General features: G+C 65.1%; 43 protein-coding genes and 1 pseudogene. 25 read left to right on the forward strand and 19 right to left on the reverse strand.

Translation table 11 applies throughout. The annotated features are described in order from the left end of the window. Nucleotides 1–147: 147 nt before the first annotated feature. From cydC to F793_RS0112635, 3 genes are all read right to left on the reverse strand, one after another. On the reverse strand, nt 148–1,821 hold the full coding sequence (gene cydC, locus F793_RS0112625) for a thiol reductant ABC exporter subunit CydC (protein ID WP_018882800.1): 1,674 nt from the start codon (nt 1,819–1,821) through the stop codon (nt 148–150). Continuing rightward, entirely contained in the window at nt 1,814–3,433 is a 1,620-nt protein-coding gene (gene cydD / locus F793_RS0112630; RefSeq protein WP_018882801.1) for a thiol reductant ABC exporter subunit CydD, read from the reverse strand. Before cydD ends, cydC begins: the two co-directional genes overlap by 8 nt. 102 nt (nt 3,434–3,535) lie before the next feature. Further along, nucleotides 3,536–4,921, reverse strand: a complete 1,386-nt coding sequence (locus F793_RS0112635) for an NAD(P)/FAD-dependent oxidoreductase (protein WP_018882802.1) — start codon at nt 4,919–4,921, stop codon at nt 3,536–3,538. Between the two features lie 368 nt (nt 4,922–5,289). Here F793_RS0112635 and F793_RS0112640 point away from each other — a divergent pair, with 368 nt between their 5' ends. The 5 genes from F793_RS0112640 to F793_RS0112660 all read left to right on the forward strand — a co-directional run bounded on the left by F793_RS0112640 (nt 5,290) and on the right by F793_RS0112660 (nt 10,962). Beyond that, nucleotides 5,290–6,696, forward strand: a complete 1,407-nt coding sequence (locus F793_RS0112640; RefSeq protein WP_018882803.1) for a cytochrome ubiquinol oxidase subunit I — start codon at nt 5,290–5,292, stop codon at nt 6,694–6,696. A 3-nt stretch (nt 6,697–6,699) separates the two neighbouring features. Further along, entirely contained in the window at nt 6,700–7,704 is a 1,005-nt protein-coding gene (cydB, locus tag F793_RS0112645) for a cytochrome d ubiquinol oxidase subunit II (protein WP_018866039.1), read from the forward strand. Between the two features lie 145 nt (nt 7,705–7,849). Then, nucleotides 7,850–9,331, forward strand: a complete 1,482-nt coding sequence (locus tag F793_RS0112650; protein WP_018882804.1) for a sigma-54-dependent Fis family transcriptional regulator — start codon at nt 7,850–7,852, stop codon at nt 9,329–9,331. 169 nt (nt 9,332–9,500) lie between these two features. Further along, nucleotides 9,501–10,157 (forward strand): hypothetical protein, encoded by a 657-nt coding sequence (locus F793_RS0112655; protein ID WP_018876315.1) that lies wholly within the window; start codon nt 9,501–9,503, stop codon nt 10,155–10,157. 178 nt (nt 10,158–10,335) lie between these two features. Further along, nucleotides 10,336–10,962 (forward strand): peroxiredoxin, encoded by a 627-nt coding sequence (locus F793_RS0112660; RefSeq protein WP_018866042.1) that lies wholly within the window; start codon nt 10,336–10,338, stop codon nt 10,960–10,962. A gap of 237 nt (nt 10,963–11,199) precedes the next feature. On the opposite strand, the gene gloA is transcribed toward F793_RS0112660, so the two are convergent. The 5 genes from gloA to trxB all read right to left on the reverse strand — a co-directional run bounded on the left by gloA (nt 11,200) and on the right by trxB (nt 16,663). After that, nucleotides 11,200–11,700, reverse strand: a complete 501-nt coding sequence (gloA, locus tag F793_RS0112665) for a lactoylglutathione lyase (protein WP_018881085.1) — start codon at nt 11,698–11,700, stop codon at nt 11,200–11,202. Between the two features lie 403 nt (nt 11,701–12,103). Continuing rightward, on the reverse strand, nt 12,104–12,778 hold the full coding sequence (locus tag F793_RS0112670) for a hypothetical protein (RefSeq protein ID WP_026280763.1): 675 nt from the start codon (nt 12,776–12,778) through the stop codon (nt 12,104–12,106). A gap of 422 nt (nt 12,779–13,200) precedes the next feature. Next, on the reverse strand, nt 13,201–13,956 hold the full coding sequence (gene aat, locus F793_RS0112675) for a leucyl/phenylalanyl-tRNA--protein transferase (protein ID WP_018882805.1): 756 nt from the start codon (nt 13,954–13,956) through the stop codon (nt 13,201–13,203). 348 nt (nt 13,957–14,304) lie between these two features. Further along, nucleotides 14,305–15,543, reverse strand: a complete 1,239-nt coding sequence (locus F793_RS0112680; protein ID WP_018882806.1) for a GNAT family N-acetyltransferase — start codon at nt 15,541–15,543, stop codon at nt 14,305–14,307. Nucleotides 15,544–15,547: 4 nt separating this feature from the next. After that, a complete protein-coding gene (trxB, locus tag F793_RS0112685) occupies nt 15,548–16,663 on the reverse strand; it encodes a thioredoxin-disulfide reductase (RefSeq protein ID WP_026280914.1) in 1,116 nt (371 codons plus the stop codon). A 528-nt stretch (nt 16,664–17,191) separates the two neighbouring features. Here trxB and F793_RS0112690 point away from each other — a divergent pair. The 8 genes from F793_RS0112690 (at nt 17,192) to F793_RS0112725 (ending at nt 26,277) form a co-directional block, all read left to right on the forward strand. Continuing rightward, a complete protein-coding gene (locus F793_RS0112690; RefSeq protein WP_018882808.1) occupies nt 17,192–20,086 on the forward strand; it encodes a ribonucleoside-diphosphate reductase subunit alpha in 2,895 nt (964 codons plus the stop codon). Between the two features lie 109 nt (nt 20,087–20,195). After that, nucleotides 20,196–21,434 (forward strand): ribonucleotide-diphosphate reductase subunit beta, encoded by a 1,239-nt coding sequence (locus F793_RS0112695; RefSeq protein WP_018882809.1) that lies wholly within the window; start codon nt 20,196–20,198, stop codon nt 21,432–21,434. Nucleotides 21,435–21,597: 163 nt separating this feature from the next. Then, on the forward strand, nt 21,598–22,152 hold the full coding sequence (locus F793_RS13915) for a non-canonical purine NTP pyrophosphatase (protein ID WP_081618708.1): 555 nt from the start codon (nt 21,598–21,600) through the stop codon (nt 22,150–22,152). Beyond that, the gene (locus tag F793_RS14200; RefSeq protein WP_231366541.1) at nt 22,149–22,949 is read left to right on the forward strand and encodes an SIR2 family protein; all 801 of its coding nucleotides are present in this window, start codon (nt 22,149–22,151) and stop codon (nt 22,947–22,949) included. Before F793_RS13915 ends, F793_RS14200 begins: the two co-directional genes overlap by 4 nt. Nucleotides 22,950–23,225: 276 nt before the next feature. Further along, nucleotides 23,226–24,158: a 5'-nucleotidase gene (locus F793_RS13920; protein ID WP_081618709.1), complete on the forward strand. Its 933-nt coding sequence runs from the start codon at nt 23,226–23,228 to the stop codon at nt 24,156–24,158. Nucleotides 24,159–24,574: 416 nt separating this feature from the next. Then, nucleotides 24,575–25,609 carry a transposase gene (locus F793_RS0112715; protein ID WP_018882813.1) on the forward strand — a complete coding sequence of 345 codons (1,035 nt, stop codon included), beginning with the start codon at nt 24,575–24,577 and terminating at the stop codon, nt 25,607–25,609. A gap of 106 nt (nt 25,610–25,715) precedes the next feature. After that, a complete protein-coding gene (locus tag F793_RS0112720; protein WP_018877647.1) occupies nt 25,716–26,027 on the forward strand; it encodes a BrnT family toxin in 312 nt (103 codons plus the stop codon). After that, complete coding sequence (locus F793_RS0112725) at nt 26,002–26,277, forward strand: BrnA antitoxin family protein (protein ID WP_018877646.1); 276 nt, start codon at nt 26,002–26,004, stop codon at nt 26,275–26,277. Before F793_RS0112720 ends, F793_RS0112725 begins: the two co-directional genes overlap by 26 nt. A gap of 262 nt (nt 26,278–26,539) precedes the next feature. Here F793_RS0112725 and F793_RS0112730 read toward each other — a convergent pair whose 3' ends face one another. Together F793_RS0112730 and F793_RS0112735 are read right to left on the reverse strand one after the other, a co-directional pair. Next, nucleotides 26,540–28,153 (reverse strand): hypothetical protein, encoded by a 1,614-nt coding sequence (locus F793_RS0112730; protein WP_231366542.1) that lies wholly within the window; start codon nt 28,151–28,153, stop codon nt 26,540–26,542. Nucleotides 28,154–28,467: 314 nt separating this feature from the next. Further along, on the reverse strand, nt 28,468–29,124 hold the full coding sequence (locus F793_RS0112735) for a TetR/AcrR family transcriptional regulator (RefSeq protein WP_018877644.1): 657 nt from the start codon (nt 29,122–29,124) through the stop codon (nt 28,468–28,470). Nucleotides 29,125–29,236: 112 nt separating this feature from the next. Between F793_RS0112735 and F793_RS0112740 the strand changes: the two genes are divergently transcribed. Together F793_RS0112740 and F793_RS0112745 are read left to right on the forward strand one after the other, a co-directional pair. After that, the gene (locus F793_RS0112740; RefSeq protein WP_018877643.1) at nt 29,237–29,659 is read left to right on the forward strand and encodes an MAPEG family protein; all 423 of its coding nucleotides are present in this window, start codon (nt 29,237–29,239) and stop codon (nt 29,657–29,659) included. 178 nt (nt 29,660–29,837) lie between these two features. After that, nucleotides 29,838–30,173, forward strand: coding sequence for a sulfurtransferase TusA family protein (locus F793_RS0112745; RefSeq protein ID WP_018877642.1), 336 nt, complete (start codon nt 29,838–29,840; stop codon nt 30,171–30,173). A gap of 44 nt (nt 30,174–30,217) precedes the next feature. Here the strand turns inward: F793_RS0112745 and F793_RS14100 are convergent, their stop codons facing one another. Further along, entirely contained in the window at nt 30,218–30,376 is a 159-nt protein-coding gene (locus F793_RS14100) for a hypothetical protein (RefSeq protein WP_018877641.1), read from the reverse strand. A gap of 88 nt (nt 30,377–30,464) precedes the next feature. Here F793_RS14100 and F793_RS0112755 point away from each other — a divergent pair, with 88 nt between their 5' ends. The 3 genes from F793_RS0112755 to F793_RS13925 all read left to right on the forward strand — a co-directional run bounded on the left by F793_RS0112755 (nt 30,465) and on the right by F793_RS13925 (nt 32,664). Continuing rightward, entirely contained in the window at nt 30,465–31,304 is an 840-nt protein-coding gene (locus tag F793_RS0112755; protein WP_018882815.1) for an alpha/beta fold hydrolase, read from the forward strand. A gap of 147 nt (nt 31,305–31,451) precedes the next feature. Continuing rightward, nucleotides 31,452–32,102: a hypothetical protein gene (locus tag F793_RS0112760; protein WP_018882816.1), complete on the forward strand. Its 651-nt coding sequence runs from the start codon at nt 31,452–31,454 to the stop codon at nt 32,100–32,102. A 43-nt stretch (nt 32,103–32,145) separates the two neighbouring features. Further along, on the forward strand, nt 32,146–32,664 hold the full coding sequence (locus F793_RS13925) for a hypothetical protein (protein WP_081618710.1): 519 nt from the start codon (nt 32,146–32,148) through the stop codon (nt 32,662–32,664). 60 nt (nt 32,665–32,724) lie between these two features. On the opposite strand, the gene F793_RS0112765 is transcribed toward F793_RS13925, so the two are convergent. Beyond that, entirely contained in the window at nt 32,725–34,002 is a 1,278-nt protein-coding gene (locus F793_RS0112765; RefSeq protein WP_026280916.1) for a hypothetical protein, read from the reverse strand. Between the two features lie 350 nt (nt 34,003–34,352). Between F793_RS0112765 and F793_RS0112770 the strand changes: the two genes are divergently transcribed. Then, complete coding sequence (locus F793_RS0112770) at nt 34,353–35,078, forward strand: DUF3012 domain-containing protein (protein WP_018882818.1); 726 nt, start codon at nt 34,353–34,355, stop codon at nt 35,076–35,078. A 144-nt stretch (nt 35,079–35,222) separates the two neighbouring features. Here the strand turns inward: F793_RS0112770 and F793_RS0112775 are convergent, their stop codons facing one another. Continuing rightward, the gene (locus F793_RS0112775; RefSeq protein WP_018882819.1) at nt 35,223–36,689 is read right to left on the reverse strand and encodes an amidohydrolase family protein; all 1,467 of its coding nucleotides are present in this window, start codon (nt 36,687–36,689) and stop codon (nt 35,223–35,225) included. A 330-nt stretch (nt 36,690–37,019) separates the two neighbouring features. On the opposite strand from F793_RS0112775, the pseudogene F793_RS13930 reads away from it, so the two are divergent. Further along, nucleotides 37,020–37,139, forward strand: a pseudogene (locus F793_RS13930) (topoisomerase DNA-binding C4 zinc finger domain-containing protein); the annotation flags it as partial. Nucleotides 37,140–37,174: 35 nt separating this feature from the next. On the opposite strand, the gene F793_RS0112785 reads toward F793_RS13930, so the two are convergent. Both F793_RS0112785 and F793_RS0112790 read right to left on the reverse strand, forming a co-directional pair. Next, complete coding sequence (locus F793_RS0112785) at nt 37,175–38,293, reverse strand: alpha/beta hydrolase (protein WP_018882821.1); 1,119 nt, start codon at nt 38,291–38,293, stop codon at nt 37,175–37,177. Then, nucleotides 38,293–39,972 carry a diguanylate cyclase gene (locus F793_RS0112790; protein WP_018882822.1) on the reverse strand — a complete coding sequence of 560 codons (1,680 nt, stop codon included), beginning with the start codon at nt 39,970–39,972 and terminating at the stop codon, nt 38,293–38,295. Before F793_RS0112790 ends, F793_RS0112785 begins: the two co-directional genes overlap by 1 nt. A gap of 372 nt (nt 39,973–40,344) precedes the next feature. Between F793_RS0112790 and F793_RS0112795 the strand changes: the two genes are divergently transcribed. After that, on the forward strand, nt 40,345–41,088 hold the full coding sequence (locus F793_RS0112795) for a hypothetical protein (RefSeq protein ID WP_026280917.1): 744 nt from the start codon (nt 40,345–40,347) through the stop codon (nt 41,086–41,088). A 37-nt stretch (nt 41,089–41,125) separates the two neighbouring features. Here F793_RS0112795 and F793_RS0112800 read toward each other — a convergent pair whose 3' ends face one another. Together F793_RS0112800 and F793_RS0112805 are read right to left on the reverse strand one after the other, a co-directional pair. Beyond that, nucleotides 41,126–41,800, reverse strand: a complete 675-nt coding sequence (locus F793_RS0112800; RefSeq protein ID WP_018882824.1) for a c-type cytochrome — start codon at nt 41,798–41,800, stop codon at nt 41,126–41,128. Nucleotides 41,801–41,814: 14 nt separating this feature from the next. Continuing rightward, nucleotides 41,815–42,354 carry an HIT family protein gene (locus tag F793_RS0112805; RefSeq protein WP_018866069.1) on the reverse strand — a complete coding sequence of 180 codons (540 nt, stop codon included), beginning with the start codon at nt 42,352–42,354 and terminating at the stop codon, nt 41,815–41,817. Nucleotides 42,355–42,863: 509 nt separating this feature from the next. Between F793_RS0112805 and F793_RS0112810 the strand changes: the two genes are divergently transcribed. Together F793_RS0112810 and F793_RS0112815 are read left to right on the forward strand one after the other, a co-directional pair. Then, entirely contained in the window at nt 42,864–44,921 is a 2,058-nt protein-coding gene (locus tag F793_RS0112810) for a sodium-translocating pyrophosphatase (RefSeq protein ID WP_018882825.1), read from the forward strand. A gap of 47 nt (nt 44,922–44,968) precedes the next feature. After that, nucleotides 44,969–45,160, forward strand: coding sequence for a hypothetical protein (locus F793_RS0112815; protein WP_018882826.1), 192 nt, complete (start codon nt 44,969–44,971; stop codon nt 45,158–45,160). 228 nt (nt 45,161–45,388) lie between these two features. Here F793_RS0112815 and F793_RS0112820 read toward each other — a convergent pair whose 3' ends face one another. Together F793_RS0112820 and F793_RS0112825 are read right to left on the reverse strand one after the other, a co-directional pair. Continuing rightward, nucleotides 45,389–45,775: a hypothetical protein gene (locus tag F793_RS0112820; RefSeq protein ID WP_018882827.1), complete on the reverse strand. Its 387-nt coding sequence runs from the start codon at nt 45,773–45,775 to the stop codon at nt 45,389–45,391. 291 nt (nt 45,776–46,066) lie between these two features. Next, nucleotides 46,067–47,599 (reverse strand): L-lactate permease, encoded by a 1,533-nt coding sequence (locus F793_RS0112825; RefSeq protein WP_026280918.1) that lies wholly within the window; start codon nt 47,597–47,599, stop codon nt 46,067–46,069. Between the two features lie 235 nt (nt 47,600–47,834). On the opposite strand from F793_RS0112825, the gene F793_RS0112830 reads away from it, so the two are divergent. Beyond that, entirely contained in the window at nt 47,835–50,219 is a 2,385-nt protein-coding gene (locus tag F793_RS0112830; protein ID WP_026280919.1) for an EAL domain-containing protein, read from the forward strand. 448 nt (nt 50,220–50,667) lie between these two features. Beyond that, on the forward strand, nt 50,668–50,849 hold a 182-nt coding region (locus F793_RS14050), incomplete at its 3' end, for a transposase (protein WP_196799900.1).

The raw sequence follows: 50,849 nt of genomic DNA on the forward strand, positions 1-50,849 counted from the left end.
CTCTTGTGAGTGGTCATGGTCTCGCCCTCCTTGAGGGGTTCCGGTGGTCGCTAACCAACCCGAATACCATGGCCGCTCACCTCCTGCCAGCTTCTGCACATAACTCAGCACACTACTCGACTGCGGGGGTATCCCTTCGGTCCGGGTTCAGGAGGGGGCGGGGCGGCCGAGATCGAGGCGGGGCCAGTCGCGCGGCAGGGATTCCGGGGCGTGGGTCACGAGCAGGCACTGGCGCTGGTTCAGCCACGGGCCGATGCGGGGCAGCACGCGCTCGAGAGTCCTCGGGTCGAGGCCGGCGAAGGGTTCATCGAGCAGGACGACGGGACGGTCCTGAAGGAGGATCGCCGCCAGGGCGAGCCGGCGCCGCTGGCCGCCGGAGAGGTACGAGCCAGCTTCGCCGATGCGGTAGTCCAGACCTTCTTCCGTGCCACGCACGGCATCCGCCAGATCCACCTGCTCCAGAGCCTCCCACAGGGCCGCATCGCTGAGAGGCGTGTGACGCGGCTCCAGGATGTCGCGGAGGGAGGTGTCCGGCAGTTGCAGCCCCTGAGGCAGGTAGCTGAGATGGCGGTACCGGGTGTCGGCCGAGATTCGATCGAGATCGTCGCCGCCAAGCGCGATGCGCCCGGTCAGGGGCGGCAGTTCGCCGGCGAGGGTGTCCAGCAGCGTGCTCTTGCCGCGCCCGCTGGCCCCGCTGATCACCAGCGGACGGCCGCGCGCGGGGGCGAGGTCCAGGGGGCCGAGCAGCGGGCGTTCGCGGTGAAAGCCGATGGTCAGGCCGTGGGCCTGCAGCACGGGGGCGTGGTCGGCAGGGGCCGGGCGTGCGGCTCCTGCCGGGGCCTGCCCGGCTGCTTCGAGATGCTGCACGCGCCCGGCGGCCTTCACGCTCTCGCCGGCACGCCACCACGCCCCGGGCAGGCTGCCGAGGACCTCGCCCAATCCCAGGGTCATCAGCGGCAGCAGTAACGCCACAGGCGCGCTCAGGGTCCCGTCGCGGTACCAGCCCAGGGCGAGGACCAGCATCAGCAGCGCGGATGCGCCGACCACGGCCTGCACGGCCTGTTCGGACCCGACGCCAAATGTCTCCTGGGCGCGTTGCTGGCGCGCGTAGGTCGCGTTCTCGCGGCGCAGCGAGGCCTCGTGTTCGCGGGCCCGGTTGTAGGCCAGAAGCTCGGCCAGGCCGCCGATGTAGTCGAACAGCCCGATGCGTTCGCGTGCCCGGGCCTGCACCAGCGCGTGGCTGCGGCGCTGCCCGACCAGGGCGAGCAGCGCGGAGACGGCAAGCGTTGCAAGACCGGAGACGGCGAGCACGGCCGCGGCGGGCCAGGGCGCCAGCCAGATGGCGATGACCAGCGTGACCACGAGGGTGATGGCCGCGGCGACCATCGGTCCGACCACCCGCAGGGGCATCCCATCGAGGGTGTCGATGTCGCTGGTCAGGCGGGTCTGCAGGTCGCCACTGCGGTAGGCGCGAACGCGTGCCATGGGCAGTGCGGCGAGCCCGCGGAAGCTGTGGCCGCGCAGATCGGCCAGGCTGCGCAGCACCGCCTCGTGACAGACCAGACGCTCGAAATAGCGTGCCAGGGTGCGGCTGATCGCGGCGGTACGGATGCCACCGGACGGTACGTAGAGGTCCAGGGTGGCCAGAAGTCCGGCGCCGGCCAGCGCGGTCGCGGTGATAAACCAGCCGGACAGCGCCAGCAGGGCGATCCCGGCGATCCAGGTCAATGCCAGCAGGCCCCAGGCGCCCCAGTACCAGACGCGGCGCCGGCGGAAGACGCGGTGCAGAAAGGCGAGGTTGGCGCGGGTTTCGTCACGCATGGGGTGTCTCCGGCGTGACCGGCGCCAGCTCCAGCTGTTGCGGGCAGCGCCGGTGGATGGCGGCATGATGGCTCGCGATCACCAGCGTCAGGCCACGGGTGTCGGCCAGCCGGAACAGCGTGTCCAGGAGTGCCTCTTCGGTCTCCACGTCGAGCGCGCTGGTGGGTTCGTCGAGCAGCCAGAGGCGGTGCCCGGAGAGCAGTGCGCGCGCGACGGCGACCCGCTGGGCCTGGCCGCCGGAGAGGCCGTGCCGGGCCTCGCCGATGGCGGTGTCCAGGCCGTCGGGGAGCTCGGGCGCGTCGAGGGGTAACCCGGCCTGTTCCAGTGCCGTGGCCATCTCTGCATCGGGGATCATTGCGTGGCGGGCCAGCTGCAGGTTTTCGCGCAGGCTACCGTGGAACAGATGGGCATCCTGGTCGATCCAGGCGAAATGGCGGGCCCGGGCATGGCGTTGAATGCGGCCCTCGGTGGGGGGCAGAAAGCCGACACATACCGCCAGAAGGGTGGATTTTCCGCTGCCACTGGGGCCGGTCAGTGCGAGATGCGCCCCCGCTTGAATCTCGAGGTCGAGATGCTGCAGGACCGGTGTGCGCTGACCCGGGTAGTGCACCATCACATCCTCGAGTTTCAGCAAGGGGTCGGTCTCGTCCCCGCCGGTGACCTCGGTGACCGCGGCTGAAGCCTCGGCCCCGTTGGGCGAAGCAAGCGCGGGAGCGAGGCTCTCGGCGGCGGCCAGCGCACCGGCGCGGTCATGGTAGCTCTGGGCGAACTGGCGCAGGGGCAGGAAATACTCCGGCGCCAGCAGCAGGATGAACAACCCGGTGAACAGGGTGATGTCCCCGGCCGGGCCATAGTCGATGGCGCCGAACAGGGCGAAGCCGATGTAGATCGCGACCATGCCGATCGCGACCGCGCTGAAGAACTCCATGATCGCCGAGGACAGGAATGCGACCCGGAGGGTGCGCATGGTCAGGCGGCGTTGCTGGTGGCTGCGCTCGACGACCTCGATCTCGGTGGCCGTGATGGCGCGGGCCCGGCGCAGCCAGTCCAGGCTGCGGATGCGGTCGAGGAAGTGCCCCGCCAGACGGTTGGCCTCCTCTTGCTGACGCCGGTGGATCTGTTCCGCACCCATGCCGACGATCGCCATGAAGGCCGGGATCAGCGGGGCGGCGAGCAGCAACAGCAGGGCGGCGAGCCAGTCCAGCCAGAAGGCCGCGGCCAGGATGGCCAGTGGCGTCAGGATGACCGCCTGGCGGGCCGGCAGGTAACGCGCATAGTAGCCGGTCAGGTCATCCACCCGCGTCTGGAACTGCTCCGCCCAGGCGCCCGCGGTCGTCTGTCCGGCCAGGCGCGCGGGCCCGGCATGCCGGACCTGTTGCAGGAGATCGGTGCGCAGCTGCTGCTTGACCGCAAAGGCGAGGCGGTGTCCCGCCAGGTCGCGCAGGGCCTGGGCGGAATAGCGCAGACCGAGCAAGGCGAGGCCGCCCAGCAGGATGCCCGGCAGGTACGGGGGGGCGGCGGCGAACAGCGTGCCGTGCACCGCCCAGGCCACGAGCCCCGCCAGCGCAATGGTCGCCAGCGTGGCCACCAGCGTGCTGGCGGCACTGAGCACCAGCCAGTGGCGGTGTGGCCGTTGCCGTGCGCGCAGCCATGGCCCCGGCGCGGCACGGTGGTCCGGCGGCGGGGCGCCTGTTTCGCCCGGTTGCGGCATCGACTAGCGCAGGTAGCGCCCGCGCAGCATGTTGAAGTACAGCGGCTTGATCATATGCACCTTCAGGCGCCACCACATCCAGCTGGGTTCCCCCTGGTCGAGGAAGCTGAAGGTCGGCACCTCCTGCAGGGTGTAATCGAATTCCACCAGTGCGGCCTTGCCCACTTCGGTGATCAGCGGGCAGGAGGTGTAGCCGTCGAACTGCCGCGACGGTTCGCGATCCTGGATCACGTCCACCAGGTTGTCCGGCATCACCGCGCCATGCGAGCGCACGGTGGAGGCGGTCTTGCCGATCGCGGTCGCGACGACGTCGCCGGCGCCGAAGATGTTCGGGTAATCCGTATGCTGCAGCGTGCGGTCATCCACCTCCAGCCAGCCTCCGGCCGCCAGGGGACCGTCCTCCACCGCCAGCCCGGCGTCACGCACAAAGTCGTGCGCGCGCATCGGCGGGGTCACGTGGAGATAGTCGTAGTCCACCGTCTCGCGCCCGCCGTCGCGGGTCTCGAACTGGGCCTGGCGGGCGTCGACATCCACCGCCACCAGGGCACCTCCGTCGTTCACGCTCACGCCGCGTTCCGCGTACAGGTCGCGCACCATATGGTCAAAGCGCTGCACGCTGAACAGGGTGTCCGACCCCGTGTGATAGTGGAAATCGGCCCCGGCGCGCTGACCGGCCGAGCGCAGCAGGTCATCGGCGATGAAGGTCGCCTTGATCGGCGCCCCGGCACACTTGATCGGCGTATTGGGGATGGTAAACCGCGCCACCCCACCGTTTTCGCCGAACGCATGGATCTGATCGTAGGCATCGCGCGCGGCCTCGGCGCTGGCGTACAGGCTGGTCAGGCCGGGACGCCCGATATCCTCGCGGCGCAACCCTTCGATGGCTTCAAAGTCCAGGTGCAGCCCGGTGGCGACCACCAGGAAGTCGTAGTCGAGCCGGTCGCCGTCGGTGGTCTCGACCCGTTGCGATTCGGGATCGATGGCCGCCACCGCGGAGCGCACCCAGTCGACGCCGCGCGGGATATAGCGTTCATTGCGGCGCTGGACCTCGCCCACGGAATAAACGCCCGCGGCCACCAGGGTCCAGCCGGGCTGGTAATGATGGATCTCGCTGGGCTCGACGATGGTGATGCGTGCGCCGTCAAGCAGGTCGCGCAGGCGGGCGGCCATGGTCATGCCGGCGGCCCCGCCACCGAGCACCACGATGCGCGCCTGGCTGGAGACCGCCGCGCGGGCCGGGGCGGCCTGCACGCCAGTCGCCGACACCAGGCCGGCGGCACCGGCGATCTTCAGGAAATCGCGCCGGGACAGTCCTCGCAAGGTCTCCCGGGCCTGCCGGGCCAGGGCCTGGTCAATCTCGGGGTGCTTCGGGTCTTCGGGCTGATGCATGGCTCTCTCCGCGTATCCGTCTGCCGCTCCGGGGACCGGGCGGGCCAGTTCTGAGGGTCGCGCCGTCTGCCGGGCGCTTCGTGTGACGGAATGCTTACAAGTTGCATGCCAACACCGGCAGACCGCCCCGTCGGGGCCTGGGCGCCCGTGCTGGTGGTGACGGCCTGCCATAAATGGCAGTCATCTGCGGTCTGGCTGCCAAAACTGGCAGACCCGGGGCGGCATTGGCGGGCGTTGGCCAGGCGCCAAGACACGGGCCAGTCGCCTGCAGCGCGCCGCCGGGGTCCGGACCGGAACTCTGGCACGGTACTTGTTAGGGGTTCATCGATACGTCATCCCGGCGTGCCCCTGATAACGGAGGAAAGGCCATGGAGCTCGACCCCATACTACTCTCGCGAATCCAGTTCGCGTTCGTGGTTTCGTTTCACGCGATCTTCCCGGTGTTCACGATCGGGCTGGCTTCGTTTATCGCGTTTCTGGAATTTCGCGCCTGGAAGACCGGTGACACGATCTATACCCAGATCTCGAAGTTCTGGATCAAGATCTTCGCGGTGGTGTTCGGTATGGGCGTGGTCTCCGGCCTGGTGATGTCGTTCCAGTTCGGGACCAACTGGAGTGCGTTCTCCTATGCCACGGCCAATTTCCTCGGGCCGGTGCTGTCCTACGAGGTACTCACCGCGTTCTTCCTGGAGGCGGCGTTCCTGGGCGTGCTGCTGTTCGGGCGTGACCGGGTGCCGCAGGGCGTGCACCTGTTCTCGGCCCTGATGGTCGCGCTGGGCACCTTCATCTCGTCGTTCTGGATCCTGGTGGCCAACAGCTGGATGCAAACGCCGGTCGGCTTCGAGCTGCAGGACGGGGTGTTCCATGTCACGTCCTGGATCACGGCGATCTTCAACCCGAGTTTCTGGCCGCGCTTCTTCCACATGGGGCTGGCCTCTCTGCTTACCGCCGGCTTCGTGGTCGCCGGGGTCTCCGCTTGGTATCTGCTGCGCCAGCGCGACGTGGTGATGAACCGCAAGGCCCTGGGCACCACCATGTGGGTGCTGCTGTTCGCGGCCCCGGCGCAGCTGGTGGTCGGTGACATCCACGGCCTCAACACCTTCGAGCATCAGCCGACCAAGGTGGCGGCGATGGAAGGCGTGTGGGAGACCGAGCGCGGGGCGCCGCTGCTCTTGTTCGCGATCCCGGACTCGGCCAACGAGACCAATCACTTCGAGATCGGTATCCCGAAGATGGCGAGCTTCATCCTCACCCACGACCTCGACGGTGAAGTGCCCGGTCTGCTGGAGGTTCCGGCCGAGGAACGTCCGCCGGTGGGCATCACCTTCTGGTCGTTCCGCATCATGGTCACGATTGGCATGGTGATGATCCTGTTCGCGCTGGCGGGCGCCTGGCTGCGCTTCCGCCGCCGGATGTATGCCTCGCCGCTGTTCCTCAAGGGGCTGGCCTGGATGATCCCGGCGCCGTTCCTGGCGGTGGTCGCGGGCTGGTTCGTGACCGAGACCGGGCGCGCGCCCTGGCTGGTCTACGGCGTGATGAATCATGCCGAGGGCATTACCCCGGCCCTGACCGGTGGCATGGCCCTGTTCACCCTGATCGGCTATGTGGCGGTCTACGCGGCGGTGTTCACCGGGGGCGTCTACTACCTGGTGCGCATCGTGCGTCAGGGCCCGGAACCGGCCGATGCCGTGCATGCGCCGGCGCACGCCAAGCGTCCGCTGTCGGCCGCTGACACCTTCGTCGATGACGCCGCGGTCAGCGGTGCAAGGAGCTAAGTGATGGAAACCACGATCGATATCACGCTGATCTGGGTCGTCATCATTGCCGTGGGCGTGATCGCCTACGTGCTGATGGACGGGTTCGACCTCGGGGTGGGGATCCTCTTCCCCTTCGCCCCGGGGGAGACCTCGCGCGACGTGATGATGAACTCCGTCGCCCCGGTGTGGGACGGCAACGAGACCTGGCTGATCCTCGGCGGCGCGGGCCTGCTGGCCGCCTTCCCGCTGGTGTACTCGGTGTTCCTGCCGGCGCTTTATATCGGGGTCTTCCTGATGCTGGCGGGGCTGATCTTCCGCGGCGTGGCCTTCGAGTTCCGCTTCAAGGCGCACCGCTCCAAGGGCTTGTGGAACGCCGCCTTCGCGATCGGCTCGGCGGTGGCGGCCTTCGCCCAGGGCGCGGTGGTCGGTGCCTATATCCAGGGCTTCGAGATGGACGGCTTCAGCTTCGCCGGCGGTCCGCTCGACTGGCTGACGCCGTTCACCGTCCTCACCGGCATCGGGCTGCTGGCGGGCTATGCCCTGCTGGGCGCGACCTGGCTGATTGTGAAGACCGAGGGTGATACCCAGGCCTTTGCCTATCGGGTGGCGCCCTGGATGCTGGCGGTCGTGCTGCTGGTGTTCGGCGCGGTGAGCCTGATTACCCCGTTCATCGACCCGAAGGTGATGGAGCGCTGGATGGGGACCTGGCAGTACCTCTGGGTGCTCCCGGCGCTGGCGCTGTTCTCCGCCTGGGTCCTGATCCGCGCGGTGCGCCGGCGAGATGAAGGGATCCCGTTCGTCGCCACGATTGCCCTGTTCATCACCACCTACCTGGGACTGCTGGTGAGCAAGTGGCCGTACGTGGTGCCGCCGGACTACACCTTCTGGGATGCCGCCTCCTCGCCGGATGCGCAGCTGTTCATTCTGGTGGGGGCGTTGTTCGTGATCCCGATCATTCTGGGCTACACCGCCTGGACCTACTGGGTCTTCCGCGGAAAGGTGACCCCGGAGACCGGGTATCACTAGGCGGGAGCGTCCGGCGCGTGCCACAGGGCCGTTCGGGAATGCGCGAGTCCGCCATTCAGGGCACCCATCCTCGCGGCTGCAGGGAGCCGGCGGCGGGGCAGGGTCCGGATGGCGGGCCGTCAGGTCACCAGTAAGGGGTGATGCCATGGTGTTGAACATCGCTCGGCTGAACGTGTCTATGGGACAGCGTGACGGCGTCGGTTCCGGCGTCGGATACGCCTTCCAGGACCCCTTGTTGCGAGGCGACGTGACCAGCATCCCGAAGAAGGAGTCGGCACCCCTGGACCCCAACGTGGGGACCCTGCGCCAGGTGCTGGAGGTATTTCGTGAACCGGCCATCCTGCTGTCCCCGGATTATCGGATCCTGGCGGCCAATGGCGCCTACCAGCGCATCTACGGGACTGATCGCGATGGCTCCGGCCGTACCTGCTTCGAGGCCTCCCATGGCTTCCGCCGCCCCTGCGACGAGGCGGGGGAGTCCTGCCCCCTGCGGGCCGCCCTGGGCAGTGGCCACCGCGAACGCGTGCTGCACGTGCATCACACCGAGGCCGGGCGCGAGCACGTGGACGTCGAGTTGCTGCCGATCCGGGATGCTGACGGGGAGATCCGTTACCTGATCGAACGCCTGCATCACCTGCCGGTGTCCGCGCCACAGGCGGGCAGCGGCGGGCTGGTCGGTCGCTCCAGGGCCTTCAATGCCATGCTGGGGATGATCAGCCGGGTGGCACCGAGCAATGCGTCGGCCCTCCTGCTTGGCGAGTCCGGCACGGGCAAGGAACTCATCGCCCGCGCGATTCACGAGGCGAGTCCGCGGCACAAGTCGCCGTTCGTGCCCGTGGAATGTTCGGGGCTGACCGAAACCCTGTTCGAAAGCGAGCTGTTCGGCCACGAGCGCGGTGCCTTTACCGGCGCCGCGTCGGCCAAGGCCGGGCTGGTCGAGGCGTCGGCCGGGGGCACCCTGTTCCTGGACGAGGTGGGGGATATCCCGCTGAGCCAGCAGGTCAAGCTGTTGCGGCTGCTGGAGACCCATGCCTATCGCCGGGTCGGAGGCGTCGAGTCGCGGCGGGCGGATTTCCGCCTGGTCTGCGCGACCCACCGCGACCTCGAGTCCATGGTGCGTGCCGGCGAGTTTCGCGAGGACCTCTACTACCGCATCAACACCTTTCCGATCGAGGTGCCCCCGCTGCGCGAGCGGGTGGAGGACATCCCGTTGCTGCTGGAGGCCCTTGGCGAGCGCCTGGATCTGGTCGTGCCACCGCGCCTGGAAGACGAGACGCTGAGAGTTCTCGAGCAGTATTCCTTCCCCGGCAATGTGCGCGAGCTGCGCAACATCCTCGAGCGCGCGGCCTTGCTGGCAGACGGCGAGGCGATCCGTCCGGAACACCTGCCGGACCGCGTGCGGCAAGGCGGTCCGTCCCCGGTCGGGGCCAGGACTGGCGGACTGGAAGGGTTGCTGCACCCGCAGTCACTGCGCCCGCTGGACGAGATCGAGCGCGAGTACCTGCGGCACGCGGCTGCGGTGTACCCCGGGGACCGCCGTGCGCTGGCAAGGACCCTCGGGATCAGCGAGCGCAGCCTGTACCGCCGTCTGAGCCAGCTGGAGGGCGACGCCGACGAGCAAGACTGAAAGTGCCCGGGCGGGTCGGGTAACGCGTCTCGCCCGGGTTTAAACGACGTCCGCGTGGGCGGTCGGACGTCCGGCCACTGCCTGTCACAAGGGACGGGAGTGGTGAGATACCGCCATAAGCATCAGTAAAACACGATATGCCAATACAGCTTAAAGACCGGAGTCTCTGATGAAAAAGACCGCAATGACCCTCTCCCTGTCCGCCGCCCTACTGGCGACCCCGATGCTGGCCGCTGCCGAGCCCCTTTCGTTTGGCGAGCAACAGACCATCCGCTCCATGGCCAGTGCCGGGGTCGGGCAGGCCATCGTCAACCAGATGGGCGCCGGTTCGATGGCCGTGATCAATAATCCGTCACCCATCTGTGGTGCCCTGGCGGGTGGCCTGGGCGCATCCATGCTCTCGGCCGATCCGCGGGCGGGCTTCCAGATCGCGACGCTGCGCTCCGGCGAGGATGCCGCCGCCGCGGTGCATGTGACCGCGGACAAGGACGTGGCCTACCTGGCGCTGGGGGGCGAGCTGGATCGCGATGAGAACGTGGCGCTGGCCCACGCCTACCTGCAGGAGCTCGCCGCCTCGGAGTGGGACGGCACCCTGGTGCTGCACATCTCCTCGTGGATGCAGAAGCAGGTCCAGGCTGTCGCGGAGGCCGACGAAGCGGTGGCTGACTATCTGGAAGGGCTCCGCATGGTGGCGCTCCAGCCCGACCTGGAGGCGGGTCAGGCGGTGATGCTGGGCGTGAACTTCGATGGCGACGGCTTCACGACCGAGGAGATGGGTCGTCAGGACATGCGTGAAGACCTGGTGGACTTGTTCCGTCGCATGTAGGCCCGTGGTGAGCGGGCTGGGGCAGGGGCCGTCTTGCCTGGCCCGCTTTAGTGAAAAACTATCGTTGCGCTAAGAAATAAGTAATTCACTATATTCGGGTCGACAGATAAAGTAAGACGTACATGGAGGCACGACCCCATGAACGACCCGATCAAACTTTCAAAGCAAGGAGTACATCATGGCACTGCGTTTGGGCGATACCGCACCGAATTTCCAGATTGACACCACCAAGGGCAAGATCGACTTCCACGAATGGATTGGCGACTCCTGGTGCTTCTTCTTCAGCCACCCGGCCGACTTCACCCCGGTGTGCACCACCGAGATGGGCCGTACCGCGCAGCTGGCCAAGCAGTTCGCGGACCGCAACACCAAGCCGCTCGGGCTGTCGACCGACACGGTCGAGGAGCACAACAAGTGGATCGAGGACGTCAACGACACCCAGAACACCACGTTGGAGTTCCCGATCGTCGCCGACGCCGACAAGAAGATTTCCGAGCTCTACGAGATGATCCACCCGGGCGAGAGCGAGACCGCCGCCGTGCGCTCGGTCTACATCATCGACCCGAACAAGAAGATCCGGCTGATGATGACCTACCCGATGTCGGTGGGCCGCAACTTCGACGAGATCCTGCGTGTGATCGACGCGTTGCAGACCGGTGACCAGCACGGCATCGCGACGCCGGCCGACTGGACCCCGGGTGCTCGCGTGATCATCCCGCCGACGGTCAGCAACGAGGACGCGCAGAAGAAGTTCCCGCAGGGCTTCGAGGAGATCCGCTCCTACCTGCGCTACACCCAGGTCTAAACGATCGGGCGACGATCGCACCGGCCGCTAACGCCGGAACGCTCTGGAGAGTGGAGGGCCCCGTAATGGGGCCCTTTTTATGTTCGGGTACAGCGCCCGCTGAGGTGAATCGCTGGCCTTTTCCGATGAGCCAGGGCTAGCCCCATCCCTGCAGGTGCGCGCTCGCGCGCGAAGCCCCCGCCAGCGCCGGTGGCGGGCACCACCTGGCGGCGCCACCCGCTCGGTTGGTGGTGGGGCCTACCGCCCCAGCCCCGTCAGACGGCTGGGTTCGAGGATCTCGATCCAGTAGCCGTCGAGGTCCTTCACGAAGGCGATGTCCTTCAGGCCGCCCTCGTCCGGGCGCTTCACGAACTCCACGTCATTCTGGTCGAACCAGCGTACGGCCGCGTCCAGATCCGGGACCGAAAAGCAGATGTGGCCGAAGCCCTGTGGCTCTTCGTTGCCGTCGTGGTAGTGGAAGTCGGCGTCCTTCTCGGTGCCGTAGTTATAGGTCAACTCCAGGATGCCGCGCTGGTTGAACATCCAGCGGGTGGCCTCGCCGGCGTCCTTGGGCGGCTGCGGTTCGTCCTCGCCGATCTGCGCCAGGAAGTAGAGCGTGAACTCGAACTCCGGGAAGTCCAGCGTCTTCACCAGCTGCATGCCGAACACGCGCTGGTAGAAGTCCAGCGCCTTCTGCGGATCCTTCACGCGCAGCATGGTGTGGTTGAAGCGAAAGCCGGCCGTGGGATTGTCGCTCATGGTGCGTCCTTGTAGTCCGTAAGAGGGTACTCCGGAGACTGGAACACGGCGGTGCGGGTTCCCTCAAGTGCCGCCGTCACGTGTTGAGATCGAGCGGTCGGGAACGCGACTCCCCCGTCACTGCGAGGAGGCGCCGCCGACGCGGCAGTCTGTCGGGTTGCCCCGACGTTGGAGGCTGCGGTGGGAAATCCCGGCGCTTCGCTGCGGCCGGGATGATGGACCACCAGACCCCGGTCGCATGCCTGGCCGCGCAGGAGCCTGCTTGCAGGCGAAGGGCTTGCGATGGACTCCGGCGCGGGCAGGGGCTTCGCGGGCGAGCCCGCTCCTACAAGGATCGTCGCCCCGGAAACCGCGCACCGGTAATTCCGGATCTACCGGTCGGGAGCCCGCGTCATCGACCGGGCTACCCGCGGCAGAAGGGCCAGACCTGATAGAAGCGGCGGCAGCGGAACTCGGATTCGCAGCTCGCCAGCTGGGACTCGTAGCGGTCGGCCCGCTGGGCGACCTGGCGCGCCGCGGAGCGCACCTGCGGCTTGTTCTGATAACTGCCACGGCTGTAGCCGCCCTGACCCTCGTGGTAGGCGAGGTAGAGGTGCTCCGCGTTGTGCAGCGGTACGCCGGTCATGCGCCGGGTGCGATCGTTGTACCAGCCGATGAAGTCGGTGGCGTGTTTCATGTGCGTGCGCCGCGCGAAGCGACTGCCGGCATCCTCCCGGTATTCGCCCCAGACCGGATCCTGCGCCTGGGCGTAGCCCCGCGCGGAGGATGGCCGGCTCCACGGGATGAAGCCCAGCAGCCGCTCGCGGTCGGGGCGCACGTGGCTGCGGAACGAGGACTCCTGCTGGATGAACGACATCTGCGTGGCGATGGGCGTGCCCCATTCGCGTTCGGAATCACGCGCGTAGTCGTACCAGCGTGGCTGCTCGCGGAAGATCTCGCAGATATTGCTCTGGTCCTGAGGTGGCGATGGCGCCAGCGTCGCACAGCCCGCCGTGATCACGGCCAGCGCCAGCAGCAGGCTCGCGCGCAGCCCGTTGAGCGCCATGGCTCGCGATTCCCCCTGATCTGCCTTGCCCACCCGAATCTCCCGCTCGGTTCACCTAATGGCCGGGAGTATAAAGCACCCGCAACGGGGGCCAAGGGTGCGCCGGCTGACGTGCCCGGTTTCGGAGGCTGCCCTGGCCCCTGCGGGCGCCTCGCAGTGTCGGGCATACGGGTTCCCGGTTGCTCCACCATCCCGTCATTGCGAGCGCCGCGAAGCAATCGCCCGACTCAGCCCCCGGCGCCGGAATACCCCCAGCAGACTGCCACGTCGGCTGCGCCTCCTCGCAGTGACGGGGGCGGGGGCGAGCGGGGAGGGAGCTCTGTGGAGGGAGCGGGGGGGTGTGGCAGTGGCCTGTGGGAGCGGGCTTGCCCGCGAAGTCCCTGCCCGCGTCGGAACTTGGTAAAAGCCATTCGCGGGCAAGCCCGCTCCCACAAAGAGCATGGGCGACACTGTTGTTATGCGGCGGTGTTCCAGCCGGGGTCGAGGGGGCTCAGGGTCGGGTCGGTGCGCCACGGGCCGGGTTCGACGGGTTCGTTCGCGATGTCGCGGATGCGGGCGATGAACTCGCGGCGGGGCAGGGTCACGGCCCCCAGGTTGAGAAGATGGGCGGTCTCCATCTGCACATCCACCAGCGGCCAGCCCCAGGCGACCAGGTGGCGGCTGAGCCAGGCGAGCGCGACCTTGGAGGCGTCGCGCTCGCGCGAGAACATGGACTCGCCGCAGAACAGCCGCCCCACGGCCACGCCATAGAGCCCGCCGATCAGGCGCGGACCGTCCCAGACCTCCACCGAGTGTGCGTGCCCCGTGCGGTGCAGGGCGATGTAGGCCTGCTGCATGCTGGCGGTGATCCACGTCCCGTCGGCGTAGTCGCGCGGCGCGGCGCAGGCCTCGATCACGGCCTCGAAGGCGCGATCGAAGCTGACCGTGTAGCCACGGTTTCGGATCGCCTTCTTCAGGCTGCGGTGCAGGCGGAAGTGACCCGGCTCCAGCACCGCGCGCGGGTCCGGGCTCCACCACAGGATCGGCTGCCCGGCCTCGAACCAGGGGAACACGCCGGAGCGGTAGGCATTGAGCAGACGTGGCACGGACAGATCGCCCCCGGCCGCGAGCAGGCCGTTCGGCTCGGTCAGGGCATGCGCCGGGTCCGGGAACGGGGCCTCCGGGTGCTCCGGATCCAGCCAGGGCAGGGTGATCTGCGGGCTGGAGTTCATGGGGCGCTTCCGTGCATGCCCCGAGATTGGAGGCCCGGGTTTTGTAGGAGCCTGCTTGCAGGCGAAGGGCCTGTGGCGGCGCCCCGCGCGGGCAGGGGCTTCGCGGGCGAGCCCGCTCCCACGAAGATCGTCTCTGCGGGGCGACCCGGGCCCCGGTGGTATGCCAAGCCTTGTAGGAGCCGAGCCCTCTCGGCGATTGCGGCATGGGCTACCCCCCATCGGCCAGAGGGCTGGCCTCCTACGGGTTGGGTCCGGCGTGCGGGGGGTTGTAGGAGCGCAGCCCCCTGCGCGATGGGGCGCAGGGATAGCCCCCATCGGCCAGAGGGCTGGCCTCCTACGGGGGATGGTTCAGGCGCGAGGTGCATCGTCGGGTTGGACCTGCCGGTATGGCGAGTGTTCGTGCAGGCGTTCGCAGTGGGCCTGCATCATCTGGGCCTCGCGTTCGCAGAAGTCGCGTACGGGCTGGTCGAAGCCCTCGGTCAGGATCATGTGGGCGGAGTAGGTGGGCGTGGGCAGGAAGCCGCGCGGGATCTTGTGTTCGCCCTGGGCGCCGGGCTCGAAGCGGGCCAGTCCTTCGTGGATGCAGAATTCGATGCCCTGGTAGTAGCAGGTCTCGAAGTGCAGGTCGGCCAGCTCCTCGGTGCAGCCCCAGAAGCGCCCGTACAGGGTGTCGTGGCTGCGGTAGCAAAGGGCCGCGGCGATGGTCTCGTCGTCGCCCGCCGCGCCGGGTCGCCGGGCCTCGAACAGCACCACCTGATCGCCCAGCGCCGCAGCCGTCTCCACAAAAAAGGCCTCCGACAGCGTCGGGATGCCCATGTGCTTCTCGAAGGTGTCGACGTAGAAACGGTGGAAGCGCGCCCAGTCCTCGGGCGATCCGGTGGCCCCGGTCAGCGTGCGGAACTCGATGCCGGCCTCATTGACGCGGCGGCGTTCGCGCTTGATGTTCTTGCGCTTTTTCGAGCTGAGCGCGGCCAGGAAGTCGTCGAAGCTTGCGTAGTCCGCGTTGGTCCAGTGGTACTGGCAGCCCATGCGCTTGGCCAAGCCCAGTTCGCGGGTCACGTCCAGATCATCCTGGTTGGGGAACAGGATGTTCACGCCCGAGGCGTTCAGTTCGCGCCCGCGGGTGACCAGGGCGCGCACGAGCAGGGTGCGCAGGTGATCGAAGTCCGGCGCCTCCGGGTGCACCAGCAGGCGCGGCCCGGTGGCCGGGGTGTAGGGTACGGAGACGACCAGCTTGGGGTAGTAGTTGAGGCCCTGGCGGTTCCACGCGCTCTCCCAGGCGAAGTCGAACACGAACTCGCCGTAGTTGTTGGTCTTGGCGTAGGCCGGTGCGGCCGCGACCAGCTGGTCGTCGCGGAAGATCAGCACATGCTGCGGGAACCAGCCGAACTGGCGCCCCAGACACTCGTGGCGTTCCAGGCCCTCCAGGAAGGCGTGGCGCAGGAACGGCTCGGTGCCGCCGGTGAGGGCGTCCCAGGCGGCCGGGTCCACGTCGGCCAGGCCGTCGCGCAGTTCGACACGTTCGGGCGTGTCGCCCGAGTCGTTCTCCGGCGGGTGCGGTGCCTGGGTATCGCCCTCGGCGCTCACGTGATCAACCGAGCTTGTCCAGGTACTTCTCCGCGTCCAGTGCGGCCATGCAGCCGGTGCCGGCGGAGGTGACCGCCTGGCGGTAGACATGGTCCATCACGTCGCCGGCGGCAAACACACCCGGTACGGAGGTCGCGGTGGCGTTGCCTTCCAGGCCGCTTTGCACCTTGATGTAGCCGCCCTCCATGCCCAGCTGGCCCTGGAAGATGTCGGTGTTCGGCTTGTGGCCGATCGCGATGAACACGCCCATCACGTCGATGTCCTTCGTCTCGCCGCTCTGGGCGTGCTTCAGGCGGGCACCGGTCACGCCGGTCGCGTCGCCGAGGATCTCGTCCAGGGTGTGGTTCCACTCGATGGTGATGTTGCCGTTCTTTTCCTTCTCGAACAGCTTGTCCTGCAGGATCTTCTCCGCGCGCAGGGCATCGCGGCGGTGCACCAGCACCACCTCGGAGGCGATGTTGGACAGGTACAGGGCCTCTTCCACGGCGGTGTTGCCGCCGCCGATCACCGCGACCTTCTGATTGCGGTAGAAGAAGCCGTCGCAGGTCGCGCAGGCGGAGACACCCTTGCCGGCGAAGGTGGTCTCGGACTCCAGCCCCAGGTACTGCGCGGAGGCCCCGGTGCAGATGATCAGGGCATCACAGGTGTATTCCCCGGAGTCGCCGGTCAGGCGGTAGGGCTTGTCCTTCAGCTGCACCGTGTGGATGTGGTCGAAGATCACCTCGGTGTCGAAACGCTCGGCATGCTTCTGCATGCGCTGCATCAGTTCGGGGCCCTGCACGCCCTCGTTGTCGCCCGGCCAGTTGTCCACGTCGGTGGTGGTCATCAGCTGGCCGCCCTGTTCCAGGCCGGTGATCACGACCGGGTTCAGGTTGGCGCGCGCGGCGTAGACCGCGGCGGTCCAGCCGGCCGGGCCGGAGCCCAGGATCAAGAGCGGGCAGTGGCGCGCTTCCTTGCCGCTGCCGCCCTTTTTCGGTTCGGACTCGGTGGCGCCGCCCAGCTGGACGGCGCCGGTGGCGGCCTGCACGGCCCCGGTGGCGCTGGCCATCTTCGGGGTCTCGGCCTGGGCCTTGCCGGATGCGTTCTTCTTGTCCTTCTTGGACTTCTTGGCGTCGCTCATGGCGCTCTCCATCTCGCAACAATGAATTCCGTGGCGGGGGCGGCGGGGCCGTCCCTGCGAGTGCTGCACACGATACCGGATCGTCGGGCGTGGGCCCGGGTTCCATGAATCGGGTAGCGGGATCCGGGGTGCGCCCACAGCTCGCGGGCCATCCCGGATCGGGGATCGATATGGCGGGGATTATTGGGAGGCCGGACGGCTTTGTCCAACGCGGTCACGGGCACCGGGGGAACGCCGCGCCGGCGGGAAGGGCGGGACGCATTTGGTTAATCGCGGTCGATAAAACATTTTCATGATCGCGCGGGCCGGATCGCGGGCCGGGCAGTCACTACATCGGCGTTTGGTGGATAACCCGGGCGCCCCTCCGGGAACGGCGGCAGGACGGGGAATCGCCGTTTTTATCCACAGCTTGCTCACGGGTTGTGCGCGGCTTGTTCTTTCGCGAACCACTATATCTAGTGGCTATGCAGTTCCGGATCCCCGATCTATAGTACTTCACGTTCGATCCAACACCAGCGCGAGGCCGTCATGAACAGCGAACCCTACACCGCCGAAGCCCCCGAGGGCACCCAGTACCCGCCGCAGGCCGAACCGTCGGCCGAGGTCCTGGCGACCAGCCCGGGCCAGCACCAGGTGATTCGCCGTAACGGCAAGGTCACGGGCTTCGATGCCTCCAAGATCGAGGTGGCGGTGACCAAGGCCTTTCTCGCGGTGGAGGGCGGCAATGCCGCGGCCAGCCGCCGCATCCACGAGGTGTCGAAGGAAGTGGCCGGGCAGGTGGTGGACAGCCTGTTCCGCCGCGCCGGCACCCAGGGCATGACGGTGCATATCGAGGATATCCAGGACCAGGTGGAACTGGCCCTGATGCGCGGTGGCCACCACAAGGTCGCGCGGGCCTACGTGATCTATCGCGAGCAGCAGGCGCAGAAGCGCGCCGCCGAGGCCGCCGAGCAGTCCCCGGAAGAGCAGGAGGCTGCCGCCAGCCTGAACGTGACCCGCGCCGACGGCACCCAGGCCCCGCTGGACGAGGCGCGCCTGCAGGCGGTCGTCGCCGAGGCCTGTGACGGCATCGAGCACGTGGACGGCCAGAAGATCCTGACCGAGGCGCGCCGCAACCTGTTCGACGGCGTCGCCGAGAAGGATGTGGCCACCGCGCTGGTGATGGCCGCCCGCGTGATGATCGAGAAGGAGCCGAACTACTCCGAGGTCACCGCGCGCCTGCTGATGGACGCCCTGCGCCGCGAGGCCCTGAGCTTCGTGCACGGTCGCCCGGAAGAGGCCACCCAGGCGCAGCTGGCCGAGCGCTACGCCGAGTACTTCGGCGCCTACATCCGCCGCGCCGCCGACCTGGAGCTGGTCGACAGCGAGCTGACCCGCTACGACCTCGACAAGCTGGGCGCGGCGATCAAGCCCGAGCGCGACCTGCAGTTCACCTACCTGGGCCTGCAGACCCTGTACGACCGCTACTTCATCCATTCTGACGGCACCCGCTTCGAGCTGCCGCAGGCATTCTTCATGCGCGTGGCGATGGGCCTGGCGATCAACGAGATCGACCGCGAGGCGCGCGCGATCGAGTTCTACAACCTGCTGAGCTCGTTCGACTTCATGAGCTCCACGCCGACGCTGTTCAACTCCGGCACCCTGCGCCCGCAGCTCTCCAGCTGCTACCTGACCAGCGTCCCGGACGACCTGGACGGCATCTACAGCGCGATCCGCGACAACGCGCTGCTGTCCAAGTTTGCCGGCGGGCTGGGCAACGACTGGACCCGCGTGCGCGGCATGGGCGCCCACATCAAGGGCACCAACGGCAAGTCGCAGGGCGTGGTCCCGTTCCTGAAGGTGGCCAACGACACCGCCGTGGCGGTGAACCAGGGCGGCAAGCGCAAGGGCGCCGTGTGCGCCTACCTCGAGACCTGGCACATCGATGTCGAGGAGTTCATCGAGCTGCGCAAGAACACCGGCGACGACCGCCGCCGCACCCACGACATGAACAGCGCCAACTGGATCCCGGACCTGTTCATGAAGCGCGTGGCCGAAGACGGCGAGTGGACCCTGTTCTCCCCGAACGAGACCCCGGACCTGCACGACCTGGTCGGCGCCGAGTTCGAGAAGCGCTACGGCGAATACGAAGAGAAGGCCGCGCGCGGCGAGCTGCGCGTGCACAAGACCATGAAGGCCGTGGACCTGTGGCGGAAGATGCTCGGCATGCTGTTCGAGACCGGCCATCCGTGGATGACCTTCAAGGACCCGTGCAACCTGCGCAGCCCGCAGCAACACACCGGCGTGGTTCACAGCTCGAATCTCTGCACCGAGATCACCCTGAACACCTCGGATGACGAGATCGCCGTGTGCAACCTGGGCTCCATCAACCTGGCCGCGCACGTGAACGAGGCCGGCGAGCTGGATCAGGACAAGCTCGAGCAGACCGTGAACACGGCCATGCGCATGCTCGACAACGTGATCGACTACAACTACTACTCCGTGCCGCAGGCGCGGCGCTCCAACCTGCGCCACCGCCCGGTGGGGCTGGGGATCATGGGCTTCCAGGATGCGCTGTACAAGCTGCGCATGCCGTATGCCTCCGAGGCGGCGGTGGAGTTCGCCGATACCTCCATGGAGGCGGTGTCCTACTACGCGATCAAGGCCTCGACCGATCTGGCCGAGGAGCGCGGGCGCTACGAGAGCTTCCCCGGCAGCCTGTGGAGCCAGGGCATCCTGCCGATCGACTCGGTGAAGAAGCTGGCCGACTCGCGCGGCGAGTACCTGCAGATGGACACCACCCAGCGCCTGGACTGGGACACCCTGCGCAAGCGGGTGAAGAAGATCGGCATGCGCAACTCCAACACCATGGCGATCGCGCCGACCGCGACCATCTCCAACATCTGCGGGGTCAGCCAGTCGATCGAGCCGACCTACCAGAACCTGTTCGTCAAATCGAACCTGTCGGGCGAGTTCACCGTGATCAACCCGTACCTGGTGCGCGACCTGAAAGACCGCGAGCTGTGGGACGAGGTCATGGTCAACGACCTCAAGTACTACGACGGCTCGGTGCAGCCGCTGGACCGCGTGCCGGAGGACCTCAAGGCCCTGTACGCCACCGCGTTCGAGCTGGACACCCGCTGGCTGGTCGAGGCCGCCTCGCGCCGGCAGAAGTGGATCGACCAGGCCCAGAGCCTGAACCTGTACATGGCCGAGCCCTCCGGGCCCAAGCTGGACGCCCTGTACAAGCTGGCCTGGGTGCGCGGGCTGAAGACCACCTACTACCTGCGCTCCATGGGCGCGACCCACGTGGAAAAGAGCACCGTGGCCGACTCCTCGCGCGCCAACAAGCTGAACGCCGTCTCCGGCGGCCAGCAGGCGTCCGAGCCGGAAGCGCCCAAGGCGTGCTCCATCCTCGACCCGGACTGCGAGGCCTGCCAGTAAGGCAGGCCCCGCGCGGGCACGCACAGACACCGAACGACGCACTGACACGACTCATTGAACAAAGGCCCGGCCATCACGCCGGACCGCCACCGAAAGAAGAGGGGACACTATGCTTTCCTGGGACGATCCGATCGCAGCCATCAAGGGCGAAGGCCAGCAAGAGCCCGCCGTACGCCCGGGCATGGGCTTTCAGGAGAACGAAGCCCTGATGAGCACCGCCGGCGCCGCACCCAGCGTCTCGCCGGAGCCGGAAAACGCCGGCCAGCCGCTGGCCGAGCCGAACGAGGACGCCCTGACCGGCACCGGTCTGGAAGACATCGAGATGGGTGCCGAGCGCATCCGCGTGGATGACAAGAAGATCATCAACTGCCACGCGGACCTCAACCAGCTCGTGCCCTTCAAGTACAAGTGGGCCTGGCAGAAGTACCTGGACGGCTGCGCCAACCACTGGATGCCGCAGGAAATCAACATGAACGCGGACATCGCCCTGTGGAAGGACCCGAATGGCCTGACCGAGGACGAGCGCACCATCGTCAAGCGCAACCTCGGCTTCTTCTCCACCGCTGACTCGCTGGTGGCGAACAACCTGGTGCTGGCCGTGTACCGCCACATCACCAACCCCGAGTGCCGCCAGTACCTGCTGCGCCAGGCCTTCGAGGAGGCGCTGCACACCCATGCCTACCAGTACTGCGTGGAGTCCTTGGGCCTGGACGAGGGCGAGATCTTCAACATGTACCGCGAGGTGCCCTCCGTCGCCACCAAGGCGGAGTGGGCGCTGCCATTCACCAAGCACCTGGCGGACCCGAACTTCCGCACCGGCACCCCGGAGGCGGACCAGAAGCTGCTGCGCGAGCTGATCGCCTTCTACGTCGTGTTCGAGGGCATCTTCTTCTACGTCGGCTTCGTGCAGATCCTCTCCATGGGCCGGCGCAACAAGATGACGGGTGTGGCCGAGCAGTTCCAGTACATCCTGCGCGACGAGTCCATGCACATGAACTTCGGGATCGACGTGATCAACCAGATCAAGCTCGAGAACCCGCACCTGTGGACCGAAGACTTCAAGAACGAGATGCGCACCCTGATCTCGGATGCCGTCGAGCTGGAGGCGCAGTACGCCCGCGACACCATGCCCCGCGGCGTGCTCGGCATGAACGCGCAGATGTTCGAGGAATACCTGCACTTCATCGCCAACCGCCGCTGTGCGCAGATCGGCCTGGCCGAGCTGTATCCGGGGGCTGACAACCCGTTCCCGTGGATGAGCGAAGTGCTTGATCTGAAGAAGGAGAAGAACTTCTTTGAGACGCGGGTTACGGAGTATCAGACGGGTGGGGCGTTGAGCTGGGATTGACCCGCGAGGCCGAGACCCAAAGAAGCGGAGCCAGGGAAATGGTCACGCAGGAGCAGAAGAGGGCGCCGTCGATCGGCGCCTTTTTTGTGGGATCGCTTTAGGCATGAGGGGCAAAAGGAAAGGCCTGCCCCAAGTTGCGAGCCAATAAATAAAGGCAGATCAGATGATTCTTCATTTCGTTACCAAAAATCGCCACAAGGTGCAGGAGGTCGAGGAGCTACTGTCTGGATTGGATATCAAGGTTACACCCGTGCCGCTCGAGATTCGCGAAATACAAACCGCCGAGACCAATGACATTGTACGCGATAAAGTACTGAAGGCGTTTCGGCATGTGGGTCGCCCCGTCTTCGTGGAACACACGGGCCTGTATATAGGGGCATTGGGGGGGTTCCCTGGCGGGTTGACCCAGGTTTTTTGGGATAAACTGAAAGCGGATATGTTTTCCTCTCTTCTTGGTCGCCTAGATGACCCATCAGTAACGGCTAAAACTATTATCGCGTATTGCGACGCTAAAAGAATCCATATCTTCGATGGTTCTGTCGACGGACGGATCGCAGAAACTCCAGCGGGCGATCGTTCATTCCAATGGGATTGTGTTTTTATCCCAAGCGGGTACAGCGAAACATTCGCTGAGCTAGGCAATGTTAAAAATCAGATATCGATGAGAAAGCGTGCGTTCGACAAATTCAAAAAATACCTTGAAAAAGAGCGCCTATGATGGACGATCTTATATCCGCATATCGAGAGCAATCGTTAATCCTGTTTGTAGGGGCAGGGGTGTCGAAGCGTCTCGGTTTGCCAACCTGGTCCGGGCTTATCGATCACATGGCTGGTGAGCTTGGCTATGATCCCGAAGTTTTTAGAAGCTTCGGTGAAGACTTGGCCCTGGCTGAGTATTATCGCCTTCGGAAGGGAAGCATTGGTCCACTAAGGAGCTGGATGGACACTAATTGGCATTCGCCTAGCATTGACTTGCGTAATGAGGAGGTCCATAAGCTTATTGCGACATCGCAATTCCCCATAATCTACACCACTAATTACGATCGTTGGATAGAGAAGGCATTTGACCTATATAGTCGACCATACACGAAAGTGGCCGGCGTTTCTGATATGGCTCAAATTCGGGAAGGCGTTGTGCAGATTGTTAAATTCCACGGGGATTTCGATGATGACTCATCTATTGTGTTGGATGAAACTAGTTACTACGAGAGGATGGAGTTTGAGACCCCATTGGACATAAAACTGCGATCTGATCTTTTGGGCAGATCTGTGCTTTTTATCGGATACAGCCTATCCGACGTAAACCTCCGCTTTATTTTTCACAGGTTGGCGAAGCTGTGGCGCGAGCATGGGTGTGGAGGAGTTCAGCCGAAGTCATTCGTTTTTACACACAGGCCAAATGCGATTCAGGAGGCAGTGCTTGGTCAATGGGGGATTGAGATGATCGCGTCCGAATCGTCAGACCCTGACGAGGCGCTTGCAGGGTTTATGAGGAATCTGTGTTCAGGCATCTGACTATAGGGCGTTAGCTATGCAGGAGATTGGGGTCGAAATGGGGAAGGAACGAGTCGGACTGCGGTAACCCTCAATGGAGCCGAAACAGCTCGGATGAAATTGGTGTGATTGAGTTTTATCGTGGTTATTTTGGGCATTCGATGGAGTTGCTAGGTGTCGAGTATTATGGTAGGGGAAAAGGCCAACCAACATTGGAATCAGGGGCGAAGTCCATCGCTTTAAAGCCATATCGAGTTTCGCCACCCAATAATTGTTAGAGCTTGGAAGGCAAAGAACATGCCGTACCCAATTGAGCGGAAGCTGGTTATCGCCGTTTCGTCAAGTGCGCTTTTCGACCTGAGCGAGTCTGACGAAGTCTTTCGAAAAGACGGTCCGAAGGCATATAAAGAGTTTCAAGAGGATCACTTGGACGTTGTCCTTGATAAAGGGGTCGCGTTTCCATTTATTCGCCGGTTTCTAGGAATAAACAATAGGTTCAGTTCCGAGCAGCCTGTAGAAGTTGTGTTGTTATCGCGGAATTCGGCGGCGACAGGCAAGCGTGTCTTTCGGTCAATCAAACACCATGGTTTGGATATATCCAGGGCAGCGTTCATGGAAGGTAAGTCTCCGTACGGATATATACCAGCCTTTAATGCATCCCTGTTTCTTTCAGCGAACGAACAGGATGTGGTGAAGGCTATTGATTATCGATATCCTGCCGGTGCGGTTCTGCCAACCAAGGTTATCGACGATTTAGAAGACGGCGAACTGAGGATTGCGTTTGATTTCGATGGAGTTATCGCAGATGACGAATCGGAGGCCGTGTTTAGAGACGGTGAGTTGAACGCGTTCCATCGGCATGAAGTCGAGAAATCCCATATACCGCACAATCCCGGTCCTTTGGCAGATTTATTTAAAAAGTTGTCTTTTATGCAAAAGCTTGAGGATCGAGAAGAGGAAAAAGACAGGGAATACAAGCGTATTTTGCGAACAGCGATCGTCACTGCTAGGAATGCCCCGGCGCATGAGCGAGTCATAACGACGCTTGAGAATTGGGGTGTGAGTGCAAACGAGACATTTTTTCTAGGGGGTATGAAGAAAGACAGAATCTTGTCCGTTCTTAAGCCGCACATGTTTTTTGATGATCAGAGGACCCATTTGCAATCGGAGGCGGGTGATATTCCCATGGTTCATGTGCCATTCGGTATTGCAAACCAGGACAGAAATTAGAGGCGCCACATAATATTAACTGAAGAAGAGGACGCCCATGATTTCTGGACGGTCTAGGGAAATATAATGTGCAGGAAAGAGTTCAAAGCAAAGAACGGTAGATCTTATACGCTTGTGATCCCCGACGAAGGGGATCGAATTAGCGTTGAATACCAAGGCGAAGAGGTGGGCTATATTTCTCTTGAGTATGTTCCTGAGGAATACATAGAAAGGAAGAAGAGGACACCCATGATTTCTTGACGGCCTGAGGCGGGCTAGAAAGGAAGAAGAGGACACCCATGATTTCTTGACGGCCTGAGGCGGGCTGACTAGGTTTGTGGCGTAACGGCGAAGAAGAGGACACCCATGATTTCTTGACGGTCTGAGGCGGGCTGTCTAGGTTTGTGGGGAGTATATGGACCAGGGAGGGTCCGGAGATGACGCGCGCCAGGAAGGAGCTCGTCTCGGTCGAGACGACGCCGTATTACCACTGTATTTGTCGCTGTGTTCGCCGCGCGTTCCTGTGTGGCGAGGATTCCTATTCGGGCAAGAACTACGAGCACCGGCGCGGCTGGGTGCTGGAGCGCTTGCGCGAGCTGCAGGGCGTGTTCGCGGTGGACGTGTGCGCGTATGCGGTGATGTCGAACCACTATCACCTGGTGGTGCGCTTGGATGCAGACCGCGCGGCGGCGTGGAGCGAAGGCGAGGTAATGGAGCGCTGGGAGCGGCTGTTCTCCTTGCCGGTGCTGGTAGCCCGCTATCGGGCGGGGCAGACCAAGACGGTGGCAGAGCGCGAGCGGGCGCAGCTACAGATTGCCGAGTGGCGGGACCGACTGCAGGACCTGTCGTGGTTCATGCGCAGCCTGAACGAACATCTGGCGCGGCGGGCGAATGCAGAGGATGGCTGCAAGGGCCGCTTTTGGGAAGGCCGCTACAAGAGCCAGGCGCTGCTGGACGACGCGGCCGTGCTGACCTGCATGAGCTACGTGGATCTGAACCCGGTCCGCGCCGGGATGGCGGACACACCCGAGGCGTCCGATTTCACTTCGATCCAGCAACGTATCCGAATGTTGGCTTCCAAGTGCGACAGGCAGGAGAGAGAGGGTTCTGACGAGGCCCAACCCAGCCTGAGCGTCCTGGGCCGGGAGGGTGCTGACCCGCACGCTAACGCGGTGGTGTTTACGACGGAGGACTACCTGGAGCTGGTGGACTGGGCCGGGCGCGCGATCCGGGAGGACAAGCGGGGTGCCATCCCGGAGCATATACCGCCGATCCTGGAGCGCCTCCAGATCGATCCGGTGCAGTTCGTGCGGCATGTCGGCAGGGGGCGGGCTACCCACCATGTGGCAGCGCTGGGGCGAGTGGAGTGCATGAGGAGCGCGGCGGTATCGGCAGGTCGGTGTTTTATCAAGGGTCTCGGGGTGTCGGCGGGCCTCTTTTCAGGTGCGGGGGGACGGGCTTGTACGCCTTAAGCCGCAGGTTGTTCCGCGCTGGTTGGCGCCGTTGCAGACCGACATGCATACACGGAAAAGCGGGCTGTCTCTGGAGGCAGGCTGTATACGTTGGTAATATACACAGATGATCCAGTGGAAGGACATTACCGGGTTCGACTGGGACGAGGGAAATGCCCGGAAGAGCGTGGACAAACATGGTGTGGGCCAGTCAGAGGCGGAGCAGGTGTTCTTCAATACCCCGTTGCTGGTTCTGGCGGACGTGGTACACAGTCGGAGTGAGCCCCGCTACCACGCGTTGGGTATCACTCATGAAGGTCGCCGGCTGCACATTACGTTCACGCTGCGCGAGCGAAGCACGAGAATCCGTGTGATTTCGGCCCGAGATATGCACCGCAAAGAGCGAGCCATCTATGAGCAAGACCAAGAAGATTCCTGAGTTCCAGGACGAGGTAGAAGAGCGGGCGTTCTGGGAGAGTCATGATTCCAGCGACTACGTCGATTGGAACCGCGCCGCGGCGGTTGAGCTCCCGAATCTCAAGCCTTCTACCCGGACGATCTCCCTGCGCTTGCCGGAGTCGCTCCTCGACCGCATCAAGATCGAAGCCAACAAGCGTGACATGCCCTACCAATCCCTGATCAAGGCGTGGCTGGCGGACGACGTGGACGAGGCCCGCAAAAAGGGCTAACGGCGATGACAGCGGGGCGAGGAGATACGGGGGTTGTCGAGCGTCGGCAACCGGAGTTGTTGGAGGCTTGGAATGGGTTCTTTGGCCACGAACCGCAGAAGAAGAGGACACCCATGATTCTTGTCTTCGTCAAGCATGTGGTGGGCGACCGGCCGCTGTCTCTCAGTTGGGGTTCTCACCGGAACAGCGGCCGGTCTGGCTCGTCGCCGAGTCCCAGGCATTGATGGCCTCGATGCATCACACCGCGAGCGCGGATACCGGCTCAGTCGTGGCGTGCCAGCACCTGGGCTCGGTCGATGGTATTGCGCTCGGTGTTCGGCGCAATCTCTAGCAGCCGCGCCGCCCAGCGTGCCGCCGCATCCGCATCACCCGCTGCCTCGGCGGCACGAACGGCACCGAAGAGCGTGTTGTAACGTCCCGGCCACATGCCGTCGGACTGCTCGAACGCGGTTAGCGCCTCGTCCGGGCGGTCCAGTGCGAGCAGCAGCTCGCCGAGCGCCTCGTAGGGTGGAAACAGTGCGCCCGGGCTCACCGGGTGTTTCTCCACCGAGGACTCGAGCTCGCCGGCCGTGCGCAACAGTTCGACAGCACGCTCGTGGTCGCCTTCGGTATGCGCGATGAAGCCGGCGAGGATGTGCCGGTCGGCCTCGATGTAGACCGGGAAGCGGTCGTCAGGGGCCGATTCGGCTCCTTCGGCCAGGTTCGCCAGCCGCTGCTCGGCCTCGCGGGCGGTTTCCAGATCGCCGGTGTTGACCGCGCCCAGGCCGCGGGCGTACCAGCTCAGGCCCTCGGCCCAATGGAAGTTCTCCCAGGCGATGTAGTCGGGCACGCGTGGCTCGATCGCGGCCGCAGCGTCCCAGTCACGCTGCTCGACCGCCAGCCGTGCCGGTATCGCGGCCAGGTGAAACGCCCCGGGGAAGGAACCCTGGTGACGACCCTCGTCGAACGCGGTCCGGTGAATCTCGTCGGCGGCCGAGTCTTCGCCGCGCTGCAGATGACCGTAGACGAGGTAGTCGACGGCATGGATGTAGTGGAACGAGATCGCACCGTTGACGTCGTGTTCCCGCGCGACTTCGGCCGCGCGCTCGTTCCAGTCGATCACCTGCGGCCAGTCGCCAAGGCGTACGTAGATGTGCGACGGCATGTGCAGTGCGTGCGGCACGTCGGGCGCGATCTTGCCGTAGGATTCGACCATCGCGAGGGCGTTCTCGGCACGCCCGTCGGCGTCGGTGGCATGAATCGCGTAGTGGATGGCGCCAGGGTGGGTCGACTCCTCTTCCCACGCGCGCTTGAGGATCGCCTCGGCCTCGTCGTGTAGCGCATCGCGGTCATCGGCCCGTGTGGCTTCGGTCAGCAGTGACAGCGCGTAGAGCGCAGCGATGTCGTGATCGTCCGGGTAGGCCCGGTACGCGGTCGCCATGCCCTGGGTCCAGCCGGCGAGGCGATCCCATTGCCGGTCGGTGTCCGGCTCGAAGAAGGCCGCGGTGGCCTCGATCAGCGCCTGTTCGCGCTCATCGTTGACCGTGGCGCGCGCCTGCTCGATCGCGTCGCGGCCACGAGCCACTTCGGCATCGCTCGGCGTGGTGGCCCACAGCGGCTGGAACAACGTGGTCGCCACCCCCCAGTGGGCCATCGCGCAGTCGGGGTGGGCCTCGGCGATCGTGGCGAACTCGCCGCGGGCCTGCTCGTACATCATGTGGTGCATCAGCCCGAGGGCATGGTCAAACGCCTTTGCGGCTTCGCCCACGCAATTTGCGCCGAACGAGACCGTGCCGAGCTGCTGCTTGGCTCCGACCGCTGAGTGGGTGGGATCGTTCTGGGCTGCAACCCCGGTTGCAAGCATCGCGGTCAGCAGCATCAGTGGGATTCTGGTCATGGTCAGCCTCCGTTCCATGCTTGGTGTACACATGGCGTTGGGTGCACCGGTGATGTGAATAACGGACCGTCGGGGAGGCGCTGCCTCGCGAGAGCGGGGTCCGGATCGGCATCACCGGATTCGAGTCTAGAAATCGGATCGCACGGGGGCTTGCAGAATGTTGCGGTCAAGGCGCGTTTCTTGCGGTTCCTTGTTGCGGATCGCGGCTGGCTGACACGTTGATGCAGCGACGGACTACCCAGGTTGGACCTTGTCTTGGTTCCCCGTTACCGGGCTTCGCCTTGCAGTCGGCTATCGTGCTCCGGCCCGGGGTTTCAGGCTGGCCCCACCGGCCCGCCAGCCGATGATGCCGTGCCTGCAGTTCCAGTGAGCTGCTGCCCCGGCGCGGCATTGCGCAGGAGCTGCTTGGCCGCGTCGCGGCAGCTATGCAGTAATGCTTCTGCCGTGGCGGGGCTATTCAGGGCCCGGCCGATGGCTACGCCGCCGATCATCAATGCCGAGACGGCCAGGCCTACTGTCTGAGCGTCACGGGAGCTCTGGTGCAACGAACGGCCGATTAGATCCACCAGGCTGTGGTGTACCTGGCTGTAGGCATCCCGAACCTTTTCCTCCCGAATCCCCACGTCCGTGACCAGAAAGGCGAGAGGACACGGTGGATCGGCTCGATCCGGTTGATCGATGTGCTCACGGCTGAGGTACCGATCCAGCATTTCCTCGATGGCTGGCAGGTGCGGGTTCTCCACGTCGATGTGATGCGCGAAGGGCGTATTATTGGCGGCGTGGACGATAGCCTGGGCGTATACGTCGGCCTTGTCGTCGAAGTGATTGTAGAAGGCTCCCCGCGTCAACCCGGCATCGTGCATCAGATCGTCGAGTGTCACTGCATCGAAGCCGCGCCGGGAAAATAGGCGGCTGGCACTGTCGAGGATGCGCCTGCGGCTCAGCTCCTTGTGTTCCTTGGTGTAGGGCATTCCGTTGACCGCCTTCGTGTTTAATTTATGTCCTTGAACATATCTTCTTGTGCGCTAGCCTGCCAGTCATTCGACCCTTCCGCGGATATGAATTGAACGGAGAGGTGAGGCGATGGCGGCGGCGGCAATCCTGTATCCCTTGTTTGCGCTGGTGGGCTGGACGTTCCTTATTGCGGCATACATGGTCGCGACTGCCGTGAAGGCCCTGCGTGCCGGGTTGCGCGTGGAGTACTTTCGCTATGGTGATGGTGATGAGCCGCCCGGTTACATGCGTTCGGCGTATCAGCATTACTCGAATCTGTTCGAAATGCCGGTGCTGTTCTATGTCGGCGGCTTGCTGGCCTACGTTTCGGGGCATAGCGGCCCGCTCCTGGTCGCCGTGGCTTGGGCCTATGCGGGAATGCGAATGATCCACAGCTTATTGCACCTGCAGAACTCGAATATTCCACGGCGACGCGATGCGTACTTAGTTAGCACGCTGCTTCTGTTGGCAATGTGGGGCGTTTTGTTGTTCGAAGTGGTGACGAATGGCTGAGCAAAGCCGTCGTCACATGCGTGTGTAGGGACCGGTGTTTCCCCGGCCTTCGGGAGGACGAGTAGAGCATGGAAGGGCGGAAAGTTCCGGTCCCGTCGTGTCTTTAGGCTGATGCCCCTCGGCCGTTGCCGCTCTGGCGACGAAGGCCAACGACCCGTTTTCGGGGCTGGATCCCGTTATGTATTTGAAGGAGGGCGAGATGTGGTGGCGATTTGGCAGGCGGGTCCCTGGCAAAACGATCTCAGCCGACATTCGTGAACACGAGGACGGTACCGTGTCGATTGATGTACGCGGGCAGACGTGTCCCGGGTACCTGCTGTCGATCAATCAGGCCATGGATCGGCTGGCTCCCGGAACCAACGCGGTTCTGCTGACCACGTACGCCCCCTGTGGTGATGACGTAAACGCGTGGTGCAAAGAGAAGGGCTATGTTTTTTCCGGCCTGTCCCGGGATGAAGACATCTGGAAGATCGCGGTGACAAAGCCGGAGGGTTACCCCCAGAGGGACCCCTGACGAAAAACCAAATAGCGGGGTCGGCCTCGTTACGGTCCGCAGCGTCAATCCGACCGCCGGGCCAGCAGGTCCATCATCGCGCGCACACGTTGCCACTGGCCGATGAGCCCCACGCCTTGTGGATCGATGTGGGAGAAGCCGTCGATCCGGTGCAGGTCGGTCTCGCCGATGGCACGGGCGAGGCGCTCGCTTTCGGTGAGCAAAGAAGAGGACACCCATGAAGGCTTGCCGTAGGATTTAGGGGACACCCATGATTTCTTGCTCGCAGGTCCCGGTCGAGGAGGGGCAGGAATGGCATTGGCAACCGTGAACGACGTCCGCCTCTTCCATGAACTCACCGGCACGGGCGACATTCCCATCGTGCTGGTGCACGGGAGCTGGGTATCCCACCGGACCTGGGAGCCGGTGGTCCCGCTACTGGCCGATTCATTCCGGGTCCTCGCTTATGACCGGCGCGGACATGGCGAAAGCGAGCGGCCGGCCACGCAAGGCAGCGTTCGCGAGGATGTCGCAGACCTCGCTGCCTTGATCGAGCATCTCGAACTTGGGGCCCTATGGGTGGTGGGGAACTCCTTTGGTGCGTCGATCACGCTTCGGTTGGCCGGCGAACGGCCGGATCTGGTCCGGGGGGTGATCGGGCACGAGCCGCCGTTGTTCTCGTTGCTGGAAGATGATCCCGCCATGGCGCCGACGCTCCGGGACGCCGAGAGGCGGATCAGTGCGGTGGTCGAGCGCATCGCGGCTGGCGATCATGCCGGTGCCGCGGAGCAGTTCGTCGAGACCGTGGCGCTCGGCCCCGGAACCTGGGCACAGCTTCCGTGGGAGTTCCGGCAGACCATGATCGAAAATGCGCCCACTTTTCTCGACGAATCAAACGATCCGGAACAGTTTGCCTTCGATCTGGACTGGATCAAGGGGTTCTCGCGGCCAGCCCTTCTCACCGTGGGAGATCAGAGCCCACCCACCTTCGGACCAGTGGTCGCCATGCTCGCAGACGCGTTGCCGATGGGGGAGGTCGTTACCTTGTCGGGCGCTGGCCACGTACCTCATGTGACACACCCGGAGCGGTATGTTGAGGCAGTCAGGGCGTTCGTTTACAAGAATGCGGCATTACGACGGTCTAGCAGGTGAGGACACACCGCGAGCGGCGAGAGCACTGGCTGGCAAATATCGGGCCCGGCTGATAGAAGGGGCTGTGGGGTCGGGTTCTGTCCCTGGATTAGTAGGCCTGATCTGACCCGGGCCGAGAGTGGTTAATAGCGACGCATGGAGGCGCGCATGGTTTTACTGATTCTGTATATCCCCTCAGTGCTGGTCGCACTGGGAATCCTGTTTATGGCCAGGCGGGCCGCACTGGGGCCTCGGGTGCGGTACGCCCTCGCAACGCTGATGCTGCCCGTTGTCGTGCTCTTTGCAGGCTGGGCTATCGCCGGTGGCGACCCGTCGATGGGGGTGGCGCTGACGGTCTTGTTCTTCGGGTTTGTGGTCGTTCCCGCCGGTCTTGGTCGGATGTTCGTGCGGCGATACCCGTCCGTATCGCCGGCGCAGGAGACAAATGTGAACCCGAGGCGGGACCCTCTGGTTACCGACGTCGCGGGGCAGGAGTCTGATGGCGCTGGGCACGAGTCCGATTCGGGGCATGGAAACGATGTGGCGCCGAGGCAGGATGACCGGGCGCGGGCGATGCGGCTTGCCTTCATGGTGCATACGCCCGGAGCGATGTTGCTGGGACTCGGCCTGGCGGAACGACTCGGAAACTCGGATCCGCTCCTGTCGTGGTTCGAGAACGGCTGGGTGGTCGATGGCATGCTGCTACTGGGGGTGGTGTTGATCGCGATCTCCACGCGGATGATTCTCGCCACGGTGTTCGGCCCGTCCTCCAAGGCGCGAGATTCGGGGAGCCTGGGCCGCCGGAATCCACGCCTCTGATTCGCTGCGAAAGCACAAAGACGAGTCATGGGGGGCGAGAGGAATGGATGAATCCGGCGGCGCGGTCGTATTTTCAGAAACACGGTGGGTTCCAGCCAGCTTTCTGGCCATGCTGGTTGCTCCGGCCCTGCTTTTGCTCGAGTTCGCCCACCGGGCGGCGCCAGCCGGGTGGATTCTGTTCGGTCCGCTGGCGTTTCTGCTTCTGGCGTTGGCACCATGGTTGATTGGTATCCTGAGCAAGCCACGGCGGGTGCTGACACTCGATCCGTATGGGGTTTCGTTTGACCGTATGTGCCGTTTTGGCGCTGTATTCGTGCCGTGGTCGGAGGTCGAGAATGTGGGGAGCTTCACCATGGTTCAGACGGGCAGCGTGACGCTCTTCCTCTACCTGCGTCCTGGTGAATTTCGTTCTTCACTAACTTTTCGTGGTTTTTGGACCCGGCCCGGACGTGTCGAGTGTCCGTTGGTAATGTTTAATCCATGGGAGCAGGATCGAATCGTGAAAGCCTGCCGGGCGTTTCATGAGCGGAGCGTCACGACGAGGACACCCGTGATTTCGTAAGAACTGTCACCTGTGCACAGGACTGTCGGGTCGAGTGGTAGTCACCGGGGTGGGATGGCTTCAGCGCAGGCGGCGTACCTCGGCGATCGCGGAGAGAGCGATCGGCGCCTCCATATAGCCGCTGCCGACGCGACGACGCACGCGGATGCGATCCCCCTCGATGGCCAGCAGCTCACCGTTGCGCGCGCGTCCGTCGGCGAGGGTAATGCGGAGTGTGTGTCCGATGTGCTCTTCCAGAGCCGTCAGTGCAATGGTGGCGGTTGTTGAGGGTTCGGCTTGCGTGTCGCGTTCGGGCCGCATTTGGGGCCAGTTCGTTTGGGGCTGAGGGGTCGTCCGGGCGGGCTCCGGGGCGACCGGGTAAAGGTCCACTGGGCCAAAGTGTCTGCCCGCCACGCTCAGGCGATGTTCGATCTGGCCCAGCATGCGTTCGGCCGAGTCCAGGTTCGCCCAGAGAAGCATCGGATTGTCGATTGGACCGATCCGCAGCGAAAGGTCGCGGGGGGCCTGGATGAAGTGTTCATAGGCTGCGACCAGCGTGGGCCCCGGCTGCAGGCCGAAGGGGCGCCAGGCCTCGACCCATTCGCCCATGTGGTGCTCGGTGTAGTCCTCGAGGGTCATATCCATTTCGGCCGCGCAGAATTCCATCAATGCGGGGTAGTAGCCACGATCCTCGAAAACCACCGTCATTGACTGCAGGGGGGCGTTGATCAGCGCCGGTGCGAGATCGCGCGCCCGGTTGGAGCGGGCCTCAAGCGAGAAATGTGCAGTGGACGAGCCAGCACTTAACGGCCCCATGCCGAAGGTGCTGTGCACGGTCATGCGGTCGTTGCCGTCTGCCAGGTCGTAGCGGACCGCAAAATCCAGAGGGATGTCGTGGTAGCCAAGCGCCGACATCAATTCGTCCGGCGGAGCGGCGTGGTAGGAACCGCATCCGGCGGTGTCCAGCGACAGCGCGGGTGGGTCGCCTTGATTGCCGGTGACCAGCCCGGCCGGAAGGGTCAGGCCCTGCACCGAGAACCCGAATTCTTGTGGGAGGCGGCGGGCGTCCAGCGTGTGTCGAAGGCGGGCGAGTCGCCACAGGTTGCCGGCTTCCAGTGAGACGCGTTCCGCCCGCATGCGGCCCACCGCCGTATTGTGGGGCTCGAACAGCAGACCGTCTACGTACAGGCTGCCGCCCAGGCCAACCCCGACGTTGGTGTAATGCAGTGTGCCGAGTGGCTGGAGCCGTTCGACCAGGTCGTCGAGTTTCTGCTCCGCCTGTTGGAGTTCGTAGTGGTAGTAGCCGAAGCCCGCGGCAGTGAGTACCACGAGGCCGACCAAGATTCCCTTCCCTGACATGTTCGCTCCCTGGTCTTTCCGTAACCGGGTCGGGCGCGTCCCGGCCCGACTGTGGGACTGCCTTGTCCCATGGCCACACCATACCTGCAGCGGGGTGTCCTGTCGCCCTTGGTCGGCGATGCTCCGGCGCTGGTGATTCCGGGCGGCGCGAGATGCTTGCGGATCTATACTCAGGAAGTGCGGAGTATTCCGGGCGGAGCGAGCGCAAGACCTTGGTCGGGAGCCGTGGGTCGCCGGATCTGCCTGTCCCCTGATCCGCGGGCCGTGGCCCGGTGGATTCCCCGCCGGACGGCGGCCGTTCACTCCCACCCGCCGTCGTTCGACAGCCCCTGATATGGAGGGCTGCAGATATGATTACGCAACGATGGTTGGCGCTTGCGGCGCTGATGATTCTTCTCCCCCTGGGTTGTGGAACGGAACAGACGGCGGATGCCGAAACGGATGCCGCTCCGGTTGCCGCGGAGTCCCTGGCGCTGGATGCCGGGATGGTGGCGGATCGGGTACTGGCGAATCTGCACGACCAGGCGGCCGTCTTCGAGGCGATTGGTGACGAGCTGGAGGCCGTGGATGACCAGGCGGCGGCGGACGCTCTGGGTCGGCGCCTGGCGGGTGAATACACCGCTCGCATGATTGCGCAGATGGAGGAGATGGTGGTCTGGGCGGAGACGCATCTGGTGCCGGTGGACGCGGCGGAACGTGCCGTGATCGATCAGGAGCTGGAGGCGTTGTTTGCGGACTCGGACCGGTTCCAGGCAGCGGAGATGCGGTTTGATCGTGCCACCGAGCGGGTCGGGGGGCGACTGGAGGCCCTGATGCTGCGCGATCCTCGGCAGGGCCACGCGGTACTGGAAGGGATGCTCGCGCTGGGTGATCAGGTGGAGGCGTTCATGACGGACGAGCGCATGGTGGCGATGGATCTCCTGATGGCGCCAGAGCCGGAGCCGCAGCCGGTGGAGGCCGCGCCTGCCTCCCGGGTGGGGTCACCCGCCTGGTGCGAGCGGATGGCCAACACGCCGCAAGCCCAATGGACGATGAACGATGCTTTCGCCTTCGCGAATCACTGTACGGGCGGTTGAGTCGTGATGCCCCTGCGGACCTGAATGGCCGGAGGACGAGTATGCGCGAACTGACGGGATCGGGTGTGCAAGCGCATCCGGCCAAAGGCAAGGTTCGTCCGCACCAAGGCGGGTTTCGTGTTTCCCCCGCGCGGGTGGCTGGGGTCAGGCGTGGGCCAGCTGGTTCCGGACGATACTGCCGCCCTTCATGATCAGGTCCAGGTGGTCGGCGGGTGCATCCAGCCAGTCCAGGCCGGCTGCCGGGTCGGCATCGACCACGAGCAGGTCGGCCAGGGCCCCTTCGGCGATGACGCCGAGGCGGCCGGGGTAGGGGGCGCGGTCGCCGGACAGGGCGAGCAGTTGGCCGGCCGCGCCGGTGGCCATGTGCAGGGCCTCCAGCGGGGACATGAAGCGGGTCAGCTTGGCGAGCTGGCGGCCCTGGCTGGCGGCGCCCTCGGGGCTGAAAAGGATGTCGGTGCCGAAGGCCATGGGCACGCCGTACTGGCGGCCCAGTTCGAAGGCGCGCTCGGTGCCCGCGCTCACCTGGAGCTGCTTGGCCCGGGAGACGGGGTCCGTCTTCGGGTTGGCGTCCTCGTCGTCCAGGAAGGGCTGAATGCTCCACCACACGTTGGCGTCCGCCATCATGCGCACCGTCTCCTCGTCGGCGAGCTGGCCGTGTTCGATGGAGCGCACCCCGGCGCGGATCGCGCGCTGGATGCCCTGCGGCGTGTAGACATGGGCGCATACGTAGGTGCCCCAGTCGGCGGCGGCGCGCACGGCGGCACGCATCTCCTCTTCCAGGTACTGGGCGGTGTCCAGCGGATCGTACAGGCTGGAGACGCCGCCCCCGGCCATGATCTTGATCTGGCTGGCGCCTTGCATCAGCTGTTCCCGGGTGCGGCGCAGCACCTCGTCCACGCCATCGGCGATCGCAGCGACACCGCTGCTCTCGATGTAATTCGGCGGGGTGCTCGGCATGCGTGGCAATTCGTGGCGCTGGCGAAAATCGCCGTGCCCGGAGGTCTGGGAGATCATCGCGCCGCAGGGGAAGATGCGCGGGCCGGCCACCGCGCCGCGGTCGATGGCCATCTTCAGGCCGAAGGCCGGGCCGCCGAGATCGCGCACAGTGGTGAAGCCGCGCATCAGGGTCGCGCCGGCCTCGCGCCCGGCCATCAGGTGCAGGAATCCGATGTCCGCGGTCATGGCGGTCAGCTGGCTAACCCCGACCAGCGTGCTGTGCCAGTGGGCGTCGATCAGGCCGGGGATGACCGCGCGCCCGCCGCAGTCGATTGTGCGTGCGGCGGTCGGGCCCTCGCCGCGTCGGGGCAGCGCGGCGATGCGGCCGTCCGCGATCAGGATGTCCACGTCCTCGCGCAGCTCGAGGGTCTCGCCATCGAACAGTCGCAGGTGGGTGAGCAGCAGCGGCTGGCCGGGTTCGCCGGCCTTGAGCTCGCGCGGGGCGAGGCCGAAGCCCGCGAACATGCCCAGCACGGCGGCGACACCGCCAAGGAACTGGCGCCGGTTCAGGTCGGCCTCGATGCGCCGGAGGGCCGCCTGGGTATGGGCTGCGCCACAGTGGCAGGGGTTGATGCCGGCGTTCGCGCCGTGCGGTGCACAACAGGCCATGCCCATGACGGTGTGGCTCCTGGTTAATGCGCGCGGCATCGGGCTGCGGCGCCGCGTGATTCGGGGCGCGCCCCGACGCCCGCGCGGGTGCCGGAATCCCGGCCGCTGCGGATCGCGGGCGATAGCCGGGGCCTACCTGCAGCATACCCAAGATCGGGCGCGCGTCGACCGGCCTGACCGGGGCGCGGCGCCGCGTTCTCCAGCCCGGCTTTCTGGCCGATGGCGGCGATGGCAACTTCGCACGGACTGGCCTAGGCTCGTTTGGCACGGGCGAGGGTCAGGGAGCGGCAGGATGGCGAAAAGATAAGGACACCCATGATCTTCCCAGGCCAAGCCTGCTCGAAGTGCGGCAGCGCCATGGTGAAGCGCAAGGCCCGTCGGGGCTCCAACATGGGGCAGGAGTTCTGGGGGTGCACGCAGTATCCCGGCTGCCGCGGGACGAGGGCAGTCCAGTAGGCGGTGACCGGGCGAGAAGGTGCCCCTGTCGCAGGTCAGTTGTCCCGCCAAGCCAACAGGTTGGTTACGGCACGGATGAGCTGCCACTGGCCCACCAGGCCCACGCCTCGCGCATCGATGTGGGAGAAGCCATCGATCAGATGCAGGTCGGTCTCGCCGACTGCATGGGCGAGGCGCTCGCTTTCGGTGTGGGGAATCATGTTGTCGTCGCGGCCGTGGATCAGGAGCGCCCCGCTGGAAAGGTGCGAGAGGTCCCGATGGCTCAGGGATAGCATGTCGATGGCCTCCTGTGCGCTTGCAGGTAGGTCTTCGAGGAGCCCTGGCACGCGTTCCTGGTCATCGTTCCGGATTAACGCCAATAGGCTTCGCCCCTCTTCGCCGAGACCGGCGGCCAGCTCGTCGGTCGGGGCCTCGGGATCGTGCATGCGCCGCCAGGCAATTTCGTCGAGGATCTCGCGGTCTGCGGGGTCATTAAGGATGTGCAGATTGCCGCGCAGGAATAGCCACTTCGCCAGTGGATCGGGAGTCCTGGTTATCCAGCGGTCTGACCCGAGCTCCTGGAAGGCCCCGGTCGTGGCGAAGGTGATGACGTTCTTCGTGTCGTAGTAGCCGCCGATCCCGACCAGGAAGTCGATGCTCGCTTCTCCCTGTGGCGTTAGCGTCGCGAGCGCGGCCAGGCCCACGGCGTAAGAGATTGCCGCGACCCCGACGTCTTGGTCATCCGGCGTGCGCTCTGCCTCCAGACGGGACAACAGGGCAGCGGCATCCGCGATGGCGGCGGCATCCTGGGTTCGGATCCTCAGGGCTTTCGTGCCCTCCAGATCGGGGACCAGCACCAGGAAGCGTGCCCGGGCCAGTGTATTGGCGAGTTGTACCAGGCGGGGGTCGTCCTTGCCCTCTGGCGTAAAGCCCGGCACAAGGACAATACGGGCGCCGACATCCTGCCGGGGATGGTAGAGGTCGGCTTCGATGGCCCCTTCGCTCGTCGTGACCGTAAGCGTTTCGCGCGCGGGTTCGGGGGTGCGGTCCTTCAGCGCGCTCGGTCCGTCACCGGCCTCGATGTCCTGGAGCACCCGCATGGCCTCCCAGTGTTGCACTCCGATGTAGCTGGCAAGGATCACAAGGCCCAGCAACACGGCAGCGATGCGAAGCACTAGTCCTGACCTTCTGGGGATTCTGGTTCACTCATTTGGAAGACGACCCGGTTCCGCCCGGCGTTTTTGGCTTGATACAACGCGGCATCGGCTTGGCGGATGAGGGCGTCCGGGTCAAACCGGCGACCGGCTGATGGGGCCATGCCGATGCCGGCGGTCAGAGTGTGCTCAATGCGGTGGCCCTCGTAATCCGTGGGCGTGTCGGAAAATTCTTTGCGGATCCGCTCGGCCATCAGGCGAACCTGTTCCGGCCCGGGTGCCTCAAGCAGGATGGCAAATTCCTCGCCACCGTAGCGGATGCAGATGTCCTGATGCCGGGATAACTGCAGCAGGAGATTGCCGAGTCGGGTGAGGATGCGGTCGCCGGCATCATGGCCATAGTGGTCATTGATTGCCTTGAAGTTGTCCAGGTCGATCATGATCAGGAACACCGACAGTTCGCTGGATCGGGGGATTGCCTTTACGCGATCAAATGCCGCGTTGAGTGCGCGGCGGTTGCCCAGCCCGGTGAGCGGGTCCTGGTTGGCGATCTTCAGCGCCTGCAGGCGGTCCCGGTCCCAGTCGATCAACCTTTCTCCCAGAGCGACCAGCAGGAACACGGCTTCTAGCGCGCTAAAGGCCTGGGCGTACGCCAGTGGTGCCATGCCCCATGCAAACAATGAAGTGCCGGCGCTGAACACACTGATCAGCAGGCCCAGACCGTAGAGGCTCCAGGCCACTGTGTACCAGAGGGCATAACGCATGCCGTTCCGGTAGGCGATCGTGCCCAGGATGGGTAGCAATGCGAGTAGAGCCAGGGAGGCGAAGGAGAGGTACAGGACTGGCGTGTAGAAGCCTGCGAACCGCAAGAAGATTCCGGCAACCATGATGCCCTGGGCCGCAAGGATGACCTTGTCGATGCGGGGACAGCAGTATCGAGTCTGGAGAAACAGGCGCGAGAACTGCAGGGCGGTGATGGCGACCGCCAGGAATACGATGTGAAAGCCCTCGTTGTGCCAGAACACGGAATTGGGCCAGAGGTACTGGAAGGCAAAACCGTTCAGCAGCGCCCACATCAGAATGCTGGCCAGCAGGAATGCGGCGTACCACAGGTAAACACCCTGGCGCATGATCAGCGAGAAGGTCCCGGCGATGATGATCAGAGCCGCCAACAGGCCGTAGTAACCACCGTAGATGAGGTACTCGCCCCGTGACTGGCTGTGGAAGTGATCCGCACGGCTCAGGAAGACGTTCAGCGACATGGCGTCGGGCTTCGTGTACTGCAGCCGGAGAAACAGGTCGGTGTAACCATCCGCCGGGGTGGTATGGGGAAACGCGAGTGTCCGGTAGTTGAGCAGGCGCTCCGCGAAGGGCTGCCGGTCACTGAGCAGCACTTTTTCCAGTGGGGCGCCGTTATCGGAGAAATAGACGGCCATTTCATCCAGGTAGCTGGTCTCGTGGTGCAGAACCCAGTGTTGCGGCTGTTCCGCGTCTGCATTGGACAGCCGGACCCGGACCCAGTGGGCCTCTTTTGTGATGCCGCGGTTGATTTGATCACTGGTCAGAGGGCGGAACTGATCGAGCGGCAGTTCAGATGGCTCGTACGCGCGGTCGGTGACCCAGAAGGTCGCCGGTTCGCGCAGCGTCATGCTGCCGAGCTCGCCGATCTCGATCGTCTGTTCGGTGGATGTGGAGGCCAAGGCCGCCGGGGGAACGAGAATCCACAAGACCAGGGAGACCAGGAGGGCCAGGCCAAGCCATTGGCAGGCACTTGCACCTTGAGGCTCGAAACCGGTGGACAGCAGGGGAGGAGGGCGCTTCATTTTCACCGTGTTATGTCGAAGATCATTGCAACGGACCCGAATCAGGCATGGCTTCCATGCAGTCTGCCATTAAGGAGACGCTGATTTACTCGCGCGCCCGCGTTGGTGCCCCCCCAGTTTTTCGAGACAAAGCGTTCCGAGACGGGGCGTGTTGTGCAGCGGGTAGTGGTTCTACCCGCCCGTTTCTACACCATAAAGAGGACACCCACTATAAGTTCTGCGGATGCAGGTGTGTGTCGTTGGAGGGGGATGCGGGGTCTCGCGAACAGTCGAAAATGCAAGGATGTGCTGGCGGAGCGGTCGGGCGCGGGCGCGTTTTGGCCTGGACACGGCCGCTCGGTTCGGCGCGTCGCGCCCCGGTTGGCTGCGGGTGTGGTGGTCACGTTGGCCGTGATCAGTGGTTGCACGCCGTGGGGGGAGGAAGAGCATCCGTCCGGGTACGGCGAGGCGTCCGTGCTGGCGCCGCTCGACATCCGTGAGGCGTCTGTTCGGACGGCGGAGGGTGCCACGCTCCTTGGCATTGAAAACCTGCCCGGCGATCTCCAGGCGGACGCGCAGAACGCCTTCGGTGCGACAACGCGATTCCGGGAGGCCAGGGCATCCCCGGACGATGCCTGGGTAGCGGTGGTCACCAGCGGTGCGGCCCACAGCGCCGGCTGGCTGGTGCGGGCGGACAGCGGCGCGGCGAGCCCGGCGGCGTTTCAGTACGGGGGCCGCGTCACGATCGGGCCCTGGAGCGACGATGGGCGCCATGTGGTGTTCGCGCAGGAAGGACCTGCAGGGAACCGTACCCTGACGGTCGTGGATCGCGAATCGCTGGGCGACTCGGTGGAAGCGAATGCGATCCCGGTGCGTGTTGAGCACCACGGGGAGCTGGATCCGGAGGCGCAACGCTACGAGGCGCTGGGCTGGGTGGAGGGAACTCTTCGGTTCCGCCTCGGCGACGAACCATGGGTGTTTGATCCGGCCTCGGGGGCGGTGGAAGCGGGGTAGTGCCAGGCCGAATGGACAGGTTGCCGGCGAGCCCTGGTTATTCGTCGCGGGCCGGCAGGGAGGCGTAGTAGGCCGCGAGTGCCGCCATTTCTTCCTCTTCCAGTTCGCTCACGATGCCCTGCATCAAGCCGGCAAGGGACGTCTCGCGCGCGCCGTGGACATAGGCCTGGAGCTGTGCCATCAGATAGCGGGGCGGGTGGCCGGCCAGCGGCGGCAGGCTGGGGTTCCGTTCGCGTCCTTCGTCCCCATGGCAGGAGGCGCAGGACTGGACGTTGCGTTCCGGCAATCCTGCAAGGGCAATCTCGCGCCCTCGTTCCGCCAGATCGCCCGGCACGTCATGCGGGCCGCCCGCCGGTTCCATCTCCGCGTAGTGCCGGCTGATCGCTTCGATCTCTTCGTCGTTCAGGTACTGGGCGATCCGCGCCATGGTGGCGTTCGGGCGCAGGCCGTCCCGGTAGGCCTCCATCTGCTCCACCAGGTATTGCTCCGGCAGCCCCGCCAGGCGCGGGAACGGCGGCTGCGACTGGCCCTGACCCTGTTCGCCATGGCACTGGATGCAGGCGGTCGCCCCGCGGTCGTTGCCTTCCTGGGCAATGCGTGCACCGAGGTCCTCGTCCCCGCTGGCACTGGCCGTCGGCAGACCCAACGATGCCGCGGTCAGTGCGAGCCAGGCGACTGCGCCGAGGGGTTGGTGGAGGCGTGCCACGCGCATGGCATTGGCGTTGTTCAGGCCGTGTCGGTGCGTACGCCCGGGTGGGCATGGCGGTGGTAGTTCGCGCGATCCGGGATGACGTTGCGGATGCCGCCGCGAGGGTCTTCGACGTCGCCCGCGTAGCGCGGCAGCAGGATCACGTGCAGGTGGTCGATGCTGCGCCCGGCCATGCGGCCGTCGTTGTTGCCGACGGTATAGGCATCGGGCGGATTGCCCAGGAAGGGCAGGTCCAGGACGTTGTCGATGTGGTCCTTGGGGCGCTCGCGCAGGTCTTCGCGGACGCGCATGTTGCGGTACAGCTTTTCCAGGTCCGTGGCTTCGATGACCCGGCGCACGCCGTGAAGCGCGTCGAAGTAGTCCGCCTGTTCGGTGTCGTCGAGGTCGAACAGGGAGACCACGTGGCGCCGGGGAATGACGAGTGCGTGCCCGGGGTTGACCGGATTGGTGTCGAACAGGGCGACGAACGAGCGGTTCTCGTAGATCAGCGGGTCGGCCAGGCCGGCGGATACCCGGCAGAAGTAGCAGTTCGGGGTGGCTGGTTGGGCACTGGTCATGGGAAGGCCTGCGAGTAGGGGCTTGCGTCAGTTGGAAAGTGGCGGATTTTACGCGACTTCCACGCTTGCGTGCCCGCGTCCCTGTATGCGGCGAATCGGATACGCGGTGTGGCCGCGGGACGAATCGGGCCCGGTCGTGCGCGAGCAACGCTCTTTGTGAACGGTAATGTCGGCGCAGGTTCCGAAAACCCTGATGGCTGCATGGCTTGACGGCCGGGATCGCACCACGTAAGTTCCCTAGCATTGTAAGGGGTTTTTGCGGTCCGGTCACTGAGTGATCTCCCGGCCGACCCACCATCCCCCGATACGTTTGTCGAGGCTGTACGCCCGCGCCAGCGGCCGCCGCGCGCCTCGACGACCGGTCGCGCGCAGGCACGACCGGGCTGCACAAACCGGATGTCCGGGCCTGACCCGGGCGGTGGCGTCGCGCCTGGCGCGTTCTTCTTGAACGTCGCGGGTGCCCGCTGCGCCGGAGGATCTTGTGTCACGACGTATCGAAGGGGGAGCTCATGTCCATGCCACTTTCCGGCCTCGTGTTTGCGCTGCTGTGCGGCGTTGTCGCGCTGGTCTACGGTCTGTTGTCCATCCGCTGGGTACTTTCGCGATCGGAGGGTACCGACGAGATGCGGCGGATCGCCCGCGCGATCCAGGAAGGCGCCTCGGCCTACATGAAGCGGCAGTACACGACCATTGCAGTGGTCGGGGTGGTGCTGTTCGTAGGGCTGTGGCTGGTGATCGGCATCGGCTCCGCGGTCGGGTTTCTGATCGGTGCCGTGCTTTCCGGGGCCGCCGGGTTCATTGGCATGCATGTGGCGGTGCGCGCCAATGTGCGCACGGCGGCGGCTGCGAAGTCGAGCCTGGAGGCGGCGATGGATGTGGCCTTCCGCGGGGGCGCGGTGACCGGCCTGCTGGTGGTCGGGCTCGGGCTGCTGGGGGTGGCGGGCTATTTCGCCGTGCTCTGGTGGCTGACACCGGATGGGGGCGATGTGGGACTTTCGCCCCTGGTCGGGCTGGCCCTGGGCGGTTCGCTGATCTCCATCTTTGCCCGTGTGGGTGGTGGCATCTTCACCAAGGGCGCGGATGTCGGGGCGGACCTGGTGGGCAAGGTCGAGGCCGGTATTCCGGAGGATGACCCGCGGAACCCGGCGGTGATCGCCGACAACGTGGGCGACAACGTGGGCGACTGCGCCGGGATGGCCGCGGACCTGTTCGAGACCTATGCAGTGACCATCATCGCGACGATGATCCTGGGCACGCTGCTGATTCCCGAGCTGGGGCTGATGGCCGCGGTGTATCCGCTGGTGCTGGGTGGCGGCGCGATCCTGGCCTCGATCATTGGTACCTTCGTGGTCAAGGCGCGCGAGGGTTCCGAGATTATCCGGGGGCTCTACAAGGGACTAATCGTCTCGGGGGGGCTGGCTGCCGTGGCATTCCTGCCCATTACCCTGGTGCTGGTTCCGGATACCGCGCTGGCCAACAGCATGGGGATCGAGAGCGGGGCCGCGCTGCGCCTGTACGGGGCGGCACTGGTGGGGTTGGTCCTGACCGGCGTCATCATGGTGGCGACGGACTACTACACCTCCACGGTCTTCCGGCCGGTCCGCCATCTGGCCGAGGCCTCCACGACCGGCCATGCGACCAACATCATTGCCGGTCTGGCGCTGTCGATGAAGGCGACCGCCGCGCCGGTGCTGGCGGTGTGCGCCGCCATCCTGGTGGCCTATGCCTTTGGCGGGCTCTACGGCATCGCGATCGCCGCGACCACGATGCTGTCGATGACCGGGATTATCGTGGCGATGGACGCCTACGGTCCGATCACGGACAACGCCGGTGGCATCGCGGAGATGGCCGACTTGCCCTCCGAGGTTCGGGATACCACCGATGCGCTGGATTCGGTGGGCAACACCACGAAGGCCGTGACCAAGGGCTATGCCATCGGCTCGGCGGGCCTGGCGGCACTGGTGCTGTTTGCCGACTACACCCACGAGCTGGTGCATTACACCGGGGGTGGGCACAACTTCGAGCTGAGCAATCCGAACGTGATCGTGGGCCTGTTTATCGGCGGCCTGATCCCGTACCTGTTTGCGTCGATGACCATGGAGTCGGTCGGCCGCGCGGCCTCCGGCATCGTGAACGAGGTGCGGCGCCAGTTCCGCGAGATCAGCGGGATCATGGAGGGCACCACGAAGCCGGACTACACTCGAGCCGTGGATATGCTCACCAGCGCGGCCATCCGCGAAATGATCGTGCCCTCGCTGCTGCCGGTGCTGGTCCCCGTTCTGGTCGGCGTGTTCCTGGGTACCGAGGCCCTCGGGGGGCTGCTGATCGGGACGATCGTGACCGGGCTGTTCGTGGCGATCTCGCAGACCGCGGGCGGCGGCGCCTGGGACAACGCGAAGAAGTACATCGAGGATGGGCATCACGGGGGCAAGGGGTCGGAAGCGCACCATGCCGCAGTGACCGGCGACACGGTCGGCGACCCCTACAAGGACACCTCGGGGCCCGCGATCAACCCGCTGATCAAGGTCATCAATATCATGGCGCTGCTGCTCGTGCCCGTTCTGTAGGGCCCCGAACCGGAAGGAGAATCGACATGCCGAGAATCCGCGTACAAATGGCCCCGGATCTGGAGTTCAACATGGAACTCGACGTCGAGGGCGTCGACTGTGACAGCCGCGACTGGGACGTCCAGCAGCACAAGGCCGAGATCTACGCCGAGTTCGAGCGGCGGCTGAAGGCGGCCTTCCCCGAGGGAGTGAAGATCCACACCTTCGAGTACGGACTGGCCTGCAAGCCTTCGGGTTGATCTGCCCCGAGGCCGTCAAGAAGCGGGTGGTCCGGGACTCACCGTACAGCCCGCCGGAGGACTGACGGAGCATTGCACGCTGGCCGCGGCCTTTGAGAGGGTGTCGGGGAGTAGCGATACACGTCACCCGGGGATGGAAAGCGTGACGCGGGAGACGATCGGATTGGCTTGTCTCCGGGGGGAATGAGGCCGGTCCCGCGAGGGACCGGCCTGCCGTCTAGCGTGAGGTTAGTTCTCGTCCTCGTCATCATCGTCGCCACCCAGGTCAACGCCGCCTTCGGCACCGCCCTCGGCGCCGGCGTCGATCCCGTCGTCGTCCATGTGGGTGTCGGCGCCGGCACCCATGCCACCTTCGGCACCCATGCCGCGGTCGTCGCGCATGCCGCCTTCGGCACCCGGGGCCCGGCCCTCGCTGGCCGCACCACCGGCGGCACCGCCGGAGGCTTCGGCGCCACGATCCGAGCCGCCGGCCATCCCGCCGCTGGCTTCGGCGCCGGTCTCGGCGGCGCCTCCGGCCGAGGTACCCAGATCCTGGGCCTGTGCGGCGCCCAGGGCACCGAGCGTGAACAGCGAGCTGAGGGCAAAGGCGATAGCGGTTTTACGATAGTTCCACATGGTTCTTGCTCCTTCGTTTGGGCAAAAGTTGCACCGGTCGGATGGCCCCTGGCCGGGGCGTGCCGTCTGGGTGCAGCCCATGGATAGCGCCCCCGGGAGTGCGCATAAAGCCGCTGCGTGCGAAGTTGACCGCCAGTTCACAGACGTAGGCGGCAAGTTGCGGAGGGGTTCGCGTCTACAGGCACTGAGCCCTGTCCGCGGTCGCGTCGCCATTCGCCAGGTGCTCAGGGACCAGATGGGCAACCTGCGGGCGAGTGCCCCGGGGTCACGGGGGCGAGGGCGGCGGCAGGCCTACCAGGCGAGGGCGAGCAGGCCCGCACCGACGCACACTACGATGACCGGGACGATGGTCTCGCGGATCACCTGACCCTCGCGAGCCTGCAGCCCGGCGGCCCCGGCTGCCATGGCGATGTTGTGCAGCGAGATCATGTTGCCCACCCCGGCACCGATCAGTTGCAGGGCCAGCACGGTCGGCAGGGCCATGCCCAGGGCGTCGGCGGTATCCGCCTGGAGTTGCGCGAACAGCAGGTTGGAGACGGTGGCACTGCCGGTCATGAAGGAGCCCAGGGCGCCGAGGAAGGCGCTGAACATCACGAATGTGCCGCCCAGGATCTCCGCCAGCCCCTGGCCCAGGACCTGTGGCATTGATGGCAGGCCGGCCGCGTTGTGGCCGGAGGTCAGCAAGAGTTGGGTGAGGGCGATGATAAAGGCCAGCACGATCGCGGCGACGCGCAGCTTGGTCCAGGTGGCGGCGACGGCCTGGGCCAGCGTGGGGCGGTTCACGCGGAACAGCACCAGGGCGGTGAGCAGGGCAAGACCAAAGTAGAAATACGGGGTGTACAGCGGGGTCAGGCTCTGGCCGAGTTCGATCTCCCGAAACGCCCCGGGCGACCAGCGCACGGACTGCAGGGCCTCGCGCAGGGGCATGAAGGTCCGCGACGCGATCAGCGCAGTGGCCATTACCGCGAAGGGGACGAAGGCCAGCAGGACGCGTCCGACCGGGGCCTGCTCGACTTCCTCCCGTCGCTCGTGGCCGGGCAGCAGGAAGCCGCGATGGGCCGCCAGGGCGATGACCGCCATGGCCGTCACGCCCCCGATGATGGATGGCAGCTCCGGTCCCACCAGCCAGGCGACCAGCAGGTACGGAATGCCGAAGGCCAGGGCCGACAGCACGGCGAACGGCACGAATGCGCGGAAGCGCCCGCGATCCTCGCCCAGGGTGGCAACCCAGACCATGAAGAGCGTGACAAACGGCGCCAGGGCGGTGTGGATCACGGCCGTCTGCAGCACCGCGGAGCGGGTGGTTTCCGCATCCAGGCCGAGCCCGGCGAAGCCGATGATCACGGGGGTGCCGGCCGCACCGAACGGGACGGCGGTGCTGTTGCCGATCAGGGCGATGGCGACCGCCTTCAGCGGCCGCATCCCGAAGTAGACCAGTAGCGGGGCGGCCAGCACCGCGGGGGTGCCAAAACCAGCGATGCCCTCGACGAAGCTGACCAGTCCCCAGCCGAGAAGCATGGCCAGTACCCGGTGATCGCGCGAGACGCTGGCGATCACCGACTGGATCGCATCCATCTGGCCGGTGCCGATCATCACGTTCAGCACCAGCAGGGCCATCAGGATGATGAGCAAGACCTCCACGAACACCACCGCAGCATCCAGGAGGCTTGCGACCAGCACCGTGCCCGAGACCTCCCAGACCAGTACGGCCAGCACGAGTGTGGCGAGATAGGCGAGCGGCGCGGCCTCGAAGGCGGGGCGGCGCAACGGCACCAGCCATATGAACAGCAGCACAAACGGCGCCAGCGTGAGCCAGAACAGCACCTTCACCTCCCCCGCACCAAGCGAGCTGTCATGCTACTCCCTGGCGACCCGCCTGGCACGAAGGAAAAACCGGGTGCGAGTGCTGCTCTGATGAACGCCACAATGGTCCGCGGTTCTCACCCTTTCAGGCGGATCGTCCACCGGCTATAGTCCATGGGTAACGTGTGCGTTTTCATGGACATTGCGGAAACGCGTCCGGTGATGCCATACGTCGCATCGACACAAAGGGGATGGGATGCGGGCACAGCTCCGGTTACGGAATACCTGGCGGGTCTACGCCCGGTATGTCGGATTTTCCGTCGGAATTGTCTTGTTGTTGGCGGCGGTCCAGTTCCTGTTTGTATACGGGGCTGATCGTTTCGAGCTCCGCCTGGTGGCGATCCCCTCCGTGGTGGGTGTTGTCTTCGGGGTCATGCTGGCCCGGATGCATCTCCTGCGGTCGCAGACCGATCTCCTGAATACCTTTGTTGAAGCGACCCAGGCCAGCAGCGACCACGAGGAGGCCATTGGGCATTTGCTGCGGGTGGTTGCCGAGCAGCTGCAGATGGATGGCGTTGCCCTCTATGAACTCCAGCAGGGAGAGCGGGGTGTCCGCCAGATCCGGCATCACCCTCCGCATCAGGCCCCGCCATTGCCCGAAAGCGTGTTGCGGGAACTGTCGGTGTTTTCCCTGGAGGACGGCCAGCCCGGAAGCTGCGAAGAACTTCGCTCCCGGGGTCTGGATTCGCCTCCCGCTTGTCTCGAAACGGTTGGGCTTTCGCTTCCCGACGACCGGCGTGGTCTGCTGGTGCTCTACCGCCACGATGCGAGGCGCAAGCCCCCGGACGCGCTGGAGCGGCGGTTCCTGCAATTGGCGGCCGACTGGCTGAGCATGACCCTGACACACATGCATCAGCAGGGGATCATCGCCAGTGAACGGGAACAGAACCGGCGCGAGAAGGAGCGGGCGCAGACCACGCTGGAGTCGATCGGTGATGCGGTGATTACCACCGACGACCATGGTCGTATCGAATACGTCAATCCGGTCGCCAGCCTGCTGCTGGGGGAGTCCGCCGCACAACTGGCCGAGCGGCCTCTCGACGAGGCGGTGCGTCTGGAAGACGAGACCAGCGGGGACTCGATGTCCGCGTGGTTTGAGTCCAGAGGTCAGGTCGCGCGGGATGCACGCCAGCATGTCCATATGCGCCTGCATACGGCGAACCACCAGACCCGTCCGGTCCAGCTCTCGTTTACACCGATCCTGAATCGCGCCGACGGCAGCCAGGCGAGCGTCCTTGTGATGCGTGACGTCAGCGAATTGCGCGAGGTGATGCGCCGGCTCGACTATCAGGCCACGCATGATGCCCTGACCGGGTTGTTGAACCGTCCGGCCTTCGAAGCGTGTCTCGAGGAACAGCTACGTTCCGCGCGCAAGCACCACACTCGGCACACCCTGTGTTATCTGGACCTCGATCAGTTCAAGATCATCAATGACACCCGTGGGCATACCGCGGGTGACGAGCTTCTGCGTCAGATTTCGGCCCTGATGCTTCATCTGGTGAGCGAACGCGATATCGTTGCGCGTCTCGGTGGGGATGAATTCGGGATCCTGATGGTCGATCGGGACATCGAGGAGGGGCGAACCCTGGCCGAGGAGATTGGCCGGGAACTGGCCAACTTCCGTTTCTACTGGGACGAGTCGACGTTCTCCCTTTCGGCCAGTCTGGGGCTGGTCGAGGTCAGTGATGCGAGCGAGTCGACCCGACTGATCCTGCAGCAGGCGGACGCGGCCTGTTATGTGGTCAAGGATACGGGGCGCAACCAGGTGCGCGTGTTCCGGGCGGAGGACGAGGACTTATGTGACCGGGTGGGCGAACTACACTGGGTCAGCAGTATTCCGGACGCAATCGAGCAGGGTCGTTTCGAACTCTGGGCACAACCGGTGCGCCGCCTGGCCGACGATTCGGATGCGTATTCCGAGATCCTGCTTCGGCTGCGCGACAGCGCGGGTGAGCTGGTTCGCCCGGACACCTTCATTCCGGCGGCCGAACGCTATGACCTGATGGGGCAGGTCGATCGCTGGGTGGTGTCCCGGACGCTGACGTACATGAAGGAATGGCAGGCTGCGGGATGCCGCGTGCTCCCGGTGATGGGGATCAACCTGTCCGGTTCGTCACTGAATAACGATGCCTTCCTGGAGTTTCTGCAGGAGTCGGTCGTGAAGTCCGGCATACCCGGCGACCGCCTGTGTTTCGAGATCACCGAGACCGCAGCGGTGCGCCATCTGCAGCGCACCGCCCGCCTGATGACCGAGATGCGACGAACGGGCTGCCAGTTCGCGCTGGACGATTTTGGCAGCGGTCTGTCTTCTTTTTCCTATCTAAAGCACCTTCCGGTGGATTATCTGAAGATCGATGGCGGTTTTGTCCGTGACATCAACACCGATCCAGTCGATCTTGCCATGGTGCGGGCCATTCACGAGGTGGGTCAGATCCTGGGGCTGACCACGATTGCCGAACAAGTGGAGGACGATGCCATCCGGGCCCGCCTCGTGGAGGTTGGTATCACCCATGGGCAGGGGTTCGGCCTGGATCGTCCGGAACCACTGGTCGCAGCAGAACGGGTCCGCCAGGCGAATTGACCTCTGCACTCCGGGTGCGTGACGCCGACCGGTACCGGGCGGCGTCGCGTATCACGAGCCGGTAGATAACGACGGGCATGCGGCCGGGTTTTCCGGGGTCCCCGATCCGACTGCCTGCTGGCGGGACTCCTGATGCTCACCCGGAAGTCGAGGTGGAGCAGGTGCCCACGGGTTTTGTCGGAAGGAGTCGGCCGTCGCCCAGTCGTCGACGTTGGCCGGATAGAGGGGGCGGGATGGTCGGGCGTATCTGGAGCAATCTGGCCTGTGACTTTCGGAATACACGGGCGGCATTCGCGGCGTTGGGCATGCTGGCAGTCCTGGGCGTGTTGCTGTATTCGGACTGGTTCGAGTAGTGTGCTGAGTTATGTGCAGAAGCTGGCAGGAGGTGAGCGGCCATGGTATTCGGGTTGGTTAGCGACCACCGGAACCCCTCAAGGAGGGCGAGACCATGACCACTCACAAGAGGCAGGCTACTGCGGATCGCACGTCACTGCGAGCGCTTTTGGGGACAGACGAGGAACTGATGCGCACGCTGGTGCGCGAGGCGGTCCAGCAGGTTCTGGAAGCCGAGATGAGCGACCAGCTCCAGGCGGCACCGGGCGAGCGCACCGAGGGCCGCCTGGGCTACCG

The organism is Thioalkalivibrio sp. ALE22 (genome assembly GCF_000381445.1).
GTDB lineage: Bacteria > Pseudomonadota > Gammaproteobacteria > Ectothiorhodospirales > Ectothiorhodospiraceae > Thioalkalivibrio.

Bases quoted from the DNA above. Each gene is read 5' to 3' on its own strand.
- F793_RS0112655 (WP_018876315.1), top strand. From the start codon at position 9,501: ATGAAAAAGACCGCAATGACCCTCTCCCTGTCCGCCGCCCTACTGGCG.
- F793_RS0112745 (WP_018877642.1), top strand. From the start codon at position 29,838: ATGTATTTGAAGGAGGGCGAGATGTGGTGGCGATTTGGCAGGCGGGTC.
- trxB (WP_026280914.1), bottom strand. From the start codon at position 16,663: ATGAGCGACGCCAAGAAGTCCAAGAAGGACAAGAAGAACGCATCCGGC.
- F793_RS0112770 (WP_018882818.1), top strand. From the start codon at position 34,353: ATGATTACGCAACGATGGTTGGCGCTTGCGGCGCTGATGATTCTTCTC.
- F793_RS0112795 (WP_026280917.1), top strand. From the start codon at position 40,345: ATGCGGGGTCTCGCGAACAGTCGAAAATGCAAGGATGTGCTGGCGGAG.
- cydB (WP_018866039.1), top strand. From the start codon at position 6,700: ATGGAAACCACGATCGATATCACGCTGATCTGGGTCGTCATCATTGCC.
- F793_RS0112635 (WP_018882802.1), bottom strand. From the start codon at position 4,921: ATGCATCAGCCCGAAGACCCGAAGCACCCCGAGATTGACCAGGCCCTG.
- F793_RS0112815 (WP_018882826.1), top strand. From the start codon at position 44,969: ATGGCCCCGGATCTGGAGTTCAACATGGAACTCGACGTCGAGGGCGTC.
- F793_RS0112730 (WP_231366542.1), bottom strand. From the start codon at position 28,153: ATGACCAGAATCCCACTGATGCTGCTGACCGCGATGCTTGCAACCGGG.
- F793_RS0112660 (WP_018866042.1), top strand. From the start codon at position 10,336: ATGGCACTGCGTTTGGGCGATACCGCACCGAATTTCCAGATTGACACC.
- cydC (WP_018882800.1), bottom strand. From the start codon at position 1,821: ATGCGTGACGAAACCCGCGCCAACCTCGCCTTTCTGCACCGCGTCTTC.
- F793_RS0112755 (WP_018882815.1), top strand. From the start codon at position 30,465: ATGGCATTGGCAACCGTGAACGACGTCCGCCTCTTCCATGAACTCACC.
- F793_RS13915 (WP_081618708.1), top strand. From the start codon at position 21,598: ATGATTCTTCATTTCGTTACCAAAAATCGCCACAAGGTGCAGGAGGTC.
- aat (WP_018882805.1), bottom strand. From the start codon at position 13,956: ATGAACTCCAGCCCGCAGATCACCCTGCCCTGGCTGGATCCGGAGCAC.
- gloA (WP_018881085.1), bottom strand. From the start codon at position 11,700: ATGAGCGACAATCCCACGGCCGGCTTTCGCTTCAACCACACCATGCTG.
- F793_RS0112805 (WP_018866069.1), bottom strand. From the start codon at position 42,354: ATGACCAGTGCCCAACCAGCCACCCCGAACTGCTACTTCTGCCGGGTA.
- F793_RS13920 (WP_081618709.1), top strand. From the start codon at position 23,226: ATGCCGTACCCAATTGAGCGGAAGCTGGTTATCGCCGTTTCGTCAAGT.
- F793_RS0112820 (WP_018882827.1), bottom strand. From the start codon at position 45,775: ATGTGGAACTATCGTAAAACCGCTATCGCCTTTGCCCTCAGCTCGCTG.
- F793_RS0112715 (WP_018882813.1), top strand. From the start codon at position 24,575: ATGACGCGCGCCAGGAAGGAGCTCGTCTCGGTCGAGACGACGCCGTAT.
- F793_RS0112830 (WP_026280919.1), top strand. From the start codon at position 47,835: ATGCGGGCACAGCTCCGGTTACGGAATACCTGGCGGGTCTACGCCCGG.
- F793_RS0112760 (WP_018882816.1), top strand. From the start codon at position 31,452: ATGGTTTTACTGATTCTGTATATCCCCTCAGTGCTGGTCGCACTGGGA.
- F793_RS13925 (WP_081618710.1), top strand. From the start codon at position 32,146: ATGGATGAATCCGGCGGCGCGGTCGTATTTTCAGAAACACGGTGGGTT.
- F793_RS0112735 (WP_018877644.1), bottom strand. From the start codon at position 29,124: ATGCCCTACACCAAGGAACACAAGGAGCTGAGCCGCAGGCGCATCCTC.
- F793_RS0112640 (WP_018882803.1), top strand. From the start codon at position 5,290: ATGGAGCTCGACCCCATACTACTCTCGCGAATCCAGTTCGCGTTCGTG.
- F793_RS0112720 (WP_018877647.1), top strand. From the start codon at position 25,716: ATGATCCAGTGGAAGGACATTACCGGGTTCGACTGGGACGAGGGAAAT.
- F793_RS0112740 (WP_018877643.1), top strand. From the start codon at position 29,237: ATGGCGGCGGCGGCAATCCTGTATCCCTTGTTTGCGCTGGTGGGCTGG.
- F793_RS14200 (WP_231366541.1), top strand. From the start codon at position 22,149: ATGATGGACGATCTTATATCCGCATATCGAGAGCAATCGTTAATCCTG.
- F793_RS0112690 (WP_018882808.1), top strand. From the start codon at position 17,192: ATGAACAGCGAACCCTACACCGCCGAAGCCCCCGAGGGCACCCAGTAC.
- F793_RS0112650 (WP_018882804.1), top strand. From the start codon at position 7,850: ATGGTGTTGAACATCGCTCGGCTGAACGTGTCTATGGGACAGCGTGAC.
- F793_RS0112765 (WP_026280916.1), bottom strand. From the start codon at position 34,002: ATGTCAGGGAAGGGAATCTTGGTCGGCCTCGTGGTACTCACTGCCGCG.
- F793_RS0112725 (WP_018877646.1), top strand. From the start codon at position 26,002: ATGAGCAAGACCAAGAAGATTCCTGAGTTCCAGGACGAGGTAGAAGAG.
- F793_RS0112800 (WP_018882824.1), bottom strand. From the start codon at position 41,800: ATGCGCGTGGCACGCCTCCACCAACCCCTCGGCGCAGTCGCCTGGCTC.
- F793_RS0112810 (WP_018882825.1), top strand. From the start codon at position 42,864: ATGTCCATGCCACTTTCCGGCCTCGTGTTTGCGCTGCTGTGCGGCGTT.
- F793_RS0112695 (WP_018882809.1), top strand. From the start codon at position 20,196: ATGCTTTCCTGGGACGATCCGATCGCAGCCATCAAGGGCGAAGGCCAG.
- F793_RS0112775 (WP_018882819.1), bottom strand. From the start codon at position 36,689: ATGGGCATGGCCTGTTGTGCACCGCACGGCGCGAACGCCGGCATCAAC.